Source organism: Legionella sp. PATHC035 (genome assembly GCF_026191115.1).
Taxonomy (GTDB): domain Bacteria; phylum Pseudomonadota; class Gammaproteobacteria; order Legionellales; family Legionellaceae; genus Legionella.
The window spans coordinates 2194213-2251883 of the sequence record NZ_JAPHOT010000001.1 but is presented as its reverse complement, the minus strand read 5'-3'; the positions used below and the strand labels follow the sequence as shown (position 1 = coordinate 2251883).

The window sequence follows — 57671 nt, the reverse complement described above, 5'->3', positions numbered from 1 at the left end:
ACCGGTGGGCTTTTACAAAAAGTGGATAGTTACCCCTCATTAACATCTATATGTCCTATAAATGGAGGAAACCATGTATCTTAATTATTATAGATTCCGCCTTTCAGGTGACGCCCAACTTTTCGCCCAAGAACAAACTGCAGCCAAAATCGAACAAATTTTACATGATACCCACAACCTGGAGTTTATACGGGTAGCAATCGATTTGGCTGATCCTAATCCCAGCATCAGCTTTTTATGTAAATCCTCAAATACTCAAGCGTTACAAACTTCAATAGCTGAGCGTCTAATTAAAGAAGGGATCGCATTAACCGAATTGATGGAGAATGAAACCCTCTGGTATGATAAGGGAACGCCACATGAAGATCCTATACCTGCTTCCAAACCTGGACATGCTGAACATCTTAAAAAGAAACGAAAAAAACGTAACCCACATGAGCATGCCAATGCCGATTATCATGAGCAGTCTTTAGACCATGTTCAGGGCCATCATCATAGTCAGGATCATAGTCATGAGCACGGCCACCGTCATGGTCAGGGGCATACTCACAGCCACAATCATGGGCACGGTCACAGTCACAATCATGGGCATGATCATTCTGATGAGGATGGCCATGAAAATCATTGGCTTAAAGCTGCATTAGGTTTGATTTGGGGGATAGGTCTGCTCGCTCTTTCTATTGCCAGTTTTAATATTCCTCTAACAGCCTATATTCTCATAACTGGCCTTACCACTTTGATGACCCTATATTTGGGATATAATGTCTATAAATCAGCATGGTATTCATTGCTTGAAAAGAAATGGGATACCACGGCTTTATACTCGATCAGCACTTTAACTATCGTCGCTGTGTCGCTTGCAAGCCTGTTTGTTCCAGGACTCCCTATGATGTTCGAGGCGGCTCCGTTAGTTTTGGGCTTTTGGCATTTAGGCGAAGGAATTGAACATACCTTAGTCGGTGCCATTGAAAAAAAATTGGATGTACGTGATTGTTTGCCTCAATTAGTCCTATTAAAGGGTAAACCCAATAAAGAAATTTCTGTCCGAAATTTAATTCCTAACGATAAGATCATTATTAGAAAGGGAGAGGTGATTCCGGTTGATGGAATATTAACGCAAAAAGCATTACTTTATACGACTCGAATTGATGGCTCTCCCGAGCTTAAGGAGTTCAAGCCTGGGGATGAGGTGAAAGCCGGCATGCGCTTAGCCGATCATATTCCTTCCTTGGAAATGCGCGTGACAACAACCTATCAAAAATCCTACCTGTCATTAATTGCAGAAAATATTGATAAAGCCAACGATGAGAAAGCACCCGTCGAGCTATTTGCAAATCAGGTAGTGAAATATTTTGTTCCTGGTTTACTCCTGGTTGCTCTAGTTTCGGGTATTGTCATAGGTTCTCTGGTTAATCCCGCTCTTGCTATTCAATGTGTGATCTCCGTGCTTGTCAGTGCATGCCCCTGTGCTTTGAGTTTGATTACACCGATGGCAGTTAAAATCGGCATGAAAAAAGCCTCTGAAAACGGAATTCAGTTTAACAATGGAAGAGATTTGCAAGCAGCAGCGGATATAGATACCGTTGTTTTTGATTTAAATGGCACCCTTACCCAAGGAAAAAGTGTGGTGCAATCACTAAAGATTGACGATACAAAATTTTTGCCTCACCTCGCTTTATTAGAAAGCCAGTCCGATCATCCGATGGCAGCAACGATTCAGACTTATATAGCAGGTCAAGGTATTGTTACAGACAAGCAGTTGCAAATAACTTCCGTTGATAAAAGTTATCATTCTGGCATCAAAGGGGACATTGATGGCGAACCATTCATGGTAGGCAATAAAGAGATGCTGCTTGCGAATGGAATTACCACGATTAATGAACCTTATAATGATCCTAAAAAGGGTTCTGTTTATATTGTGCGCGGCACCCGAGTCATAGGGCAAATTTCTTTGTTTGATCCTCTACGTGAAGACGCTGTTGCTACTGTAGAACAACTAAAAGAGCTTGGAAAAACAGTACACATTTGTACCGGAGCAGATCAAGACACCGCAGAAAAATATGCTGCACTCCTGGGTATTTCCCCCCAAAATATTAGTGCAAATACAGTAGGCACGGCCACTAAGCCCAATGAGAAACCTAAGAAAAATTACATTCAAGAGCTAAAACGCAAAGGATATAAAGTGGCGATGGTAGGCGATGCCGCCAATGATCTTGAAGCCTTTGCATACGCTGATCTCGCCATTGCAGTTAAGTCACGAATTGGAGATAAGGTCATCCAACAAAAAGCAGGTATCGTCATTCATCAAGGCGTATTATTTCCTATCGCCACTGCATTTGATGTGGCGGCAAAAACAAAACAAAATATTGCCCAAAATTTGTTTGTGAGCTTAACTTATAACTCTGTCATTACTCTAGTGGCAGCGGGATTGTTTGTGGCCATTGGCTTTGCGCTGAATCCCATACTCGGTGTTGCCATGATGGTGCTTGAATCGGCTATTGTCTTAACCAATTTATACCGGTTTAAACAACAGGAAGTTGTATTAGCAGAAACGAATGAAGGAACCACACTCGATTTAGCAACGCCTAAAGAGAAAACCTTTAATCCTTTGTCTGCATTAGGTTTTCCCCCTCAACCTCAAAAAGATTTAACACATAGCGAGGACCCTCAAGTGATGAGACCTTACGTTAAAAATTTATTTGCATCTGCAGAGCCTAATCCGGTTTCTCATTCACTCAAATCAAACTCCCACGAGAACTTATTCAAGCTCTGTTGACGACATGGAGCCTTGGACAGTCTTTAAAGCGCACATCACCATTTCAGGGGGGATAGACCTAGAAATGGTGTCTTTATTGCATACCCTTTTTAAGGGGCATTGGGTGGCAAATGCAGCGGGTTATCGTCCGAGAAAGACTCTTTTTTAATGTTCGCTCCACTAGCATTCGTACTGGGATTCCAAAAAAGAAATCGTCTGTCTGTATCGTCATTAGAAACTAATAGGCACTGCTCCTCAGGGAACTCTTCCCAGATCAAATGACAGGGCTCCTCAAGCTGATAGTCATTTAAATGAGTGCCTGCACGTAATTTATTTTTAAATCGATCCCCATACAAAACACACTGATAAACCGAAATAAATTTTTGATATTCACTAAAAGAAAACCGTTCGTAGTGGTTACTCCTACGAGCATAAAGAAGAAACATCAATTCATTCACTGCTGTTGATGACTGTAGATCCAGAGTGATTGATTCGGAACTATTTTTTTTATTAATTATAAGTTTCATGGATGACCATTTTCTCAATTGCCCCTTATCCCTTAATATATAATGGGAAGAAATCAATATCTAGTAACCCCAATGGTTCTGAACTGATTCAATCATGCCAGAAAATACCGTAGAGCAACCTATGAAACACAAATTCTGACAAGAAAAGAAAAGCAACATGTTGATCTTAGCTTAAGCGCTGAGCTTCTCGCCATCTCAGATCAACATGTTCAGATGCCTCAAATTTCGATACATTTATCAGGCCAAACACCACATTGAACTTGCCCAATATGCTTTTTTTGCAACAGAAGCATCACCAAACGCGATTGCCCTATGCCACCACCAATTGTTTGCGGCAAAGAACCAGAAATCAATCGCTGATGCCAATCATAATCCAAACGATGTTGATGACCTGTTAATGCCAATTGATATTTCAATATCGCTTCATTCACGCGGATACCCATGGAAGAGATTTCAAAAACATCATCGATGATGGGGTTCCATACTAGAATATCTCCATTTAAGCCGGTAAATCCCACCTCATTGACTGAGCTCCAATCGTCATAATCTGGAGCACGAACATCATGCGGTTTTCCATCTGATAAAGAACCGCCAATTCCAATTAAAAAAACAGCACCATATTTTTTGGTAATAGCCCGCTCTCTTTCTTTGGGAGAGAGATGAGGATATAGAGCAAGTAATTCTTCTGTATACATAAAATGGATGTATGAGGGTAGAAATGGAGTTAAACCATAAAGATCACTGACCGTTTTTTCCGTTTTTTTTATGGCATCATAGAGCTCGATGACCGTTTGTTTTAAATAATTCAAGCCACGGTCTTTAGATTCTATAACACGTTCCCAATCCCATTGATCCACTAATACAGAATGAGTCGCACTTAATACCTCTTCGTCAGGTCTTAATGCGATCATATGGGTATAAATTCCTTCTCCAGTTGGAAAAGCGAATTCTCCGAGTAACTTTCTTTTCCATTTAGCTAACGAATGAACGATCTCATAGGTACGATCCGGTATGGCTTTAACCTTGACCGCAACTGCTTGTTCAGTACCTGACAAATCATCTTGCACCCCATCACCGACACAAGCCAATAACGGTGCTTGCACTTCAACGAGGCCTAACCGTTGTTCGAGTTCACGAGAAAAAAAAGATTTCACAAAACTTATTTGTTTTTGCTTTTCAATAAATGCCTGTTTCATTCCACTACCCCACAATATAATTAAGTTGACATTATATTGTATTTTTCCATTATTTTTATTATCCAATTAAAATATGAATAGATATACAAAATAAAATTTAATAAAATAGCAAATAAATTAAATTATATATAAAAAAACACCATGAAAGACCTTGAAAATTATCAAATCGATGATCTTGACAAAAAAATACTCCAAGCATTAATAAAAAATGCACGTACGGCTTATGCAGAGTTAGCTAAAGCTTATGCTGTAAGCCCGGCTACAATTCATGTTCGCGTTGAAAAAATGCGACAAGCAGGTATTATTGAAGGGGTGCATGTGCATATTAACCCCAAACGGCTGGGGTATGATGTCTGTTGTTTTATCGGGATAACCCTGAATCATGCGAAAGATTACCAATCCGTCCTTAAAAAATTAGAAACGCTAGAAGAGGTCCTTGAGGCTTATTACACTATTGGGCATCATTTTAATATTTTTATTAAAGTCATGTGCCAGTCGATTGATACCTTACAGCAACTATTGGTGAATAAAATTCAGCTTATTGAGGAAGTGCAATCTACCGAAACCCTTATCTCCCTGCAAAATCCAATTATGCGCTCGGTTGTTCCTTAGCCCCAGCGTTCATTGGCGTGCATGATTTTAGGCTTTCCCATGCTTGCCCGAGAACATACGGTTGATTCTGGATGATAATCATAGCTTGCAACTCTAAGGTTTATTATTGAATAAATGGATAAATAATTTCATTTTCTGGGACAATGGATAGGACTCAAGCAGACGTAGGTCGGGTCTGGGCCCTACCATTCTTTGAGGCGCACCTAACCTCCTCTCAAACTCATAGACGATTATTTTTCAGGGTTTTTAACGGAATTCTCATTTGGAGGAACCACAATAGCAAAAGGCTCACTGGAACTGCCTTCGATGAAATTATTTAATAATTGCACTCGCACTAAAACTCTCATGGTTTTACTTTCCTCTGAACATTTTGTTTCTTGAGGTTCACGTTTACAATTTGCAACTTGATGTACCGTATCAATAGGACTGTTATCGCTATCGATCACTTTTTGGTGTTCTAAATCAATAAGAGTTAATGCCAAATGACTCAGCTTCCATTCATTTCCTTCCGCAGTGTACCCCACACGTCGTTCATGGACCAGGGTAACCTTTTGTCCTCTTTTAAGGGTGGTCTCATATTCCCATATTGGTTTTTCTACTGTTAACTCACTTTCTATAATATTATTTTTCTGTTGAAATGCTTTTTCCATGTTGAGATACCCCCATCCGTAGGTTCTATTCCACGCGGAGCCCATGATTTTAGTATGTCCAGAGTCTGCTGTACCGGCATCCGTCCAGGTATCTGCACTGTTAATAAGCAAGGCTTTGATGGCCATAGGATTTGTAATTCCTGCATCCTGTAATAACAAAGCAGAAGCACCTACATGCGGTGCTGCAGAACTGGTGCCCCCCATGAGGCGGTATCCATCTTTATACTTCATCGCATTCGAATAGACAAAGCCATAAACTTTGGGATCAGGAGCGCATGTAAAGGTATCATGACCTGGGGCGGTTAAATCAGGTTTACGTCTTCCAAATGGTGTAGGCCCTCGACTGCTGGTTTCCCTTATACGATGTTTGCTCCTATCTGCTGTTTTAACAATAACCGAATCATTTTCGGTAACCACTGTATTCATATTGGCAATTGTCAGTCCATTGTAATTATCACCAGGAACGGTTAGCGTGGAGGCAAAAGTAAATTGATGGGCTGGCTCTATGTATCCAGCATTTCCCGCTGATTTTACCCAAAGGATTTTTTGGGTGTTCACCACATAGTCTATGACTTTTGCGAGCCCGCTCCATTCAGGACACACAGGACAATTTAAATCCAGTCGACCATTTCCCATACTGTAATTAATAAGCGTCGGCTTCACTTCAGAACGGTTCACCATCCAATCCAAAGTCTCCATAGTTCGCATAATATTTGTGGGATCCCCGGTTTCCTCTCCAGCTAACCCAGAAATGATGGTAGATACTCCATAAGCCATGCCTTTGTATTTCTCATGGTTACTCGCATAAATACAGGCTACCCCTGTTGCATGGGGTTCTTTTACGCCATTAAGATGATTTGAGTACCCAGAACCTACATCTTGCTGCGCGATTAATTTTTTGTTGGATAAAGAGGGATGCAAGGGATCTACACCAGTGTCGATGATGCCAACAATTCCTTTTTGACCAGTATAACCATGCGCCCACCAATTATTTACATTCGGGTAAAAAGATGAAGGCGCCAATTTGATAACCTGGGCATTAACATCCAACTCCGGTGAGGCTGCGGCATGTGAAGAAATTTGTGCCGCTGCATCTAGATGAGCAATTTGATAGAGTATGTTGCGATCCTTTGGAACTTGTAGTGCGACTGCGGGCATAAACCCTAAATCTTGTATCTTCACATCCGGAATTTTTTTTATTTCTTCGATAAACGATTCTTTTTCCACTTGATTATGCAAGAACACCAGAAGTGATAATGTGGCCTGCTTTGAACCTTTGGGATATTTAAACTTTTGAAGTACGTCGGCATCGATAATTGCCTTAGCGAGAAGAATAGGACTTACAACGACTAACATCATTGCAAGATAAAATCTTTTGAATGTATACCCCATAGAGTTCCTCATCGGCGCGGTCTAAAATAATAAATAATTGTTACCTTCCTGGTTGGCAAATTATTGTTATTCTTTGCATCCACAAAAGAATTTTAAAGCAAGGGGTGAAAAGAGGAAAGCGGTCTCTATAAAAAAATTCTGTCGATACAATAATATAGCGTCAAACCAAGTATTATCTGAGATTTCAAGGAATAAAATTTATTGTCTAAGCCTGGGGAATCCCATTCTTTTTTAGAGTTAGCTGGATATTACGAGTAGTGAATTTTAATCGTAATGGCATCGTTGCAATTACTGCATAAACAGTAGCTTTGATATTTCTTCGCTGGCAGAAAGACACCATGCAATGTTCAGTGCATCGGTATATTGCAAGGGCTTGATGATGCAGCCTGATACATGTAACTCACTTTTAGCAATTTTTTCTTTAGTCGTATATTCACCGGTAAGTAAAAAAACTTTAACTTTTTCAAAATCAAACGTTTTTCTTACTTCCTTCAAAAAATCGATACCATTCATCTTGGGTAAGTTGAGATCTAGCAATATCACCTTCGGGTTAATTTTTTGCTTGCCATGACGTCCATACAACATATCCAGGGCTTGTCTCGCATCCCTGGCTATAGCAATATTCACCTTTTTTTCCATTTTGGCAAATACATGTTGCATCGCTTCAATGTCAAAAATATCGTCTTCTATATATAAAATATCCACGTCCATAGTCAGAATCTCCTATCGTTTCGCAGAAGCTAAAAATCCTTCTTATACTTTATATTATAATATACCTCAGAATATTGAGCGCCCCGACTTGTGGATTATTAGAACTCCGTAGTTATTGATCCCAGTTGAATTCTGATTTTGAACACGCAACTGAATCAACCATCGTGTTGGAATCAGTTGATTGCTGTTGAGATGCCGGTTTCCAAAACATATCTCTAGGTTGAGAAATTTGGTGTTTCTTTAGAGTCTTACCTTTTTCATCGACAAGCAAATCAATTAATTTATCATTTGAACTTGCTTGTGGACGTCTTAGATTTGCAAATTTGGCCGATAATCTTATTTTTTCATTTAAAGGCTGAATGAGACTAAAATAATCCTTCAAATGTTGATCAAGATCCTCTGCACATGATTTAAATGTTTTTAAATAGTTGCTCAAACAAAGATCTGAATCCATTTCCACAAAAACCTTGATATCAAATTTTGCTCGTAATTTTTCTTCTAAAAAAATATCAGGCCCAAAAACAATCACATCACGCGGTGCATTCTCAATTGCAGAGAGGAGTAACTCTAGTGAATTAAAGCGAGAACTGTCAATGAGCACGGTGGTTTCTTGATTTAATAAAGAATAACATCGCTCACTGAGTCCCTTAAAATCACTACCTATAGGCCCACAAAAAGCCAGTATTGTCATTGTAATTGCCATGATGATTAAAATAGCGGCAATGATACCTTGTTGACAGCAAATTGAAAACCATTAAATCAAATGATAAGCAACAGTAGGTAACGGATGATTTCGACTGTTCTTAAAAGATTTTATTTAAAGGTTTATCATGGATCCTTTCGCGCTGCCATTTATATTATCCATGGGATCAAATCTTAAAACCCGATAAGATATATCTTGCCATCAGGTTAGCGTAATTACCCAATGGCTTTTCAAATCTGCCCAACATTGGAATGGAATTCTAATTCATTAAAAAAGGAGTTTATTATGAAAATAAGCTGTTTATTAGGTACTTTGTGTTTATCACCCCTTCTTGCTTTTGCTCATTCGGATCCCGGTTTCGATGGTCTTATTTTTTCTCCAGTAACCAACAATAAAAATACCGTAGTCAGACATTATAGTAATGAGCAGGTAAGACCCAATTTGCAACAAATGACTCAAAGAACTGTTGATTTTCCAACTCAAATCGTACGGGTTCGTGGGAATGTCAAGGGAATGGGGCTCAGTTGCGAAGAAGTGGAAAATGAAATAGAGCGTGTTTTTTCAAAAAAAATTACCCCTGATTTATTTACTTACAACACTTATATCAATTGCAGTTATGATCAGGAGAGCCCGGATGAAGAAGCGGTAAGTTTTTCTATCCAGAGTTATTTTGATCCATTAACCGATAAAGCCGTTGATTATTTAAAAGCCTATCTGCAAGAATATAATGGATACAATTTATTTAATACATCAGCATTGGACTTTGAGAGCGCCAAAGGTGTTATTGTATCGATGAATCTGAATGCAGGTTTAAAAAACAACCCCAACCAAGTTCCCATGATGCTTTACCGTCAGGATCGGAACAATCTTTATTTTAAAAGTAATTTTGACATGAGAAAGGAATTAATTGCGGATATTTATCAACGATTTTATTCGAACAACCCCGAGGTGATTCTACCCTTTTTAGACCAATGGTTTTTCTCTTCTGCGGGCACCATTTATCACTCGATTTTAAAGGCATCCAATTATCTTGAATTACAACCCGAGCGTATCTTTGTGATGGAAAAGGAAGGAGATATCTTTGTATCGGATTTAAGATTTTATTTCGCCAACCTGTGTATGAAGAGAAACCCGAACAAATATTGCCTGTAATGAATCGTTGAGAACCCGCTCGGATAGGTTGGGCTAAAGCCCAACCTATCGACAACAATTTATCCTTTATGAAATAACATCGTTACATCAATCGGATCAAAGGTATATTTCTTATTACAAAAATCACATCGGATGGCCACTTCACCTTGTTCTTTTAATAATTCTTGTGCCTCTTCCTCACCTAAAACATTCAATACCTGTTTCATCTTCTCCAGGCTGCAGCGACACTTGAACTGCGTTTTACGGCTATCAAATATCCGTACTTCCGTTTCATGATAAAGACGATGCAGCAAGGTTTCATTATCTAAAGTCAAAAGCTCAAGTTCACTGACTGTTTGACCTAATTGGACCGCATATTCCCAAAACTGTTCTCTTTGTATCGTATCTTGGCCTGGCATTAATTGCAGTAACATCCCCGCGGCTGCGCTCTCATTAACAGCCAACCAAACACGCGTCGATACTTGTTCGGATTGAGCAAAATAATTCATTAGATTCTCACCCATGGATGTTGATTCGATAGGAACCATGCTTTGGTAAGAGTTCGTTTGATTGTTTTGATTAATGGTAATGACCATCTGTCCTTCGAGAAAAGCGGTAGCGTACTCTTTTGTTTCCAGATTTTCAGCAAATTGAGCAAAAGCTCTCACATTAAACTCATGGTCACATTGTACCAATAATAGAGGAAGTCGTTTATCGCCCTGAAATTGCAAATTTAAACTGCCTTGAAATTTAATACTCGATGCCAAAAGCAGACAGGAAACGATAGCCTCCCCCAACAAATTTTTAACCATCGGAGGATAGTGCCGTTGGCTCATAATTGTTTGGAAAGTATTTTCAATATGGACAATTTCACCACGGATATTGGCATGCTCAAAAATAAAGCGTTGTAGGGTATCAGATTCTTTCATAACAGACTCAAATAAAATAACGGCAAACCACAAGAGGACTGTGGGCATGCAGAGTATAACATAATTTTTTTATAATTTTCCTGGAGAAAAAATTATCTTGAACTATGCTTTTAGAACCTACTCTGAAAATTTAAAGGACTAAATCATGATAGATAAAAACATACTAGCCCCCCTTTTTAAAACGATTGATAAAGTTGTTTTTGGTATTCAAGAACCAAAGGAGCCTGAAACCAAACCCGAATTCATTGAAATTGATAGTGAAGAAGAGTTTGATGTCGAACGCTCCATGAATTAGTAGTTGATTCAATTGCCTAAGCGGGCAATAATTGCTCTTTTTTGAGTGAGAACCCCTTAAGATGTTGAATAGCCAACAAATGGCAGCAGTACGTTATATTGATGGACCATTATTAGTTCTTGCTGGAGCTGGAAGCGGTAAAACACGAGTCATAACGCAAAAAATAGGCTATTTGATTAATACTTGCGGCTACGCCGCCAACACAGTATGTGCCGTAACGTTTACGAACAAAGCAGCCAATGAAATGCGTGCTCGCGTTGCTGCCGTCCTGCCAGCAGCAAATCGCCGAGGTTTAAAGGTAGCAACCTTCCATACTTTAGGCTTAAGTATGATCAAACATGATCTTGCTTTATGTGATCTGAAAAAAGGCTTTTCTATTTTTGACAGCGAAGATTGTTTACAAATCCTAAGAGGTTTTTTACCTACCAATAAAGCAACAGAACGCGAATTTATTCTCCAAATTCAACAACGAATTTCGCGCTGGAAAAATGATTTTCTCACGCCGGAGCAAGTCGTTAAAAACCCTTCCGATGCACCCTATTATGAAGAAGCCGCCCTACTGTACCCGCGTTATCAGCAAGCACTAAAAGCCTACAATGCGGTTGATTTTGATGATTTAATTCGTCTTCCCGTTAGTCTATTGACCGAACATCCATCAGTAACCGAATATTGGCAAAACAAAATACGCCACTTATTAGTCGATGAATACCAAGACTCCAATACCAGCCAATATCTTTTGGTAAAAAAAATAACTGGGATTCAAGCGCGTTTCACTGTAGTGGGTGATGATGACCAATCAATTTATGCCTGGCGAGGTGCTAAACCTGAAAATTTGCAACAATTACAGCAGGATTACCCTCAATTAAAGATAATTAAGTTAGAGCAAAACTACCGTTCAACGAACATTATTTTACATACCGCCAATCACCTTATTGCCAACAATCAACATCTGTTTGAAAAAAAATTATGGAGCGAGTTCGGCCAGGGCGAACTGTTACGGGTTATTCGTTGTAAGGATGAGAATGATGAAGCAGAGCAGGTGGTTGCGGATTTAATTAGCCATAAACTACGCGCCCGAACAGAATATGGTGATTACGCCATTTTATACCGCGGTAATCATCAATCACGCGTGTTTGAAAAAGTACTTCGCCATTATGGTATTCCTTATAACATCAGTGGTGGTCAATCGTGGTTTGCCAAAGCAGAAGTCAAAGATGTGTTTGCCTACTTGAAATTATTGTGCAATGAGGCAGATGATGCCGCATTTTTAAGAGTCATTAACACGCCTAAGCGTGGCATAGGCGAGTCCAGCCTTGATGCCTTAGGACATTATGCTCAAAACCGAGGGATTAGCCTTTATAATGCAGCAGATCATCTTGCCCTCAGTGAGTATGTCGCAGAAAAACCTCGTGCTGCACTGCTTGTTTTTAAGTCTTGGATAGAAGAAATCAAAAAACGGTTAATCAATGGATCGATCATTGAGCTTTTAAAACAAATGGTCGAAGACAGTGGTTATGAGGCCTATATTTACGAACAATGTGACACTCCAGCAAAGGCTCAGAAAAAGATGGACAATGTCTGGGAGTTATTGGAGTGGGTAGGACGTTTGTTAACTAAAAATCCAGAACAAACATTAGCTGAAGTCATCAACAAATTAATTTTGATCGACATATTGGAACAAGCAGATGAGCAAGACAATCAGACCTTACAACTGATGACCTTACACGCATCAAAGGGATTAGAGTTTCCTTACGTTTATCTGGTGGGCATGGAAGAAGAGTTATTACCCCATCGAGTGAGCATAGACGAAGAGCAAATTGAAGAAGAACGACGTTTGGCTTATGTTGGAATTACACGAGCACAAAGGGGATTATGTTTTACCTTAGCCAAACAAAGACGTCGGGCCGGAGAATTGCAAGACTGTTTACCCAGTCGATTCCTGGATGAGCTACCCCCTGAGCATTTAGAGTGGTTTGGTAAAAATGTGGAACGCTCCGAAGAGCAATCAAAAAATTTGGCTAAATCGCATTTAGCCGGACTGAAGAGTTTATTGAGTGAATCGTAGCTTGAAGTCTGGGATAACGAAGTTACGCAAGACCTCCCTTCTTCTCTGGGAGGAAGGTGCCCATAGGGCATATGTGGGACACCCTCACCCTTTTTCTCACCTGAAAGTGGGAGCGAGGATTTTTTAAATTTATCTCTTGTTGATATACTGAACCCATGAGAAAAAATATTATCCTATTCATTGTCTCTTTTGCCATGTTCATGGAGGCAGTGGATACGACCATCATCAATACCGCAATTCCCGTGATGGCGCAGAGTTTAAATGTCAATCCGGTGGATTTAAAATTGGCGCTGATTAGCTATCTGTTGAGTTTAGCCATTTTTATTCCCATTAGTGGCTGGATCGCTGACAAATTTGGTATAAAAATCGTTTTTATGACGGCGATCTCGGTCTTTACTTTGAGCTCCATCTGGTGCGGATTCACCAATAATTTATGGGAATTAATTACCGCACGTATCGTTCAAGGTTTAGGTGGCTCATTAACGATGCCCATTGGCCGTCTGATTATTTTACGAACCTGTGAACGGCATGAGTTAATCGCCAAAATGAGTATCGTTGTCATGGTTGCCTCCTTAGGCATGATGCTGGGGCCATTATTAGGAGGAATTATTACCTATCGCTTTTCCTGGCGGTGGATTTTTTGGGTTAATATCCCTGTCGGAGTACTTGCAGTAGGTTTATCAAGTAAATTATTACCTTACATGCCCCCTAGCCCTGTTCCGCCACTGGATAAATTGGGCTTTATTCTTTTTGGCAGTGGCCTGGCTACCTTAACCTTCGGTTTATCGATGGTTAGCGAATCGACTGCAACGGCAACCGAAATCATTACGGCACTTTTTATCGCATTCCTTTTATTGGGAGGGTATACCAAGCACTCTCATAATAGAAAGCATCCTATTGTTAAAGTAGAACTGTTCCATATCCGTACATTTTCGATTTCTGTTGCAGGAAATTTATTAGCTCGCCTCAGTTTTGGAGGTGTTCCTTTTTTATTGCCCCTACTCTTACAAATTGCTTTGGGTTATACACCTCGCCTATCCGGTCTATTGCTTGCCCCAATTGCTGTAGGCGTTTTTTTGGTTAAACCCTTATCAGTCCATATACTTCGCTGGCTTGGCTATAAAAATTTACTCATTATAAATACAGTCCTAGTGAGTATGTCTCTTTGGTCCTTTTTTTACATTAACCAATTTACTTCAGTTTATGTCATCGCCTTTTTGACCTTTATGTATGGATTTTTCATCGCCTTACAGTACACGGGGATGAACTCACTCGCATATGCCAACATCTCAGAAAACAATATGAGTGCGGCAACCAGCATTATGAGTACCACCCAACAATTAGCTCAAAGTTTTGGTGTGGCAATTTCGGCAGTCTTGCTTAGTTTTTTCACTTATAAATATTCCGTACATCATGTTTTATCAATTCATATATTTCATGAGACGTTCCTCATGCTTGGCATTCTGACTTTTTTTTCAGGGCTCATTTTTACTTTTTTAACAAAAGAAGATGGGCTTGAGTTGATTGAAACTCCTGAAAAGAGAACTTTATAAGGTTTTTAAAGCCATCCTGCATGCTTTTCATTGAAAACGGCTAAAAGATTGTAAAGTATTAGAATTTTTAACCAAAATCCACTATGATGGTGAGGCATTATTTTCTGTTTTTGCGTTAAATGAAAAAAAAGTTAAAAAAATTTAATAAAAAAACAGCACAATTAATAAAATAATGCTACAATGTGCTGGTAACAATTTAGGAAATTAACATGTCAGAAAAAATTCGCGGTACAGTAAAGTGGTTTAATGAGTCCAAAGGTTTCGGTTTTTTAGAAAGTGGCGGTAAAGATTATTTTGTGCATTTCAGTGCAATTTTAGGCAGTGGGTTTAAAACTCTTGCTGAAGGTGCAACAGTAATGTTCAAGCCAAGCAACGGACAAAAAGGTCCTCAAGCTGAAGAAGTTGAAGTAGTCTAAATCATTTACTAAACCCCCTATTTGCTTAAAATATGACAATATTTTAGTGGATAGGGGGTTTTTCTTTTTAAAAATTCTTCATACACTCCGTTGTAAAACCCAGTGCGTCTAAATAAGTTACTCTCAATGCCCAGTATTTTCATATACTCCCCCCTGAAGACTGGACTAATTACTAAAATAAGCAATAATACAAATACACATCGCCCATAATGGAGCATATGAATCTAAAATTCTCGGTAAACGGTTCCTTGATACAGGGCGCCCATTTACCGTCGACCCCAAATACTACAAGGAGACGTATATGAGTAAAAAAATAGCGGTCATCGTTGGCAGCTTACGCAAAGAATCTTACAACAGAAAAATGGCAAAAGTGCTTATTTCTCTTGCACCTCAATCTCTAAGTTTACACATTGTTGAAATTGGTGACTTGCCATTATATAACCAAGACCTGGATGACGAAAATCGACCTCCTGCTGCCTGGGTTCAATTTCGTGAACAAATGAAAACCTACCAAGGGGTGTTATTCGTCACTCCAGAATACAATCGTTCGGTTCCAGGTGTGCTTAAAAATGCAATCGACGTAGGCTCTCGTCCTTATGGAAAGAGTATTTGGAGCAAGCTGCCAGGAGCCGTAATCAGCGTATCACCTGGAGCGATTGGGGGGTTTGGCGCAAACAACCACTTAAGGCAATCATTTGTCTTCTTAGATATACCAACCCTTCAACAACCAGAGAGTTATATCGGAGGAGCAGGAGATTTATTTGACGCACAAGGGAACATTACTAAAGAAGACACACAAAAGTTCCTGAAAAAATTTATAGACGCTTATGCCGATTGGGTTGAGCTTAACACCAAAGGCTAGTTCATAACGAATTCAACCATGCCTGGGCTCCGCCTTTTATATGATCACGTAAAAGTAGGCCGCGTCTATTAGTCTATTGAATGATAACCTAAAAGTAGGTCGGGCCCCTGGCCCGGCAAGATCATGCACCAAAGCCAACTAATTCAGGTCAAGCAGCCAATCTTATATTTCCAGAAAATGTGCCCGTTAATTGATGGCTATTGCCTGCAGAAATTGTCGGGCCAGGGCTTGACCTAGCTTTCTGGATGTAATAAGTATTTGAAGAACTCCCTTCTCCCCCAGGGGGAGAAGGTGCCCGTAAGGGCGGATGAGGGTATGCAGCACTGAATGCCCCTCAACCCTGCCAACGCTCCACTATTCCCACATCGATATTAAAGAGATCAAGTATTCTTCCCACACTGTAATTCACTATATCGTCAATAGTTTCTGGCTTAGTATAAAATGCAGGCATTGCAGGACAAATGATAGCACCTTGTTGGGTCAGTGATACCATGTTTTGCAAATGTCCTAAATGCAAAGGAGATTCACGCGGCATAATCGCTAGTTTTCTTCGCTCTTTTAGAGTCACATCTGCTGCTCGACCGATGAGATTATCACTGGTTCCATGCGCAATAGCTGCCAAGGTCTTCATGGAACACGGGGCAATGATCATGCCCAATGTTTGAAAAGAACCGCTGGCAATACTCGCCCCCACATCATTCCAAGAATGATAGACATGAGCTAATGCCTTCAATTCAGTAAGGGATAAATTAGTTTCATATTTTCGCGTCAGTTGGGCTGATTTACTGACTATCAAATGCGTTTCAATTGACGTCAGTTTGAGGAGTTCTAAAAGACGTATCCCATAAATCATGCCTGATGCACCAGTAATTCCAATAATTATTCGCTCTGTGCTCATAAGTTGTTCCTCGCAATTGAAGCAATTAGGTTTTCAGGCAAAAAAACAGTATAATTATTTCACAAAATACGGTCGTCACAAAGTAAATAAGTGGAAAATACAGACATAAAAAGTTAAATTGCACGGATGACAACGAACAGTAAAAAATAAGAGAGACAGATTATGCAAATTACAGCAATCTCAGACGATAGCATAGTAAGTTCATTCCCGATTGCGATCATCACCAGTGTGTTTAATCGTCAAGTCACGAAAGCGCTGCAAGAAGGGGCTATATCGCAGCTTCTGAAACGTGGCTTTAATGAACAAGACATCAGGTTATTTGAAGTTCCCGGAGCAGTAGAAATTCCTTTAGTTGCAAAACGCCTTGCCATGCAAAAGTCGGTACAAGCAATTATTACCTTAGGTGCAGTCATTCGTGGTGAGACCAGTCACTATGATCTGGTATGTCATATGGTGAGCCAAGGATGTTTACAAGTCTCATTAGAGTATAATATGCCTGTTCTTTTTGGCGTACTGACGACAGAGAATGAAGAGCAAGCATGGGATAGGTTAGGTGGAAAAGCCGGACATAAAGGAGTCGATGTAGCCAATGCGGCCATATCCATGCACCAAACATTAGGTCAATTGTAAAACAGGCAAAATCCATGACGAATAACTATGAGCAGTTCGAACAACGCAAACAAGATCACATTAAATTAGCCTTAATGCCCGAAAACCAAACTGCAGAGCTGAGTACATTTGATAGCATCCATTTAGTCCATGATGCCCTACCCGATTTAAATTTTGATGAAGTGAGTATCAAAGGATCTCGATTTGGTCAGGTCGTGGAAAAACCTTTTCTTATTAGTTCCATGACCGCAGGTCATCGTCGTGCAAAGCACATTAATCATCATTTGATTGAAGCGTGTGCGTTGAATGGTTGGGCGATGGGTGTAGGCTCACAAAGACGTGAGCTCACGGATCCTAAGGCCGCTTTTGAATGGCATCATTTACGTCGTGATTTTCCCCAAGTCAGCTTATACAGCAATTTAGGAATTGCCCAATTAATCACATACTCTTTAAGCGATATCCAACGCTTAACCGATGCCTTGCAGGCTAATGCTTTAATTATCCACTGCAATCCCTTACAAGAATGTATGCAGCCGGAAGGAACAACAGACTATAAAGGGTGCTGGCATGCTTTAGCTGATGTAGTTAAAAATCTTCCTTTGCCTGTTATCGTTAAAGAGACCGGTTGTGGGTTTTCACGTGAAACCATGAGGCGCTTAAATGAAATTGGTATTGCCGCAATTGATGTAGGTGGCTTGGGAGGAACCCATTGGGGACGGATTGAAGGACATAGAGCAACGCATGACCCCATTCGGCAACAAGCGGCGATTACTTTTCAGAATTGGGGAATTGATACCGTAACCTCGGTAAGGCACGCGGCAGAACTCAAACCCTCTTTTGAAATTTGGGGTTCAGGCGGCGTGCTGAACGGGTTAAATGCCGCCAAGCTGTTTGCGCTTGGTGCCACAACTGTCGGCTATGCTAAGCCAATGCTTGAAGCCGCACTAGAATCAGCAGAGCAAGTGAGTTTATGCATGCAAGCCATTGAATATGAACTTAAAGTAGCCATGTTTTGTACTGGCAGTCGCGTCTTAAGCGATTTGGCACAGAAACTGCGGTAATACGATATGAAGCGGGATTCCCATGTTCTTTTTGATTTATAATTCAACGGGCTCCAAGAATCTTTTACTGTTTAAATCTTGTAAGAAAGAGTGCAAAATCTTATGCTATTGTTCCTCAGAATAAAGAGCTGGATGCGGAGAAGTCATTTTGCTTAAGCGTTTTTTCGATATAGTGTTAGCGAGTATCTTATTAGTTCTATTTATGCCCATACTGGTTATTGTTGCATTGTTAACCCGTTATCACTTGGGTTCACCGATTTTTTTTCGTCAGGACCGTCCAGGACTGCATGGTAAGACTTTCCAGTTAATAAAATTTAGAACTATGAAAGAATTATACAATAAACAAGGTGAGGTTTTGCCGGATAAAGATCGAATAACACCCTTCGGCCATTTTGTGAGGGCCTCCAGTTTAGATGAGTTGCCTCAATTATGGAATGTGCTTAAAGGAGAAATGAGCTTTGTAGGGCCAAGGCCTCTATTAATAGAATACCTTTCTCTTTATAATCACGAGCAAAAAAGACGCCATAATGTGAAACCAGGAATTACTGGGTTAGCACAAGTCAACGGCCGTAATGCCTTAACTTGGGATGATAAATTTAAATTGGATTTATGGTATGTAGATCATCAATCTTTTTATTTAGATATTAAAATACTCTTATTAACCATAAAAAAAGTATTGATACGCGAAGGAATTACGAGCCAAGGAAGCGTAAGTAATGAAAAATTTACAGGAAATAATTCATGAAATCACTTGCCATTCTTGGTGCTGGTGGACATGCTAAAGTTGTAGCTGATGCAGCGCTTTGCTCTGGTTGGCAAAATATTTCATTTTTTGACGATAGATGGCCCCATATTGAAACAGTCGGACGACTGAACATTAGTGGAAATACGCAGTCGATTTTGTCGCGTGCCTCTGAATTCAATGGGGTTGTTATTGCTATTGGTGATAATGCAGTTCGCATGGAGAAAATGACCCTATTTTTAAATGAAAATATACCTATCGCGACCATTATTCATCCCTCAGCAATAATTAGCTCCTCAGCTCAGATCGCAGAAGGATCTGTAATTTTTGCCAGAGCAGTATTAAATCCAGATTGCATCATTGGGGCTGGAACCATTATCAATACTGGCGCAGTCATTGAGCATGATTGCCGTATTGGAATGTCAGTGCATATCTCTCCTGGTGTGAATTTAGCAGGAAATGTGCAGGTCGGAAATTTAAGCTGGATTGGCATTGGCGCTTGTGTTCGTCAAGGCATTAAAATTGGATCAGAAGTCCTGGTAGGGGCAGGTTCAGTTGTTGTGAATGACTTGCCAAATCATTGCACTGTTTTCGGTGTACCAGCAAAAATATATCAAGCAAATTCAAAGGATTAAACATGTTAAATACCCCATTTTCACCATGGCCAAACTACTCCAAAGAAGAAGCGGACTTAATCCATCAGGTTCTTCTCTCGAATAAAGTAAATTATTGGACTGGAAATGAATGCAGAGAATTTGAAAAAGAATTCGCAGCTTGGGTTGGCACAAAACATGCTGTTGCATTAGCTAATGGCACTATTGCTCTTGATGTCGCATTGAAAGCGATCGGCATTAAAGCAGAGGACGAGGTGATTGTGACCTCGCGCACATTCATTGCTTCGGCGTCCTCCGTTGTGACGTGCGGGGGGATACCGGTATTTGCTGATGTTGATGAAAACAGCCAAAACATTACTGCAGAAACCATTCGGGCCGTAGTAACTGCTAACACTAAGGCCATAATCTGCGTGCATCTTGCTGGTTGGCCTTGTGATATGGACCCAATTCTCGAATTAGCTAAAGAATTTAATCTCTATGTGATAGAAGATTGTGCCCAAGCTCATGGAGCCAAATATAAAGGTCGTTCTGTTGGTTCAATCGGTCACATCGGTGCCTGGTCATTCTGCCAAGATAAAATTATGACCACCGGAGGCGAAGGGGGCATGGTCACTACCAATGATGATACGCTATGGTCCTCTATGTGGTCTTACAAGGATCATGGAAAATCTTGGGATGCAGTGTATAACGAGGAACATGAATCCACCTTTCGCTGGCTACATCGAAATTTTGGTACTAATGGCAGGATGATTGAAATCCAAGCGGTGATTGGGCGTATGCAACTCCAAAAGATGCCGGTTTGGCATCAACAAAGGCTCGGAAACTTAAAACAAATTTGTGAAGTGGCCTCGACTTTGAAAGGATTAAGAGTACCGCAAATTCCCGATGAAATTACTCATGCTGCTTACAAATGTTATGTATTTGTAGAAGAAAGTCAGCTGGCAACAGGCTGGAATCGTTGCCGCATTTTAAAAGAGATAAATGATCGCGGGGTTCCTTGCTATCAGGGTACCTGTTCTGAAGTGTATTTGGAAAAAGCCTTTGATAATACGGGTTGGCGCCCTCAGAATCGGCTACCTGTTGCATCCAGGCTTGGGGAAACCAGCCTGATGTTTTTAGTGCATCCAAGTTTATTGAAATCAGAAATCGATAAAACATGCCAAGTTCTTGAAGAAGTCATGATGCAAGCAAGTAGGGTTTAAGCACCACCCCTCTTCAAGGTTTTTTTAAAGTTATATGGCCAAGGGCTCTCGCAGTTTGTTGCTTTGGCTCTTGAAGGCTAAATTGATTTGTGCCATCATCAAGCCAAAGAATTATTTGGCCAAATGGGATAATATGAGCACTATTCAAATCAAACATGCATGGATCGCGTCATTTTCTCAGAAATGTTCGTTCTAGTTAAAAGTTGTTCTTCTTTTTAAAAACATTTGGGATTAATTCATAAACTGATAAGGTAATGGAATATTTTTTCTAAATACATTTCCATGAAAAATTGAAATCAGCTTAATCGATACAAGGGTTTATCATGCTCCTTTTTAAAAATAAAATAACTGTTATTTTAGGATTAATACTCTTAATGGGAGGGATGTATTTTTATCCTAATGATTGGATGGGATGGTTCCTTCTGGGTGGAAGCTTCTATTTTATAGACAGGATGAAACTCGATTCTCAAACCAAAGGCATATTATTATTCATATTATTCATTCATCAAATCATCGCCTTATATTATTTTATAAAATATCCGAGTTATGTTGAAGACATTGATTTTACAACCTTTCAGCTTACTGCAAAAACCATCGCCGAAGGAAATTATTTTTCTTTTGGCACCGATGCAGCATTTTTTTCAAATTTACTGGCATTATTTTATAAAATAAATAACTCCCAGTTGTTTGGACAAGAAATCTCTTTAGTCATGTTTATGGCTTCTTGTTTTGTTCTGTTGAGAATTGTTAGATACTACCAACTAGGCACATATTTAATTCCGATTTTGCTTCTTTACGCCTTATCTCCTGCATCCCTTCTTTGGACAAATGTCATTTTGCGCGAGCCTTTCGAACTGACTTTCTTGCTGCTCGCAATCGAGTGTTTGCTCTGTTTTAAATCGGATGGCTTTGCAATTGCAACTCGATTATCATATTTAGGTGGGTCTTTTTTACTCATACTTTATATGTGTTTGCTCCATAAAGGTTTATTTTTTTGCCTTCCAGTGTTTTTCTTTCTCGCACTCATCCTTCCAGCAAAGGATAAAACTGGCGAGCAAAACGCTGCGAAGTTAGTGCAACCCAAAAAATTAAAGCAATATATTTCCTTGATCTATCTCCCTTTTGTTTTACTTTTAGTAATGGTATTTGCAGGTATGAACAAAGGACTTATGGAACAAAAAAGTACGAATACCTCTAATATCATTTATAACAATAATTACATGACTGTTGCGGTGGCTAAGGATTTATCCCAAACTATTTCTTCCTTGGGTATTTACAAAACAGTAGCCAAATTTCGTTATGGGGATGTTGAGGTACTGAGCCCTGAGTATATGGCAAGTTTGTTTAACGCAAAAACTAATTATGATAAAGGTAATTTTGTACCCAAAAATTTATTTCAATTTGGCTATATGTCCCTACGCGAGTACCTGAACTATGCTTTTTTACCAGCTGTATTAGTGACGGGTAAATGGACCCTTTTGAATTTGATCTTGTCTTTAATTTATATTGCTCGACTTATATTCTTCTGCTCTGCAATCAAATTGAGTATGGTTTTCTATAAAAAATCGATCAAATCTCCGCTGATATTACTCTCATTGTATTTTATCGTTAGTTTCATCTTTTCACTGGGCACCATAGCGTATGGTACTGCAATGAGACACAATCTGATGACGGATTGGATTCTCCTCTTATTAGGTACTCCTCTCTTATATGATTTCGCTGCTCAGCTATTCAAGAAAATTGCATGGAGAACAAATGCATTGAAACTCCAAAGAGCGTAAATGATTAATATAAAAAAGCGAATAGCAAAAATAAATCGTCATAGCTTAGGGATTCTCTTATCCCTAAGCAGTGCTAGTCTTGGCATGTTACGAGATGTATTACTTGTTTTTATATTTGGATTTAGTACCTTAAATGATATATTACAGATTTATTTATCACTGTATTTTGTCATTTGTTTCTTCTCGGATCCCTTAAGGCTTACCTATTTAAATTTAATTGCAGTTCGACCTTTCAAACAATTAATCTGCTTATTACTTTCTGTAGTCTTTGTTTTTATTATGTTCTTTGTTGGATTCATGATGGTAATCAAACCCAATTTGAATCCTTATTATATGTTTTTAGCGGCTTTGGGCGGATTTCTAAATTTATTTGTTTCTTTACTGGTTTTTCATAAACAACGTTTTGGTGCTTATTTGTCTCCGCTATTGGTTAGTGTGGCACCCAGTTTTCTGATGATTCCAGCGGTAATTACTCTTGCTTTTTTACCCACACATTTCTTTGTTTTGTGTTTTTTATTTACATTTGTTTTGATTCATACTATCCAGCTGTTTTTACTCACCTTTATTCGTATTCCAAATTATGCTCCAGGAAAAATGCCACTGTGCCTTGAAGACTTATGGTTTTTATTACGCCATTGTATTTCGGTACTTGGAGAACAATTATTTCAAATTGTAGGACGACTTATTTTTCTCCAACTCGGTCAGGGATTTTTAACGCTAACTTCTTTATTTATGAAGTGCCTTATCACATTTCGTTTTGTATTTGTAGATTCATATATTGGGATCAAAATTAGTTCTTGGAGTCCGGGGAGCGCCAAAGATCGCTTTCTGGAATTGATTGACAACAAACACTTAAATTTTATTCTTATTTTAGCTTTGCTTTCGATTTGTTCTATTGATACTTTAAACTTTTATTTTGTGGGACTGCAGTTTTTATTAATTAGCATCGTCTCTTGTTATTTTTCCTCTTTACACCGCATTGTGTATTTTAAGATCAATCGCTCTATTCATAATGCAAGACTCGTTACCTTCACTGGATTGGTCGATCTGTTTAGCGCCTTATTTGTACTCTTCTGTTTGAAACTGCATGTTCAAAATCATAGCATGCTTTTTGTTTATTTTTGGTACATACTGCGTCTGTTTATCGAAATTTCTATTTTGCGATTGTACTTTAATAAATTTCAAATGAATCTGGGCAAAGAAAGCTCGGCAGCCCCGTAACTCACCCCTTTCGTCGATATACTACAGAATAAACAGAGCACAAAATGGAAATCTATGAGGGTTATAATTTTGATTCAGTAAATAATTTGTGGTACTCATCAACCAGTAAATTATCGCAATGGCGGCTATCGAACTCCTTAATCGCTCTGCTCTTAGCATTCTCACCGAGTTTTTTTCTTAAGGGAGCATCATCAATCAGTCGATCAAGGGCTGTTGCTAATTGAGGCACATTCTTAGGTTCTACCAATAAACCGGTAACCTCATCTATGATCGCATCAGTCAATCCATAAATGGAGGTTGCTACAGTTGGAACACCCATTGCAGCAGCCTCTATAACGACTGTTCCAAAACCTTCTCGATAACTTGGAAGACATAAAATTTCAGAAATAGCCATTAGATTTTCTGGTTTGGAATAAAATCCGGTAAAAATAACTTTATCTGGACAATGCTTTTGTACATGACGACGTGCTTCTTCTTCAATATTTTGTTCAAAGCCCCCGGCAATAATTAAGGTCATTTTCGTTTTAGTGGTTAGACGGCCAACTGCCTCAATTAGCTCGAAAAAACCCTTATCTCGATTGATCCTTCCAACAAACAGGAGTACAAAGCTTTTCTTATCAATATTCAGTGAGTCACGTATTTGCTGCTTCGCCGCTTCTGAAAAATTTTCTTGCGAAAAACGATTAATATCTACACCTGCCACAGAGCCACTCCCTAAGACTGAGAGTTTATAAGGACGAACTACCTTCTGCTGAATTAAAAATTCACGTTGGCTCGCACTGTCTGCATAACAATGAGTATTCAATCGATTGATCACTTTATCGCAAAATTTGACTATTGCTTTTTTGGGCCCCTTTAAGCTAACCCAGGTTTGACCGGTATAAGTGTGCAGCCTAATGGGAATGCCTGCGAATTTGGCAGCTAATGCACACAGGAATCCGGCTTTAGGTGTCGTAGAATGAATGATATCAAAACGCTCAGTAAAAAATAATTTTGTTAAGCGTATTAAAGCGATTGTATCTTTAATTAGGCTAATTTCTCTTGGGATATATATTGTTTTGAACTTGCATTCTTTAAAGGAGTTCATCGCTTCAGATAACCCATCTTTGCTGGAAATAACAGTAACTTCTCCACCCGCATCACTGATGGATGCGAGTTGTGAGCGCAAATGAGTTGTCATAAAAAGAAGCACTGTTGACACACGTGCCACACGAATATGTTGCAATTTCTTAGTCATCAATTATCCAAGAATGAAAGAAAAAACCAATCAGTGCTACTTCAAAAACAACGAGCTTATGTATGATATAAAAAACCAAAGTGTATTCCAAGATTTTTAAATACGCTTTTTTAGGGACGTATTGATCGCTGTTTGAGTTAGTTTCGCTATATTTGCAGCAAGGGATGGTTACCCATTGCAATAAAATCATACTCCTATCTCTTCAAGCATCTTCTTACTTATCACATCAGCATCATATTTTTTCTCAGCTAAATATCTCGATTGATCCCCAAATTGCTGAATTAAATAAGGATTTTCAATGAATTTGAACATCGCTCCTGCTAAAATATCTACGCTCTTTATTGGAACTTTAAAGCCATTCATATTTTCTTCTACAGTTTCACAACAGCCAGGAGCATCCGTCGTTATAATAGCGCGTCCCATAGCCATGGCTTCTAAAATAGTTCTAGGCATTCCCTCTCTGTACGAAGGCAGGACATAAACATTGCAGCATTTAATTGCGTCGCGTACATCTTCAAGAAACCCCAAATAATTTACTACTCCTTCGTCAATCCACGCATCCAGTTCTTTTTTCGAGATAGCATCCGGTCCTTCATCAATCCAGCCTGCCATCGTAAATGTTGCATCGGGATACTTTTTCTTAACCAATCGAGCTGCTCCAATATACTCTCGAATCCCCTTACTTACTAATAGGCGTGCAATTAATAAAAAATGAATGCCCTTTGGCAAAGGAGCTTTAATATAGGTCTCTAGCTCTACTCCAGAACCATTCACTACGGTTGTTTTCACAGTAGGGCATAGCAATTTTTTTTCAATCAATAATTGTCGGTCATCTTTGTTTTGGAATATGACCAAACGCGAGGATCTGAGCGCGGCCTGATACAATGACATGACAGGACGATAAAACCAATGCGTTTTATCGCCCATAAAAAGATAACCTAAGCCTGTAATCAGATTGGTTATATTGGGGACTCTTAAAAGTCTGGAAGCTAATGTTCCATATATAACTGGTTTTATCGTATAACTTAAAACATAATCCGGTTTAATTTTACGAATCACTTTAATTAAAGAAATAAAGTATCTTAAATCGACAAAAGGATTTTTTCCTGTTCGTTGCAAAGATACATCATGAAGGTTCACGCCCATCGACAATAAGGTGTCTCGTGTTTTGGATGGGACTCTAATATTTGGTGAACAAACATGAACCTCAACTCCATCAAGATTCAATTGCTGAATCAAGGATCCACGAAATTTAATAATTGAATCAGTAAAACTGGAGATTAACAGGAATTTAGGAGGATGACTTTTATTTGAAAATCTTGGCATTATAAGTCACTCCCCACTAAGATATCTTCCAGATTCATAGCAATTCTATGAGTTTGATTATCCATAAAATACCAATACGCTTTCCATTGATTAGTTCGGTATGATCCTGAAAACAAATTATATTTAAAATTAAATTACCACAAGCCCTTATGAAGGCTTGAATTTTAGCATTGTACTCGTTGCCATATCAACAGCGTTTAGAGAGTACTTTCCCTAATTTGCTAAATGCTCACCGTTCTATTGACCAAAGTTTACTGATGCTTTTTATTGTACTTCCCACCACGCCTGAAACATCAAAATATTCCACAACAAAGCCGAAAAATTTCCCTTACCACTTAAATGCTGCTTCCACATGTCGCGTATAGGTTGCGAATTGAAAATACCTTCTTGATGTAAGCGCTGTTCATCAAGCAAAGTCTCTGCCCAATTTTGCAAAGGTCCTCGCAACCAATCCGACAAGGGGATACCAAAACCCATTTTTGGCCGTTCTATTAACTCTCTTGGCACATAACGATATAATATTTGGCGAAGCGGCCATTTAGTTTGCCCGTCTTTTAACTTCATAGATAAAGGCAAACTCCAGGCAAACTCAATCAATCGATGATCAAGAAATGGTACTCTGGTTTCAAGAGAAACCCCCATAGCCGCTCTATCTACTTTCACTAAAATATCATCAGGTAGATAGGAAATAAAATCCATTGCCATCATCTTGCTGATCTCACCTAAACCGGTGAAGTGCACCAGATTTTCATCCATAAACGTATTGGGTTCAGCTCCTTCAGCAGTGAGCAGCGAGTATGGCGTTTCATGATGCGAAATAAGCGTGCGATAGGCCTCTTGAGCATTGACACTCCTTAGCACATGCGCCCCCTTATGAAGCTTTAATCCCGTCTGAGGATAACGCCCCAATAAAGGAAGGACCGAAGCAAACCTATCCCACGTCATTGGGGAAAAGTTTTTAATTAATTTGGCAGCCGCTTTTCTTACAGGCGGGGGTATTTTATTAATTTTTCCCCAGAATTGAGCGGTCATCTTATAACGATTATACCCACAAAACAATTCATCGCCGGCATCACCAGTCAATGCAACCGTCACTTGTTGCTTTGCTAACTCCGAAACCAGAAAAGTGGGGATTTGTGATGAATCAGAAAAAGGTTCATCATATAAAAAGGGGAGTCTGGGAATTACCGCCAGGGCATCCTCAGTGGAAACATACAATTCAGTATGTTGCGTTCCCAAATGCTCCGCAACTGATTTAGCGTAAGCAGCCTCATTGTATTGCTTTTCATGAAAACCGATTGAAAAAGTTCGTACGGGACGTGTCGATTGCGCTTGCATCAAGGCAACTATTGTAGAAGAATCAATTCCTCCGGAGAGAAAAGCGCCAAGGGGCACATCGGCAATCATTTGTTGGGCAATGGCATCTTTTGTAAGCCGTTCCAATTCATCCACTGCGTCACGTTCGTCCCCCTTGAAAGATTCTGCCGTGCTAATACCCGCAAGTGTCCAGTAGCTTTTGATCATCGGTTGAGGGTTTTCGAGTGAGAGTTGGAGGAACGTACCAGGAAGCAATTTACTCACATTTCTATAAATCGAATGGGGTGCTGGAATATAATTGTGACGCAAAAAAAGAGCTAAGGCGCCCTCATCAAGTTCTTCTCTAAAATGGGGATGAATTTTCAAGGCCTTTAATTCTGAACCAAAGAGAAAGGTATTATCATTCCAACCATAATACAGTGGCTTTTCTCCTGCTCTATCTCTAGCTAAGGTTAAAGTATGTGACAGCTTATCCCAAAGCGCGAAGGCAAACATTCCAATAGAGTTCTTGATGGTCTCTTCAATGCCCCAGGCTTCAAAACCTGCAAGCAATGTTTCGGTATCTGAATGGCCTCGCCAAGTATTAATTTTTAATCGCTCTCTGAGGTTTAAATGATTGTATATTTCCCCATTGAACGCGATAACAAAACGACCGCTTGCTGAAACCATAGGTTGGTGTCCTGCGGGAGATAAATCCACCACGGAGAGCCGAGTATGGGCCAATCCAATTCCTGCTTCTGCCTGATACCAAATACCTCGATCATTAGGTCCGCGATGTGCAAGAGACTCGCACATTGCGGTTAACACTTTTTCGGACATCCCGGACCAATCCACTCGGGATAAAACACCAGCAAATCCACACATCAGTGAGATAACTCCTTATACAGAGCATAAAAACGCTCGTGGACACTTTCTAAAGAAAATTTTGAATGAACACGCATCAATGCTTTTTGGCCTAACATTTTGCGTTGGTCTGGATCCATTTCAATCATTTCTGTTAACCCTCTAGCTAGGGCTTCTGGATCATCAGGAGCAACTAATAGCGCAGTATCTTCGACCAACACGTGTACATCACCAACATCGGTTGCAACGCAAGGTAAACCCATAGACATTGCCTCACCAAGTCCATTAGGAAAACCCTCCTTTCGGGAAGGCATACAAAATATGTCCATAGCAGCAAGACATTCAGGAATATCTGTTCGCTCGCCTAACAAAATGAATAGGGCGGTTAGCTCAAGCGAATTGAGCAAGCTCATAAGCTCCAAATTATTTTGCTCACAATCACGCCCAACCAATAGAAAACGTATTTTTTGATCTTTTCTATTTCTCAACAAGGCTACAGCTTTGATTAAAGTATCATGCCCCTTGTCCGGATGAAATCTTCCCACACAACCAATAAGAAGTTCTGAAGGATGCAAGCCTAATTCATTACGAACTGTTGAGCGGGCAATACGTTGAGCATTAAAGTGATCAAAATCAAAGCCATTAGGTATCACAACCATTTTTTTTCCGTCATAATAAACGCTGCATTGGCAACACAAACGATTTTTCGTGGAATAATATGAGAAAGCAATCCACATAATCGCATAATCAAATAGGTTCTCTTTTTGTTGATGGCCCCTGAGGTTCTGATGCCCCATATCACATTACGACAACCTGCCAGACGCGCAGCCAATCCTCCTATAAAATCAGCATGATACATCCATGTTTGTACGACTTCTGGCTTATAGTAATTTATTAATTTAATGAGCAACAAAAAATTTATTGGAATATGCCAAAGCTTATGAAAATCGAATGAATGGATTCTATAGCCTAATGATTGGAGGTGGGTTCCTATTTTCCCTAGGCCTGTAAGCGTAATGATGATGGCAGTGTCCTTAGTTTCTGGATCAGCCAGCAATAATCGCTGAAGCATTAACTCTGCCCCGCCTACGTTGAGACCAGTAATAATATGAATGATTTTAATTGAATCGCGCATTCTTTCATCACTTTGATGGTTCATCACAAACGTAAATCACTGGCCTCAGCTGAAAACACATGCTTTAAATCATATAAAACATGTTGTCCTTTACCAAAAGAGCGAATCATCTCGATACCCATCTCCTTAAATTGTCGATGGGCAACTGCGAGAATAATGCCGTCATATTCTCCTCTATTGGGTTGTGCAATTAATGAAAGTCCATATTCATGTTCAACATCTGCTTCAGCAGCCCAGGGGTCATAGACATCCACAGATACATTATATTCTTTTAATCCAGTTACCACATCTATGACCCGAGTATTGCGTATATCAGGGCAATTTTCCTTAAAAGTTAATCCCATGACCAATACTCTTGCTCCTTCAACATGGATGCGTTGTTTAATCATTGATTTCACCAGCTGAGACACCACGTAAGACCCCATTGCATCATTAAGACGACGCCCTGCGAGAATAATTTCTGGATGATAACCAATCGCTTGTGCTTTATGTGTCAAATAATAAGGGTCGACACCAATACAATGCCCACCAACCAAACCAGGACGAAACGGTAAAAAGTTCCATTTGGTTTCAGCAGCTTTCAGCACCGCTTCTGTATCTATATCCAACTTATTGAAAATGATCGCTAATTCATTAATTAATGCGATATTCAAATCACGTTGTGTATTTTCAATGACCTTTGCCGCTTCCGCAACTCTTATGCTCTCGGCCTTATGGGTGCCTGCAACAATAATTTCTTGATACAAAGCATCGACAATATCTGCGACTTCAGGGGTTGATCCTGAAGTGATCTTCGTAATCGTTGTTACTCGATGCAGCTTATCACCTGGATTAACACGCTCAGGGCTGTAACCCGCATAGAAATCCTCATTAAATTTCATTCCAGAGGTACGTTCAAGTACGGGCACACATACTTCCTCGATAGCACCAGGATAAACAGTAGACTCATAGATTACGATATTACCAGGAGCCAGCATACGCCCTATCATTTCACTGGCCTTAATCAGAGGCTGAAAATCGGGTTGTTTGTACTGATCAATCGGCGTTGGTACGGTAATGATATAGATGTCACAAAAAGCAATTTCTTCAGGGATTGATGTTAAATACAAATGTTTTGCTTCCCGCAACTCTGCATCACTGATTTCTAGAGTCGAATCATGGCCGCTTTTAAGTTCTTTAACGCGATTCTCATTAATATCAAAACCCATTACCGAACGCACTTTGCCAAATTCAACTGCTAAAGGTAAACCAACATAACCTAAACCAACTACTGCAAGCTTTTTTTCTTCAACAACGCTCATCCTTTTAGTCCCAATTTTATTTTTAAATTATTGTAATCTCATCCAACATCATCATTATCAACTGACCTGCTCTAACGCCTTGTCAGATTGTACTGCATAATAATCCAGATACCATTCCACAAAACGTTTTATCCCTACTTCGACCGGAGTACTTGGGGCATATCCCACATCATTCTTAAGCGCTTCTACATCGGCAAAAGTATCTGGTACATCCCCATCTTGCAGGGGTAACAAATTCATTTTTGCCTTTTTTCCGAGACACTGCTCTAAGACTTCAATATAACGAGACAAAAGGACAGGGCTTTGATTGCCGATATTGTAAACGCGCCATGGAGCGGCACTTGTACCAGGATCGGGAGTCCTACCTGACCACTCTTTATTGGGTGTAGCCGGATGATCATGTACCCTTATTATGCCCTCTACGATGTCATCAATATAGGTAAAATCTCGTCGATGGTTTCCAAAATTAAATACATCAATAGGCTCATCGTTCAGAAGATTTTTGGTAAATTTGAACAGCGCCATATCAGGCCTTCCCCAAGGCCCGTACACTGTAAAAAAGCGTAGTCCTGTCGTTGGAAGTCGGTATAAGTGGCTGTAACTATGGGCCATAAGTTCATTAGCCTTCTTGGTCGCTGCATAAAGACTCAAAGGATGGTCTACATTATCGTGAACTGAAAAAGGCAGGGATTCATTAGCGCCATAAACGGAGCTAGAAGAAGCATAACTTAGGTGCTCTATACGATGGTGTCTGCATCCTTCCAAAATATTAAGAAAACCAACTAGGTTACTGTCGATATAGACATAGGGGTTTTCAATGGAATAACGAACTCCAGCTTGGGCACCAAGGTGAATAACGCGTTGAAAATTATGCGATGCAAATAATTGCGCTATAGATTCTCGATCAGCCAATTCGAGATGAATGAACTTAAAATACGCGAAATCAGCCAATTGTTGTAAACGTGCCTTTTTCAGATTTACATCGTAATAGTCATTGAGATTATCGATTCCAATAACCTCATCACCTCGTTCGCACAATTTTTGTGCCACATGAAAGCCAATAAATCCAGCTACTCCAGTAACTAAAACTTTCACTAAACATCACCTCCAATCAGAGTACAGAGATTAAACTACAAACCATTTTTATGCTTCTTAATTTGCAAAAGGTACACCTTGTGATCTTCTGTCACTAGGAATTTTTTAGCGCATGGACATTTCGCCAAAAAATTCGGGTAATTCCTAACGCTGCCCCTGCTAGTATACCTAACAGTAGAGATATTGTAAGAATCAATTTCTTTTTCGGTGCAACAGGGATAATTGGGGTTTCAATTGTTCCATCCAAATGGAATACTTTAACTTCTTTTGGCTCTATAACAAATGATTTATAAAAATGAAGCTGGCCTTGCAATGTACGTAGACCAGGAGTAAATGGGTCATTAGAATCTCTCTCAGATAAATTTTTAATTTTCGCGCGAAGAACTGGGGTCCCAAGCATATACGCCATATTGGTTTCATTTACCGTATGATATTGGTTGACCACCGGGATGTTTATATTTGCATTTTGCGCAATATTGATGGCTTCGTGTAATTGAGCCATATGATCTAATTTCTGCTTATGGGCAACACCTTTTATTAAGTCAATCTCATGCTCTAATTTATAAATGGCCATGGTACGCTGTTTGTCAATACTCTTAATTAGAGAATGCACCGTGCGGTGGTTGACTAAACTAATAAATTGTCGCAACCAAACTGCCATTAATTTTGGCTCAGTTCCTTTGATGGCTACTTCATAATGCACGGGGTTAGTGTTCTTAATTACATTGATCGACAGTTTCTTGGAAAAATTATTGTAGGCATGCGCTTTGACAATGATATTTTTGGGTTTTTCTTGTAAATGTGACAGATAATAATGTTCAAAGAAATATTTTTTGAGAGAAATAGACAATAATTGATCGCCAAAAACTTGATACACCGAATTAACGTTCAGGGGGTCAATTAAAGATTGGTTCGCTAGAACTCCTTTGTTAAATGCAGCCACATCCCCTTGATTAGGAGCCGAGATATAGGCTTTAACTTCATAAATAGGAACGCTCAGATAAATATAGGTTATTCCAACGATTAGGCTCAGTAAAGTACAAGACAGAATGCTCCATCTTTCTCGATAAATCATACCAAGCAAGACGAAAATATCGACACCACGAGTATCGTAAGAGCTCGCATTTTGCATTCCGGCCATACTTGTTTATCCCTTTTTAAAACGCTACTTGGCATCTGATAATTTGCTATGAAAGCGATTCCTATCTCGAGTCAAATAGCCAATTGATGTTGTTGGCGATAGTATATTCAAAAAAAACTTAATATTCGAGCTTTAAAAAAATAATCCTCCTGGCCATTTTGCGTTCAAATAGGGGAGTTTCCCTAAACCAGAATCTATGATAATGTTCAGCATGTTATCGACATACAAACCACATACAAAAGTGGAACCCATATTGTTCTATAACTTGATGAGGGGATGTTAACAAGAAGTTTTCTCTCAAACCCGTTTAAGACGTCCAAGAATATAATCTGATTCTTAATAGTGAAACAATTCAAAGCAGGTGTCTTGGCTATAGGGAAATTTTTTTTGGTGGGAAACAGATTGATTTCTTTTATTTTTAGAGAGTCCGGTATTAAAGAGAGATTAGCGTGCCTTAGTTTGGAATGGCGGCGTATAGCAAGCGGAATGTTTTGGATCATTCTTTTTATTCTTCTCGGTAAAATGATCGGTGCAGCCAAAGAAATGTCCATCGCCTGGCATTATGGTACGGATGAAATTGTTGATGCTTATTTGTTTGTCTTTTCTCTTCTCAGTTGGCCCTTATCAATTTGGCTTAGTGTTCTAACTGTTGTATTAGTTCCTCTTCTAGCTCGCATGCGCGCTAACACGCCGGAAGAAATTCCATTTTTCTATAGCGAATTACTGGGGTTTACATTAGTTATCGCATTGCTCTTTATGGTATCTTGCTATCTCTTTTTTGGGGTTATATTCAATACACAAGAACTAGGGTTTTCAGATCATACAAAAGAAATCGCAAAAACGATGGCAAATACGCTCATTTTTTTAGCACCATTAGGAGCGGTTATAAGCTTATTTTCCGTCTGGTTATTAGCGGTAGGACGTCATCAGAACACTTTATATGAAGCAATTCCAGCTTTTATACTCTGCCTGGCTATTGTGTGTTTTTCAAACTTACAGTTAGAACCACTGGTTTGGGGAACAGTGGTAGGCTATATAGTTCATTTACTTGCGCTTTCAATTTCTTTACACCGTTCGGGTGAGCTTCCTGTTCCACGCTTTACTTTTAAATGTACATTTTGGGGTGAGCTTGGCAAAGGAATTGGAATCATAACACTTGGCCAGGCTCTGATTGCTCTGGGTCCGATTATCGATCAATTTTTTGCTGCCAATCTCGGCTCAGGGTCTATTGCATCGCTGGGTTATGCGAATAGGGTATTGGCTTTGATTTTAAGTCTTGCAGCCCTCTCGATTAGTCGAGCCACTTTACCTGTATTTTCGTCTGAATTTGCGGGCTCAAATCGCTCAGTAAGATCTTTAGCACTTCGTTGGGTTTTTATTATCTTTGGCGGCAGCGTCGCCATTGTGTTTTTTTCGTGGATTGCAGCGAATAAAATAGTATCTATTTTATTTGAACGAGGTGCTTTTAATGCGAACAATACATCCGTAGTGACTTATTTATTCCAAAGAGGACTCTTGCAATTACCGCTTTACGCATCCAGTCTTGTTTTAGTGAGTTATTTTGCAAGCTCAAGAAAGTACTTTCTTATTTTTGTTTCAGGAGTTCTGGGTCTCTTAAGTAAAGTGGCTGCCAACTACTTACTTATTCCAGCGTTTGGCATGACCGGTGTAATGTACTCATACTCCGTTGTTTATGGCATCAATTTGATTTTCTTCTTATTGATGTTTTTAGCAGAAGAAAGGCATTTAAAAATAGGGTTACGAAGTTACTTCATGAGCCGCCAGCCCTGATTTTTTTGTTATTTTATCCTTCATTAATAAAGGATATCTAATTTTTTTTGTGAGGAACAAAGTGGAACTTCTTACTGTGTTTACATGGATGGCGCACTGTTCATTACTTTTAATTAACAGTTTTATTTCAATGAAAAAACCCTACTGGTGTAAAATCAGCGTGATGCTGTATTGTTTTTACTCCGTTGTCGTCTTGGTTCCTTTTCGCTTTGATTTCTTCGGTATTCCGGTAACGTACACCCCATCGGCACTCGTGCTCAGCGTTTATATAATTACTGATCTTGCTTTATTGTTGTCTTTATTTGTTGTTACGGAAAATTCTTCCTTAAGCCGCGACCACATTGTTGTTTTAAACAGAAATGGGATTGGATGTAAGGTTTTATTACTAATGGCCTGTTTGGCTCAAGTCTATGCACTGATAAAAAGTTATGATTTGATTTTTTTGCCAAAAGATAAATTTATCATCGCCAGTTCAGGCCGCTCTATGGATTTATTTTTTTACCATTTCCCCTATGATACCATTCTTCTTGGAGGACTGTTTTTTTCTCCATTTAAGTCGAGAGTACTCAATTTTTTTATTGCCGCCTTAGCTTTAGCCACCGTATGTATCTCCGTGATTAGCGGATACAGGCATTTAGCCTTTTTAATCGTTTCTTATCTCCTCTTTGCCAGGTCAAATAAAATAGCTTCTCCCATTTTAGTGGCGCTACTACTTACATTTATTGGAGAATTTTCAAATTATTTGAAATGGTATGTACATGCTGTTTTATTTAAAGAGGGCTTTGAATTAAGTGCATATCTAGATTATATTTCCAGATCTTACACATTCCAGCCAAGTCCCGAACAAATGGCTATTTTAACCAATTTAGTTTTGTCGCTTGATCTAGGCAAAGTAACTAGTTCACTTCATGCTTTTGCAAATTTACTTCCTTTCACCTCCTCGTTGTCTCCTGATGCCGGAGAAATGCTCAATTCTTTAGGAAAGGTTTTACAGATACCCAATGGCCAGGGTGCTGCCTATAATTTTCAACTATTTGTTTTGGGAACTTATGGAATAGGATTGATTTTTATGTGGTTTTCTATGTTTTTTAATTGGATTGCCAAAAACTCCATACTGACATTTGTATCACTCTATATCAGCTATTCCATTTTACGTGACGAACCTTCTTATTGGATAAGTCAGATTAAGATGGGGCTTGTATTGACTTTCTTTGTTTTTGCGTTAAATGAACTCGAAAAAATGTTCCGCCCTGCTTATTCCAACTTTTCAAAAATAGGTTGTTCTTGAAAGGGCATTTTATTGATTAGCCAAGTTAGAGGATAAATGAATAAAATATTATACGTGATTGGGTCTTTGGATGTTGGTGGTGCAGAAATGCATCTTTTTCAACTTCTACCTAAATTAAAACAAAAAAATTGGGATGTCGAAGTGTTTTGCCTTGGTCGCCCGGGTGCGCTGGCCCAGGAACTGCAGAAAATGGGAATTAGAGTCAGCTCTCCTTTGTTTAAGCATAAGCAGGGGGCTTCTTATATTTATCGACTGTTCCGTATGTCTTATTCTTTTGGGTCACTTCTTGTTTTTTTATCTTACCGGCGTTTTAAAGTAGTGCATTTTTTCCTCCCTACAGCCTATCTGATTGGAGGAATTTGCTCTATTTTAACCTTTAAAAAATTTAAGGTGATGAGTCGGCGGAGTTTAAACGGTTATCAGGCAAAATACCCAGTCCTGTCAAAGATAGAAAAAAAATTACATCGCCATATGAATGCTATTCTTGGAAATTCACGTGCCGTTATTTCTCAGCTAGAAGAAGAAGGGGTACCCGATTCCAAATTAAGGTTAATCTATAATGGTGTGAATTTTTCCAGATTTTCAGACATAGAAGACCGCCAAAGTGTACGGAATAAACTGGAAATACCCGATTCAGCATTAGTATTTGCCATTGTAGCAAACCTCATTCCTTACAAGGGACATCGTGTTCTGCTTGAGGCGTTCTCTCGAATCGCATCTCGTTTACCGACCCCATGGTACCTTCTAGTTATTGGACGTGATGATGGGATAGGTTCTGAGTTAAAAAAATATGCAGCAGAATGTGATATTGCTGACTCGGTTAAGTGGCTTGGTGCGAGATCCGATGTGCCTGCTCTGCTTAAATCATCCGACATAGGTATTTTATCTTCTTTGGAGGAAGGCTTTTCCAATGCAGTAATTGAGTGTATGGCAGCAGGATTACCAATGGTTGTGACTAACGTGGGAGGAAATGGCGAGGCAGTGCTCGATGGCGTTTCAGGAATTGTTGTACCACCAAATGATCCATCAAAAATGGCTGATGCATTGCTTTATTTAGCATCAAATGGCTCATTAAGAAAGCAATTTGCATTGGCTTCAAGCCAACGTGCTCATTCAGAATTCTCTCTTGAGGCCTGTGTGGACCACTATGACTCATTTTATAAGGAACTTGTTTTAGCTAAGTGAATAATTTTATCTAAAAAAGATTTTTTTGAATTAATTAATAATCAGCTGGCAGCAGTAGACAAACCCTTAATTGAGAGAGCTGCTTTCATAAGCCATGCTTAGGGGGTTTATTATCTAGCCATGCTTTATTCTCCAAGAACCAAAAATCAGTAAAGCCCATAGTGAATAAGCATGGTTAAACGCCCTAGCATTGTGTTCACGCCATACTTCTCTTAATTTATCGGGATTAATAAATGGCGCAAAAACATCCGCATTTTTGATAATAATTTCCTCACCTATCGGTTTCAATTGGTTGCGAAGTAAACTCGCCAAAGGGATGTTAAAACCTTTCTTTTTTCCTTTTACTACCTCGTCAAGTAAGCAATGCTTAGATAAAATTTTCCGTAAGGTGAGTTTTGATTCGCCAAATAATGGGCTTAATAGATGCTCGGGCAACTTGCTTGCAAAGTTTATAATTCTACGATCTAGAAATGGAACTCGAATTTCTAGGCCATGAGCCATACTCATTCGATCAACTTTTGTTAACATGTCACCCGATAAATAAATTCGTTGATCCGCCAGCAGGCATTTATCAAAAATAGATCCAGGAGCACTCACTACCGCATTTTCATAATTGGCTAGAGGATTTTCATTTAAAAAATCATGCATGGCTGAACTATAGAGCTTTCTCAACAAAAAAGGATATGTCAACCGGCGCCATTGCGAATGGGGTACGTCAGATAATGAAACACCCCAAAGAAAGCGCATAAGCATTTCATGCCAAGGTAAACGACGCTCATCATGCCCATATTTTTTAAACAACCAGTCACCAAGGTGCTGGGTTAAAAATTTTGGTATCAAAGATCTTGTGTACTCGGCAACTCTACTTGCCTTATATGTTGAGTATCCTGCAAATATTTCATCTGCGCCGTCACCTGCAATTGCCACTTTCACATGATTACTCGCTTCTCTTGATAATGCAAAATGTGCTAAACAACTTGAATCGGCTAATTGACCATCAACATGATGCGATACCCGATGAAAATCATTTAGTATTTGACTCGTTTGATCAACAGAAACTGGTCGCCACGGATGATTAGTAAGAGTAGCTATTTTTTGAGCCAAAATGCTCTCATCGTGTGAGGTTTCATTGAACTGAGCAGTATAACTGATCACTTCACTTTTCGTGAGAAGTGCAATTAGGGTGCTATCAATTCCGCTACTTTGAAGTAAGCCAATTGGAACATCTGCAACTAGCATCTGGTTAATGACTTGTGACAATAATAACTCTATCTCATCAACAGCATCATCTAATTGAATTGATTGATCAGGTTTTCTTACCGGCTGCCAATAATTATGGCAAGAGAGCGAGCCATCAAATGAAACTTTTAAAATTGTTCCTGGCTCAAGTTGTTTTATGTTTTTTAATAAAGACCGCTCTGGATTTGTATACCCCGATGCTAAATAAGTATGAAATTCAGCTTCATCAATATCCATAGTAAATTGTTTTGTTGCAAGTATCCCTTTAATTTCACTACAAAAAAACAATGAAGAATTATTTTGGGCATAAAAAAGGGGTTTAATACCTATACCATCGCGAACAAGAACTAATGTTTCAGTACGACAATCCCATATACCTATCGCAAACATTCCTTCGATACGATCAAATAATTTTTCTCCCCAAGTTAACCAACCTATAGGTAATAATTCTGCATCGCAGTTTGATTTGAATAAATAATCCGTTTCTTTCTCTAAATCGTTTCGTATCTCATCATAATTGTAAATCTCACCATTATAGGTTACGGAAATCAGATTAAGGTTATCTTGCATCGGTTGATGACCTGCTTCACTTAAATCCCGTATTGCCAATCGTCGATGACCTAGACCAACTCCGTCCGTAAACCAAAATCCTTCACCGTCGGGTCCACGATGAAAAATGCTATCAGTCATTGCTTTGAGCATATTCGTTGAGATTGAGGAACGGTCAAAATTTAAAATGCCAGCAATACCACACATTTGTTTTATACCTAAATCAATGATCTCTCTTCACAGTTTTTATCACCCTAATGAACCGAGACGATTGAATCATCAGGATTATATGCATACAAAGAAAAATTCATTTGTTTATAAAGGAGCTTAAATTGCGAATTGAAAAGATTTCTTAATTCAGCAGATATATCAGGCTCATAAGCCAAAAGCAATTTCACTTCATGCGCTTGCATGAATTCTTTTAATAATTTGAGCCTAGTTTGATCACTCTCTTTCTTTATTAATGCAAGCTGCTCCGCTTCTTTTTGCCATTCTAAAATTTTTAAACCGCGTCCACTATAGCTTAAGAAATTAAGATCTTTTTTAAGATGAGCTATCGGTTGAAAACTCGAATAGCGGATTGCAAGCATTAGATCTTCAATCAAGCCATTACTTTCACCATCAAGGGAGAAGGCCATGATTTTGGAGCCTGGAGGTAATGATTTAATGTAATTCAGCATCTTTTTGTTTGAGAGATTATTGACCTGATCTTCAACCTGATTATGCTGTATTTGATTGACTACGAAATTATAGAATGTAGTGGGGAATTCAATAAACCATCGATAAACAAAAATGAGGATAAGGCATCCGAAAACGAGGCGGTAGGTGTTAGGAATTTTAATATCAATATTGGCAAAAAATCTGACGGCCCCTATCAGTAACAATGGAATCAGATATCTGCAATTACGTATTAAGTCGATTTCTGCAGGATATCGTCCATACATTTTTGCAATACTCTGATCCAGCCAAGCAATTCCCACAGAGGAAATTAAGAGGCCCACAATAAAAAAAATAAAAAACTGTCGCTCATACTGAGGCTTTTTTGAAAATGTTGGGGCTATGAGTAATCCAATTAATCCTATGAGCCAAAACCAATTCCACTTTCCTTGGAACAACAATGAATATAATGACTGGAGGATACTTAATGCATTATAGTATTGAGGTCCAGCGGCTTGAGTCATATAGTGCGCTGCAATGGCAGAACTGCTGTTATTATGTAGACTCTCTGAAGAGGGAAATCCACTAAAAAAGCTTATAATAAACGGAGCTGCAACCATTAAGAACATCATCCCAGCAGCAAAAACTACCAATACTTGCTTTCCCCAACCGCGCCCAGTCGGCTTGCACATGAATAAAGCAGTAAGACATGCAAATGAGACTGAGGGGGCGCTGACAGGATGCACATAAACACTCAGGCCACATAAACCCATCACAATCATTGGAAACCAGACTTTATTATTGTTTTTGAGTGAAACAAGTAAAAGAAAAGGGAATAAGGCTCCGTAATAGCCTCGGGTTAAGGGGACATCAAGTTGCCCCCATAGCTCCCCTGGAAAAACATATATAGGACTTAGCGAGAGTAACGCCAGTAAAAAAGCCCAACCCCGATTAGAAAATAAATCCAGCCCGAGCAAATAAAAACCTATTAGTTGCAAAAATATAATCGGCCAGATAAGAAACAAGTAGGACTGGCCAATATCATGAGTAAAATAGGTTAAAAATTGGGTGAGAGGAATAGAAATAGTCCAATAAAATTTAAAATTTTGAGCATCCGAGTATAACGGATCATTCGCAAACCGCTCTGGACTGATCTTGCTAGCAACAATTGAGGATACGTTTCCTGCGTCTCCATTTGTTAAAATAATCGGTGCTGGTCCCCAAGTTTTCATTAACCATAAAGAGGCAAGAATGAAGAATAATGCCAACACAAGCCAATGGTTATTAAGGCGATTAAAAAATGGGAAAGAGAACATGTAAATCCCTCTATTTGGGTACAAATACATACATGGAATTTAAACCATATACAAATTTTTCATGCTTTTTTAAGCTATAACCCGCTTTAGTAAACAAATCCATAATCGCTGATTCATCCATGCCCATCTCTTCATGCTCATCTACCTCACGATGTTTGTCCTCACTATACCACCATAGGGCATGACCAATTTTTCCTATAACTTTTCCTATCATGGTCACTACAACTTTGCCGTTAGGTCGCAATAAACGGCGGATCTCCTGTAGCGACTCAAACCGCTCTGGGATGTGATTTAAACAGGCGATATAACTCACGGTGTCAAAACTATTATCTTCAAACGGAAGATGAGCTGAGTTATGAATAATGGTACAGTCACTATTCCAATCGACTACATCAACACCAATACTATGATGTGCATCTTCTGGAGAATTGTTATACAAACTTGCATACTGACGATATAAGTGGATAAGTAAGTTATCTCCTGCACCGATATCCAAAACTCGACCTTGTAATTCAGGCAACACTTTTCTAAAACGCTCGCCGCGTAACGAAGTCAGATGTAATTTTTCTGAAACTGCGTCGGGCAAAAGAATCATTCTTAATGGTGCGCCAATAAAATCATAGAATGATTGTAAAAAAGTTTTTTGGTTTTTATAAACCCAATCAGGCGGTAAAGCGAGTGAGTTAAATGATTTCATTGCATTATCCATTTGTTAGTATATCCGATTTTATAGGCCTAAAAGGCATATTAGTTATTGATGAAAGTTGAATCAATCTGAGCTGGCTAATCTGATCCGCTAATAAACCTACTGCCATGAGCAAGATCCCCCCTAAGATTGATATGGCGCCCGCAACTGGAAAACCGACCCCCAGTTGAATTGCTTTATATAAACTATAGAAAACACCCAATAAAAAGATGATTACGCCAGCCCGCAGGAATATTTTTAGTGGAGCAAATAATGTGGTTATCCTTATCACAAGAGCCATCGTATTAAAACCATCGCGCAGTTTGACTTTACTCGTTCCAATTCGCGAATTGACCTTAATGGGATAAAATGCCATTGGATAATCTCGCTCCAAAAAAATCATTAAGCTGGTTAAACTCGCACTGTATCCATCAGGTAAAACAAAAAGATAACGACAAATGACCTCTCTTCTAAAGACACGTAAACCACAGTTTAAATCGTGTCCCGCATTGACTTTCATCGTTCTCACTATCATTCGAATAAGAAACTTACCCAGTGTTCTAATGCGGCTGGAGGTACCCGAGGGCCTTTGACCGATAACGGCGAGTAAACCTTCAGTGTGAATTTTGTTAGCCATACCGATTAAGTCCTCAATTCGATGCTCTCCATCTGCATCAAACCAGGCCACATATTCTGTATCTGCCAAAGCCATACCTGTTTTAAGTGCTCCACCATAACCAATATTATAAGAATGGGTCACCACACGAACATTAGGCGCTTGAAGTGCTTGGTGTAATGTAGCATCACTACTATGATCATCTACCACAATGATATTTACATAAGGAAGATTCGTTCGTAAGCTCTCCAGTGTTGCTTTGATTCCCTCTTCTTCATTATATGCGGGGATAATTATGGTTAAAAGTTTTTCCCATTCATATCCTTCCTTTGGCTTAATATCAGTCATTCTTTATCCTGAGAACTCTTTATAAAATTACATAAAAATCAAATATTAATCTAGCTATCCTTTAAAAGTAACCATTACACCTAGAGTTACTAAAATAGTGCCTACAATTTTATATATATTTAATGACTCACCCAAGATCAATGAGCTAAATAGTAATACAAAAACAAATGATAAACTCAAAAAAGGATAAGCATAGCTGATTTCGAATTTAGTCATTGCTGCCATCCAAGAAATTATTGCTAAGGTGGATGCGAAGCAAACACTTAATATCCAGGGGTTAAGGAATTGAAAAAAAACAAATGCTAGTTTCGAGGTAAAACCCGGTGGCAAAACACCTGCTGACTTCATTTGCCATCGAATCACCAACTGTGCGTACACTGTGCACAGAATTGTTAATAATATATACGTGTAATTCACAATATTCCTCGAAATTATTTTTTCACCCACTCAGCTAAAAAATAAGGGAAAAAGAAATCCCCTGGCAAAAGATTATAAATTTCCTCGAGAAAAAATAAGGGTTTAGAAATAAATTTTTTAAACGATAGAGGTAAATTTAAAATTAAACTATTCAATATTAGAAAATATGCAGGACCACCCATGTATTTTACAAATTTAACCTCAAAGTCAGATCCAAAACTTTGATGCAACTGATCATGTTGAAGCGCTTCCTCAGAGTCAGCATCAAAATATTTACTTTTTTTGTACCATAGTTTGCGTACTGATTCTAACATAAAACTACTGCTTGCCTCACACATTAACAAACTACCGCCTGGTTTTAGCATTTGCGATATATTCAAAAAAGTATTTTCTAAAGAAGCGATGCAATGATGTATACCGCCAACAACTATGGCATGGTCATATTGTTGATTGAATGTGCTAGTAGCAGTGAGATCGAGTTCATATGCCTCGCTTCCCACAATTTGTCGGTAGGCTGCACAGGCCTTTGCAGAAATATCAAAACCATGAGTCATTATTTCTGGAAATTTATTTTTCAGATACAGTGAGTTGTAACCACTTCCACAAGCCAAATCGGCTACTCGTTTATTATTCAAATCGATGTTATTCAATAAGGGCTTATAGATAAATTGCTCTCTGAACGCAATAGATGTCGGATCGTAATAATGTTGTTCATATAAGTCATGTATCTTTTCATAGTGTTCTTTTTGTGCCAAAGAGCCCGTATTTTTTTCCAACCCATTCTCCTAAAAAACTCGACTAAAATGATTAATATTCTAGCTAACATCATTATTAGTCGGATATCCTACATATAACTATTTTTTATCTACACTCAACTGAATCCAGTTGTGTGAAAAAATCTCACATGCTTAAATCCATTTTTCAAGTATTAATTAGTATCATTCTCTATATGAGCTATTCATAATTGATTTGAACCTAAATACTAAGCTGTTGCCTTTTTTGGAATCTAAGAACATTTTTGCGTGATTATAAAGGGTAATTTTAAATAATTACACAAAAAAATGTTCCTACTTAGAACAATTTTCAAATGAAGCACAATATGCTTGTTGCGGAACTAAAACGTACTATTCGTGATAGAGCAATAAATCATAAGCATATTTCAATTGTCACAAAACCATAAAGCTCTATCAAAAATTGTTCCGCTTTTATATGTCTCGCGATCAATGCAATGCATTTCGCTGTGCGAATTTCAGAATAGAAACACGAGATAAATTAATCCATTTTAAAAGACGCACATATTAAAATTATGCTATTTTATCCTCCTTATAAAAACCACTTTTGATTGTATTTGAGAGATAAAAATTCACTTTTACTCGGAAATTTTTAACAAAGATCATGTTGAGCGCAATCCAAAGTACTATCCATTCAAGAAGCATTATTCCATTTAAATAGCGGACAACAGGCCCTTCTGTGAAATTAATTAAAAAAAATAGTACTAGTGCATAAATTACTGGTGGCAACAGTAGCGTTCTGATTAACTTATCAACTTTTACTAGGAGAATAAGTAAACAAAGAGGAAATACAAACTGATAAGAAAATGGAACAGTCATTTCGACTTTGATTGGCGGCAAAAAAGCTCTCATATTATGAATCAATGAATCGGAAGAGATTAATAATTTAGCCAAGGGAAAGATAGCATCTCCACCAAACTTCATCTGAGTTTCTTTTCGTACTAAATCCAAATCATATAGATCGCGCTTTTGCGCCTTCTCCTGCTCACTCCATGATGGTATAGATATTTCTAATTTAAAGGTTTCTGATTGAATATGGATTATTTCTTTTAAGAAGGACAAAGGATTTTGATACAGAGCTTCAAAACCAGCTTTCGAAATTAATTCATCGCTTTTTGCAGCCCCAAGTTTTGAATAGGTACTTCCTAACGCATCCCAAAAAGGAATTTTTTCATTAGATCTCAAAAGAAGTAAATGAGATAGTTTTGAACTGTTAGGCCCATTTCGTCCAGACGCAAAGTTAAAAGCACGAAAAGATAAAAATATTCCTTTATATACATAGGGCTTCTTTACTGGCACCCAGAGCATCCATGATTTTTCTATCACAAAAACACCCAATTGAGTAGAAAAAAGTATTATTAAGAATAGCGCTAATCGTTGTAAGTAAGAGGCTCTTTTAAATTGGAATACAATTCCAATAAAAGTTAATAAACCAAATAATATCAATTCTGTGCGTACATGATAGGCAATTCCAACACAGATTGGATACACAAAAAAGATAAGCCATTTTTTTTGAGTTTGAACTGATATTATGTAAAGCAACCACAGTCCTACGAGAGCCAATACTCCCAGATTATCACTAGCCGGATAAGACCATATTGGTAAAGCATAGGAGATTAAAAGGACAAAAGTGCTTATCCATAACCTCATTAGATTCGATATATTAAACCTAAAAATAATAGTCACTAAAAATAAACCTGAAAAAAAATAGGTTATTGCCAGTGCTAAAGAGAGTGTGTCAACACTATACCCAAAACTTTTCATGAAAAAATGGTAAAAAAATACCACCAGATCTCGACCACCAATTAAGCTTCCGGCAAAAGTAACAAGTCCTTTGGGCCATAGGACGCTTGACTGGATATAGTATTGAGCATCTCTATGGAATTGGACAACCTGACACGATTTGAAAATAAATAAGATAGCTAATAAAATTAGAGTGATAATAAAAACAAATTTTTGAGTATTGAGTGGTCTTAGAAGAACAACTTGGCGCATCTGAACATCCTTATCTCTGACACTTAGAGCATAAACCCGAAATTATTTAAAAAATTCAATTTACATGTAGATGTTCTGATAACAGGAGATTGATGTGCGCATCTAAAAAATAATCACGCTTTCGGATTTCCCAATCATCAAAGAAAATTTGATTGAGTTCATAATCAAATTTTTGACCAGTATGCGCTAAAACATGATTTGCATGGTTATTAAATTCAGCAATGACAGGAGACATCTTTATCAATTTTAGTCTTCTGCCTGCTATGGTCATCTCCTCAATCATTTGAAATATCCTAATTTAATAATTTTAAACGGCATCGGCTTTAAATTTATCATAAAACAAATATTCACAACAGGAGCTTTCAATAGTGCATTTATTGGTAGGTGAAACAAAATTTTTTTCAACTTGCCACCGCAACCACACGTCTAGTAGCGCAATAATTGAACATGCTTGCGGAGCCCGCTACTGCAAAAAGAATAGGAATAAAAAAGCTAAAGTTGATCCCGGTAAATTCAATAATGAGCACAATTGCGGTAAGAGGCATTTTTTGCGCCGCGGCAAGAAAGGCGGTGCCGCCAATTACCGCAAAAGCAGCGATGGAGATGCCTGGCCATACAAAACTCCAAAGAGTGCCGAGCACCACCGCCAATAAAGCGCCATTGGCAAGCGAAGGGGTTAATAGACCGCCTGCAGCACCGGCTTGGATACTGGTACATACAATTAACACTCTCAGTATTAATAAGACCGCAGCAATACTTAAGCCTAATAGATTGCCATCAAATCCTAACTGAGCTGCCGAGCGGCCATTTCCCAATATTGCCGGAAAATAAATAGACAATAGGCCGATAATGAAAAAATTGAACAGGCAAAAAACAATAATTTTCCAGTTACGCGGTGCTCTACTTTGCACTCGGTTGGTAACTTCTTTAAACCAATAGGCTGAGTAACCAAAAATAGGTCCAGCGATGATTGCCCAAATCACGACTGAATAATCGATAATTAAAACGGGGATATGGTACATGGATTGATTGCCAAGCCCCATCCAGGAGATGACTACGGCAATCGCCGAAGTAGTAATTGCCGGGATTACAGCAAACCATCTGAAACTGCCGAGCAACACTTCCAGAGAAAATAATGCGCCACCAAAGGGAACATTATAGACTGCCGCCAATCCTGCGCCAGCAGCGCAAGCCACAAGAATTTGACTCTCCTTTGGATGTAATTTCATTTTATTAGTAAGCCAACAGGCGAAGGTTGCTCCGAATTCGCGGGGAGCAACCTCACGTCCTAAAGGTGAGCCCAAGGCAACAGTAACAATTTGCAGGAACACATGCGCTAAAGTTGTTTTTATCGGCATATAAGGTCTTGGCGATTTGATTGCATTGGCAATACTCACTAGGGGGCTCCCATAACGAAAAACCGCCCACCAACCAAAACCAGCAATAAAACCGCAAAGCAGAAGTGCCACTACTCTTCTTGGAGCAGTTGAATCGCTGACCACAAACAAAAAACTCTTATTTCCCAGAATAGGAAATACGGTATGCTCATAGGCTAAGTGTTGGATAAAATGCAATAATATCGCTAAAAACATCCCCCCAAAACCAGAAACAATCCCTATAATAATGGTGGCAAAAAAAAGACGATGCCATCGGGATGTTAAATGTTTGGTCATGAACTACTCCTTAATTCATAACGGGATTTGATTACTCAACTTTCCGGCAACTTGCAACTGATGGGCAACGATCCGAGCCAGGTAGTCAAACTCAATATTAACTTCTTGTCCTTGCTTTAAGAAGCACAGGGTTGTATTCAGTAATGTATGGGGAATCAGCATTAATTTGATGCTTTGATTTGCAACTGAATTAATCGTTAAGCTTACCCCTTCAACCGTAATACTCCCTTTAGGAATTAAATACAACATCGCATTGGCATCAAATCCGCTTAACTCGAGTTCAACAAATTCGTTCATATGCTTCGTTGCCTGAACTTGTGCCACTGCATCAACATGCCCGCTTACATAGTGCCCTCCAAAGCGAGCCGATGCAAGCATAGCGCGTTCTAAATTAACCTCATCCCCAACTCCTAAATGACCTAAGGTGGTTCGATTCAGAGTTTCAGGCGATAGGTCAAAATTCAACGTTGCCTCTTCTGAAGGCAATAAGGTTAAGCATACGCCATTTACCGCGATGCTTTCACCTATTTGTAGTCCTTCAAAACCACAAGAAATAACCAATCGGTTTGCATCACCATGATTCATGTTGTGAATCACGGTCCCTTTTTTCTCAATAATTCCGGTAAACATGAATTCCTCTTATTCCTGCCTCAAGTATGTTCATCTTTTTTGGCGGTTTCCACCCCTTTCGCTTCATCCCGAGCGCAACGAGCAGCTCCCCTGCTCCGCTTGGGATGAGGTAGGCTCTTCTTACTCCTGACTTAGGTGTGTTCGTCTCTCTTGCATGGTTTCCACGCTATTAATCACCGTTTGCCGACAAATCTCTTGCATCACAGGAATCTCTTTCAAGGGTTTTCCTTGATAAATGGTGTACGCAATCAGAAAACTATCACGCCATATTTTTTCATTTCGTTTCTCTTTCGCTTTCATCCATAAGGCAATCCATAAAAAATGAAATTGCCATTTATCGCGGTGTATTTCCATCTCTTCAGAAAATACTGCATCCATGGCATCTTCCATGCTACACACTCTAATTCCATCAACAAAAGTGCTGTTATGATTAACAATCTTATCCACTAAAGGATTTTCCAAATACCAGGATTCAGTAAACGATTTACTTTTAAGCCATGATTTTGAACGGCGTAGGGATTCAGAAATCACTTCTTGGGTGAATGGCGTGATTTGAACACTCATCTGTTCAAAGAGATAATCTAAATCCAATTTCACAGGGCGGATGCGTATGCCTAATAGTTCTTGAATTTCTAAAAATTGAATATTAGGTATCTCATCTTTTTCTATTGTTATCGCCAAAAAATGTTCCACCATCATGGTGAAATAAGATAAATCGACTTCACGAAGCGTGACGTTCTCATCAAAAGCCTTTTTATAATAATCCTTTACATCTTTGGCTGATAGAACCGGCGTTATCCATGCATCTTTAATTCCTAAATCATACTTTAGTAATAAACCACACAGTCTATTTTTCCTCCGTTGACGCACATTGAGAAAAATACCCTGTGAGCCGGTACCATCCACTTCAGTAGCCCGAATAGTCACTTGCGCCGCTTCCTGTTCCGGTGCAAATACAACCCCTTTTTTACGTTGCGTTTTAATCCAAGAATTAAATAGTGCGTGATAACGCTCTGGATACCAATGCATTATTGTCTGCAAGCGTGAAAGAGATATAGAAGAAAAAGTCACAAACTCGATAATTTGACCCAGTGTATTAATCGCAATGTCACGCACCTCAGCCTTGGGATGTAATAAAATGAGCAAGGCAATATCTGCCCCCTCCTCGATATTATATAAATCCACCATAAGATCGATAAAAAAGTCTGCGGGCATTGCATAGCTCTGCGCGAAAAAATTTTCGGCGATTTCAAAAACGTTTAGGTCAGATAATTCGTGAATCAAATCACGAATAGCATCTAAATGTGAAATCGGCTCACCTGCAGGACTGGATTCTTCCTCATCGCTGGCCAGATCGTAATAGGCATTCTTTAAATCTTCAGTCAATTCAACATGCGATTCATAAAAGGAATTTAATGCAGGAAGCCAAAAGCTGAGGGTGTGTTTGCGTGAATCAATCATTTCAGCTAAATGATTCATCAATTGAGTCAAGGTCTTTGCTGTGACTTTATTATTACCCTCTGCAGCTCCTTGCAATTGAGCGACACAAATATCTAACGCAAAAACACATGCTGAATAAACCGAAAGGCCTTCATCTAACGTTTCTTCTAGGTTATTGATGATATCCACTAATTTAAAAGCGAGTTCAGGTTCTTGAAAAAATAAAGTATATAACTGAGGGTCCGGTTCCGCATTTTGTTCAATGTGGGTCGCCATTTCCGTGAGTAGGTGGTATAGTTCTGACGAATTATGGGTCATATTTTTTTAGGCACCTCTCTTGGTCTACCTTCTTCGTTTATGGCAACAAAAACAAAAACACCTTCGGTGACTTGATACGTTTCATTGTGAGTCGCAGGATGAGCCCAGACCTCAACATTAAATGTCATAGAGCTATTGCCTTGTTTTACCAACGTAACATAACAGCTCACAAGATCCCCCACATGAACTGGTTTTAAGAAATTCATTGAATGAATAGCCACTGTAGCTACACGTCCTAATGCCAATTTTTTTGCCAATATCCCTGCGGCTAAATCCATTTGTGACACAATCCACCCACCAAATATATCACCATTGGCGTTGGTATCTGCTGGCATCGCCAAAGTCTGAATAGTTAACTCTCCTTTGGGGGTATTGGTCATGATTCACCATTTTATGTTAGATGTAGCCAGGGGACACTTTCATTAAATTAAGAGAAAAACTCCTACTCCCTATGGGGATAAGGTGCCCGTTTGGGCGGATGAGGGTTTTGACTGCAGCTAATGAACCCTCACCACTACCACTCTCCCACGGATGGGAGAGGGAGCTCTGACTTTATAAACCAAGCGCCACCCCAGGTTTTAATTACGCTTTAATTTAGCTAATGCATCTGCCATTGCCGTATTAAATACCGTTTTTTTAACTGGCTCAACTTTTTTAGCCTCAGGTTTTTTCTTATGCTCTGCTTTTTTAACTGGCGGTTGTTTTTTCACTTCAGATGTTTTTGCAACTTTTTTAACGGGTTGGCTCGCCGGTTGATCTTCCAATTTCATACTTAAGCCAATCCGTTTTCTTTCTTTATCAACTTCAATTACTTTAACTGTTACGATATCACCGGCCTTCACTACGGTACGTGGATCAGAAATAAATTTATTGGTCATCGCTGAAATATGGACTAATCCATCTTGATGAACGCCAATATCCACAAAGGCACCAAAGTTAGTGACATTACTGACAACCCCTTCAAGGATCATACCTTCGTGTAAATGTTCAATGTCTTCAACACCTTCTTTGAATTGTGCTGTTTTAAACTCCGGTCTGGGATCGCGACCCGGTTTTTCCAATTCACGCAACACATCTCTTATGGTAGGCAGACCAAATTGCTCATCGATAAATTGTTCTGCATTCACACTATGTAAAACTTCTTTATTGCCAATTAGTTTTTTAATATCAACTTTTTTATCTGCAATAATTTTTTCTACTAAAGGATAAGCTTCTGGATGAACACAGGAGGCATCTAAAGGATTATCTCCATGCATGATACGTAAAAAACCTGCGGCTTGTTGAAATGCTTTTTCACCCATACGATTTACTTTTTTTAAATCCATCCGGTTTTTGAATGCGCCATGTTCATCACGATAAAGCACTATGTTCTTGGCTAAAGCCTCATTAAGACCCGAAACATGAGATAGAAGAGCCGCAGAAGCAGTATTTACATCAACACCAACAGCATTCACGCAATCTTCAACTACACCATCCAAACAACGCGCCAAGCGAGTTTGATTCACATCATGTTGGTATTGGCCTACGCCAATAGACTTGGCTTCAATTTTGACCAATTCTGCAAGAGGATCTTGGAGACGACGTGCAATAGAAACAGCTCCTCTCAAGGTAACATCTAAATCAGGAAATTCCTGAGAAGCGATTTCAGAAGCCGAATAAACAGATGCACCGGCTTCACTCACAATAATTTTAGTCAGTTTCAAATCAGGATACATTTTTATTAAATCAGAAACTAAGCGCTCTGTTTCGCGAGAGCCAGTTCCATTACCAATACTGATTAAATTGACCTGGTGTTTTGCGGCCAATTTAGCCAAATCAGTAATTCCCTGATGCCATTCATTTTGGGGCGCAAATGGAAAAATAACCGTGTAATCCAGTAACTTACCGGTCGCATCAACGACAACGACTTTAACACCCGTTCTGATTCCAGGATCCAGACCGATAGTGATTTGGGGACCAGCGGGTGCAGCAAGTAACAAATCACGTAAATTTCTGGAAAATACTTTGATTGCTTCTTCATCGGCCATTTCTCGTAAACGAGTAAGTAATTCCAGCTCAAGCTTAGTAAATAATTTTACCTTCCAGGTCAAGCGTACCGTTTCAAGGAGCCAACTGTCCGCTTTTCTTTGCTGGTCAGCAATATTGAAATGCACAGCTAATTTATTTTCACCGTAGGTTTCTTCGTGCTCAGGTAAGGTAAGACTCACTTGTAAAACACTTTCCCGACGGCCACGGAATAAAGCTAATGCACGATGCGAGGGGATCTTTTTAATCGCTTCGGCATATTCAAAGTAATCTGAAAATTTGTTTACCGTTTCTTTTTTCTTAGAGCTGCCTATTGATTTGACAATACCATGCTGCCACAAATATTCGCGCAGCTCATTAATTAAATCCGCATCTTCTGCAAAATGCTCCATTAATATATGCCGCGCGCCTTCTAATGCGGCTTTCGCATCCTCAACACCAGCCTCAGGATTGATAAATTGCACGGCGTGTTCTTCGGGATCCAGATCTGGATTTTTCCAAAGAGCCTGAGCTAATGGCTCTAAGCCTGCCTCTATGGCAATTTGAGCCTTGGTCCGACGCTTAGGCCTATAGGGTAGATATAAATCTTCAAGACGAGTTTTAGTGTCTGCAGCCAAAATGCTTTTTTCAAGCTCAGGAGTTAGTTTCTCTTGTTCTCGGATAGACTGTAAAACTACAGCACGACGTTCATCCAATTCTCGTAAATAAAGTACGCGCTCATCAATAAAGCGTAATTGCACATCATCTAATCCTTCAGTTGCCTCTTTGCGATAACGAGCAATAAAAGGAACTGTTGCCCCTTCATTGAGCAGACGAATGGACGCTTCTACCTGCGCTGGTTTCACTTTAAGCTCTTGCGCAATAATCGCAGCTAATCCCGACATCTCTTGAGTCATTTACATCCCCGTAAAACATAAACATTGAACAATTTGATTACCGCACCCGAAACCTTGCTGGCATAGTCTGGGTGAGTCGTTTAAAAAACCGCCACATTATCACTCAACAGTCACTGACTTGGCAAGATTGCGCGGTTGATCAACATCCGTACCTTTAGCAACAGCGACATGGTAAGCCAACAATTGCAGAGGTATCGTATAAACTATTGGCGCAATCCACAGACCACAGTATGGTACCTTAATTAAACGCGTGCCATTCGATTGCCAGTTTTGAGTATTATCAACAAAAACAAATAACTGACCACCGCGTGCACTCACTTCATGCAGATTAGATTTTAATTTATCCAGCAGTTCATCATTAGGAGCAACGGCAACAACAGGCATATTTTCATCAACTAAAGCCAAAGGACCATGTTTTAACTCTCCAGAAGGATAGGCTTCTGCGTGAATATAAGAAATTTCCTTTAATTTTAAAGCCCCTTCAAGAGCTACTGGATACTGCACCCCGCGCCCTAAGAATAAAGCATGAGCTTTATTAACAAATAGAGATGCGAGTTCTTCAATTTCCTCATTCATTTGTAATGCACGCTCACAACATGCCGGCAACTCTTGCAATTGTTTTAAGATTTCATTAGCCCGATTATCATGAGAAAGTGCTGCGGCTAACATCAAGAAAGCAACTAATTGAGTGGTAAATGCTTTAGTCGATGCCACCCCAATCTCGATTCCAGCACGCGTTAGGAAAACACAGTCTGCCTCCCTGACCAAAGTACTTGTTGCCACATTACAAATAGCCAAGGTAGCCAAATAATTCATTTTTTTTGCTTTTTGCAAAGCAGCGAGAGTGTCTGCTGTTTCTCCAGATTGGGACACGGTAATAAATAAAGTATCCTGGGGTACAACAACATCTCGATAACGGTATTCACTAGCGATTTCAACTTGAGTGGGTAATCCCGCTAAAGATTCTAACCAATATTTGGCAATCATTCCGGCATGATAACTGGTACCACAAGCAACAATATGAATTTGTTTTACCATCGGAAATACATGAGAGGCTCGTTCACCAAAACTGGCTTTAAGTACTTCGAGGCTATTTATGCGACCTTCTAAAGTATCAGTCAGTACCTTAGATTGCTCAAAAATTTCCTTGAGCATAAAATGCCGATAAGGCCCTTTGCTTACCGTTTCAGCATCACTTGTCAAAGGATGGAGAGGCCGTTCAACAACCGATTTGGATGCATTATAAATGGTCACACTTTTCGAGGTGATAAAAGCACTGTCGCCCTCCTCTAAGTAGATCACTGATTGTGCAAAAGACTTTAATGCCAGTCCATCAGAAGCGATAAAATTTTCACCGATGCCTAAACCAACAACCAAGGGGCTCCCTTTACGAACTGCAACAAGCTCCATGGGTCTATGTTGATGCATAACACCCAAAGCAAACGCACCATCCATTTCTGCAGCAGCAGTTTGCACTGCTGCCAGTAAATTTTCATTCTGTTGATAGTGGTAATGAATTAAATGAGCCGCCACTTCTGTATCGGTTTCAGAGGTGAACTGATAGCCCTTCATCGTTAATTCATGGCGTAATTTTTCATGATTTTCAATAATACCATTATGTACTAATGCAATTTGTCCATGGGATAAATGAGGATGGGCATTTTGCTCAGAAGGCCTACCATGTGTCGCCCATCTGGTGTGTGCGATGCCAGTATTCCCCGCAATGGCGGTTTCTTGCATTGCATCCGCTAAATTTTGCACCTTACCCTGAATTCGCACACGCTTTAAATTCCCTTGATTATCGATTACCGCAATCCCGGCCGAATCATAACCTCTATATTCCAAGCGACGTAGACCTTCCAGTAGAATTTTACTGATATCCCTTTCAGACACAGCTCCCATAATCCCACACATAAACCTGCTCCTCGTTTCAACAACCGCATATGAACGATATATCAATAAAAAAACGGCAATTATGCCATAAACATTTATAAATCACTAACATGATTCGTAATAGATTGAGAAAGGACGCTGCCACAAATTATCTTCTAAAATCAAATATGGAATACAGCCATAAATAGAACTCATAAAAAGAAAATTCCGACTACGACTACTATCTTTAAATTATAGATATATTCATTGTTTTTACAAAAAGAACCCATCACCCCTGCCCCTCTCCCAAAAGCGGGAGAGGGGATGACTCTAAAAAAAGATCCCATCTCCCCACTTGTGGGCGTAAGGATTGCTATAAAAGAAATCCCTTCTCCCTGCAAGGGAGAAGGTGCCTTTAGGGGAGGATGAGGGCTATTTTCTACCTAGAATAATTAAACTCAGCCGTCCTCACCGCGTTTTACTCTATTGGATTTTCACAGGTTACGTCATATCCGTGATATTTCATTGCCTTACATACTTCAAAAGCAAGAAGTCCATGAGCACGCGTACTTGGATGAATTTCATCCCAGAACAAATAGCTGTCAGGCGTATCACATACATGATAGTTTTTATCCCCAGCAGCAAAGCTCGCATCTCGGTATTGCAGTACTTGTGCGTAACGTAATACATAGTTGTTCGCAAAAGGTGAGTTGCGGAATGCATCATACATTGGAAACTTCACATCGATACACGCTTCTGTAGTATTGGTAAAGCCATAATTTTCTGGGTTTTTTAAAGCGCGTGACAAATAATCGCCCATATCGATGTAAAGAAAATTAGAATCGGGGTAAATTTTCGCCCATTCTTTCATACGATTTTGAAGACGCTCATTGTGCATATCCACTGCATTATTCAAAACCTCTCGATCAGTGGTTTGCACCATACGAGGTGTATCCCCTATATGAGGCAGCCCCATAATCACAAAACGTCGTGCTCCTGCTTGCATTAATTTCATCACTGCTGAACCAGCACCTGATAGAACATTATCAACATAAGTGCTCATCACTTCAGTGTTGTAATTATCCTCAAAGAACAAGACATTAATGTAATCATTACTTCCTGAGAAAATAAAAAACACGGTTTCATCACTTAAGGTTGGATGTTCGAGCAAATAAGCCTGAACCGTTAAGCCAAGACTAGGTGGAACCAATTTTCCTACAATCAGATTTTTGATTGTTCCTAATGGATGACGAATCAAATTCCATACGGTGAGCTGATAATCATAGGTAGCTGCCCAGCTTCCACCAAAAGCACGGTTCAAATAAACTTCTTCATCGTCCGGAGAAATGGAAAGCATCTTCGCTAAATACTCATTCCATACCTGGCCGTTAGAAAAACGCGCATTCCAGTAAGGCTTTCCTGGCAATACAGGCACTAATTTAACTTTACTGACTAAATTGGCAATATAAGGCGCTAATTGGTTATCAAAAAAATCGGTAACTACTGCGATACCTGAATCCAAAACCATTTGTGGCACATAATATTCCTCAGCAAACTCAACCATCTTATTGAGTACAAATGCTTTGAAAGGTGCTACTAAAAAGGCAGGATCCTCTTCCTGACGTAAACTTTTTAGTAAATGGGTTGTATTCCCTGTATCAGACAAACTGTCGCCAAAAACAACCATAGTTTTTATGGGAGTAGCGGCAAAACTAATGAACGGGATAAAAAAACCAAGGATAAAGAACCAACGCAACTTCCGAATGTAATGTGCCATATTATCTCCTTATAAAGCCAGCAGAATGAAAACGCAGATAGCTTTGATATACACCCCAGAACTTCAAAACACCTAGTTAATCTGTTGCTTTTTCCATGCCAAACCCCTTAAAACTGACAACAGAGCCCACTCATCACTGATCTTTAAGCCCTCCAAGGCTAAAAAATCAAGTCGCATAGACTGAGGGTTTTAAAGTTGCTTAGGTATATAACAGTATGATCGCTGGTAAGTTTTTGTCAACGCATTTAGCTAACTTTTGCTTCACATTGGACCAAAACTTAGGGTGCATTGAATTGATGCCTATTGATTAAATTCTGTGTAAATGTTAATTTTCGTCGATTATTTTTGGTTATTTTTCAGGTAGTATGATGAACGAAATAGTGATTGCTTCATTTTATAAATTTGTTTCCCTAGAAAATTTCGAAGCGATGCGCGAGCCTTTGCTTGCCAAAATGCATGAAATCAAAATCAAGGGGACGATTATATTAGCCTCTGAAGGAATCAATGGAAGTTTTGCCGGGACGCGTGCTGAAATGGATCTATTTTACCAATTTATCCGTCAAGATGAGCGTTTGGCTGATTTAAGATTTAAAGAAACTTTTGATAAGGAAAATCCCTTTGAAAAGTCTAAGGTTAAACTTCGCAAAGAAATTGTAACCATCGGTCTTACGAACATTGATCCGCTGAAAACGGTAGGGACCTATCTCACTCCTGAAGAGTGGAACGAATTAATTCAAGATCCTGAAGTGGTGTTGATTGATACCCGTAATGATTATGAATTTGAATTAGGCACATTCAAAAATGCCATTAACCCCATCACGGAAAATTTTCGTGATTTTCCAC

General features: G+C 39.1%; 49 protein-coding genes (1 of these 49 running past the window's edge). 19 read left to right on the top strand and 30 right to left on the bottom strand.

Features of this window, described 5'->3' with window-relative positions:
* The first annotated feature begins 73 nt into the window (after nucleotides 1-73).
* Nucleotides 74-2776 carry a heavy metal translocating P-type ATPase gene (locus tag OQJ13_RS09915; protein ID WP_265710687.1) on the top strand — a complete coding sequence of 901 codons (2703 nt, stop codon included), beginning with the start codon at nucleotides 74-76 and terminating at the stop codon, nucleotides 2774-2776.
* An 89-nt stretch (nucleotides 2777-2865) separates the two neighbouring features.
* Here the strand turns inward: OQJ13_RS09915 and OQJ13_RS09910 are convergent, their stop codons facing one another.
* Complete coding sequence (locus OQJ13_RS09910) at nucleotides 2866-3282, bottom strand: hypothetical protein (protein WP_322783743.1); 417 nt, start codon at nucleotides 3280-3282, stop codon at nucleotides 2866-2868.
* A 218-nt stretch (nucleotides 3283-3500) separates the two neighbouring features.
* Nucleotides 3501-4478, bottom strand: coding sequence for an aspartate--ammonia ligase (asnA, locus tag OQJ13_RS09905; protein ID WP_265710686.1), 978 nt, complete (start codon nucleotides 4476-4478; stop codon nucleotides 3501-3503).
* Between the two features lie 141 nt (nucleotides 4479-4619).
* On the opposite strand from asnA, the gene asnC reads away from it, so the two are divergent.
* Complete coding sequence (gene asnC / locus OQJ13_RS09900; RefSeq protein WP_265710685.1) at nucleotides 4620-5090, top strand: transcriptional regulator AsnC; 471 nt, start codon at nucleotides 4620-4622, stop codon at nucleotides 5088-5090.
* Between the two features lie 230 nt (nucleotides 5091-5320).
* Here the strand turns inward: asnC and OQJ13_RS09895 are convergent, their stop codons facing one another.
* The 3 genes from OQJ13_RS09895 to OQJ13_RS09885 all read right to left on the bottom strand — a co-directional run bounded on the left by OQJ13_RS09895 (nucleotide 5321) and on the right by OQJ13_RS09885 (nucleotide 8534).
* On the bottom strand, nucleotides 5321-7132 hold the full coding sequence (locus tag OQJ13_RS09895; RefSeq protein WP_265710684.1) for a S8 family serine peptidase: 1812 nt from the start codon (nucleotides 7130-7132) through the stop codon (nucleotides 5321-5323).
* A gap of 288 nt (nucleotides 7133-7420) precedes the next feature.
* Nucleotides 7421-7843, bottom strand: coding sequence for a response regulator (locus OQJ13_RS09890; protein WP_265710683.1), 423 nt, complete (start codon nucleotides 7841-7843; stop codon nucleotides 7421-7423).
* A 112-nt stretch (nucleotides 7844-7955) separates the two neighbouring features.
* Nucleotides 7956-8534 carry a uridine kinase gene (locus OQJ13_RS09885; RefSeq protein ID WP_265710682.1) on the bottom strand — a complete coding sequence of 193 codons (579 nt, stop codon included), beginning with the start codon at nucleotides 8532-8534 and terminating at the stop codon, nucleotides 7956-7958.
* Nucleotides 8535-8831: 297 nt separating this feature from the next.
* Between OQJ13_RS09885 and OQJ13_RS09880 the strand changes: the two genes are divergently transcribed.
* The gene (locus tag OQJ13_RS09880; RefSeq protein WP_265710681.1) at nucleotides 8832-9698 is read left to right on the top strand and encodes an Lpg0189 family type II secretion system effector; all 867 of its coding nucleotides are present in this window, start codon (nucleotides 8832-8834) and stop codon (nucleotides 9696-9698) included.
* A 59-nt stretch (nucleotides 9699-9757) separates the two neighbouring features.
* Here OQJ13_RS09880 and hslO read toward each other — a convergent pair whose 3' ends face one another.
* Complete coding sequence (gene hslO / locus OQJ13_RS09875; RefSeq protein ID WP_265710680.1) at nucleotides 9758-10606, bottom strand: Hsp33 family molecular chaperone HslO; 849 nt, start codon at nucleotides 10604-10606, stop codon at nucleotides 9758-9760.
* Between the two features lie 145 nt (nucleotides 10607-10751).
* Here hslO and OQJ13_RS09870 point away from each other — a divergent pair, with 145 nt between their 5' ends.
* The 5 genes from OQJ13_RS09870 (at nucleotide 10752) to OQJ13_RS09850 (ending at nucleotide 15797) form a co-directional block, all read left to right on the top strand.
* On the top strand, nucleotides 10752-10901 hold the full coding sequence (locus tag OQJ13_RS09870; protein ID WP_265710679.1) for a hypothetical protein: 150 nt from the start codon (nucleotides 10752-10754) through the stop codon (nucleotides 10899-10901).
* Nucleotides 10902-10962: 61 nt separating this feature from the next.
* Nucleotides 10963-12966 carry a UvrD-helicase domain-containing protein gene (locus OQJ13_RS09865; RefSeq protein WP_265710678.1) on the top strand — a complete coding sequence of 668 codons (2004 nt, stop codon included), beginning with the start codon at nucleotides 10963-10965 and terminating at the stop codon, nucleotides 12964-12966.
* A 155-nt stretch (nucleotides 12967-13121) separates the two neighbouring features.
* Nucleotides 13122-14519, top strand: coding sequence for a DHA2 family efflux MFS transporter permease subunit (locus OQJ13_RS09860; protein ID WP_265710677.1), 1398 nt, complete (start codon nucleotides 13122-13124; stop codon nucleotides 14517-14519).
* A 209-nt stretch (nucleotides 14520-14728) separates the two neighbouring features.
* The gene (locus OQJ13_RS09855; protein WP_028382507.1) at nucleotides 14729-14935 is read left to right on the top strand and encodes a cold-shock protein; all 207 of its coding nucleotides are present in this window, start codon (nucleotides 14729-14731) and stop codon (nucleotides 14933-14935) included.
* A gap of 301 nt (nucleotides 14936-15236) precedes the next feature.
* A complete protein-coding gene (locus OQJ13_RS09850) occupies nucleotides 15237-15797 on the top strand; it encodes an NADPH-dependent FMN reductase (RefSeq protein WP_265710676.1) in 561 nt (186 codons plus the stop codon).
* A 334-nt stretch (nucleotides 15798-16131) separates the two neighbouring features.
* On the opposite strand, the gene OQJ13_RS09845 is transcribed toward OQJ13_RS09850, so the two are convergent.
* A complete protein-coding gene (locus OQJ13_RS09845) occupies nucleotides 16132-16695 on the bottom strand; it encodes a UbiX family flavin prenyltransferase (protein WP_265710675.1) in 564 nt (187 codons plus the stop codon).
* Nucleotides 16696-16857: 162 nt separating this feature from the next.
* Between OQJ13_RS09845 and ribH the strand changes: the two genes are divergently transcribed.
* From ribH to OQJ13_RS09810, 7 genes are all read left to right on the top strand, one after another.
* Nucleotides 16858-17325 (top strand): 6,7-dimethyl-8-ribityllumazine synthase, encoded by a 468-nt coding sequence (ribH, locus tag OQJ13_RS09840; RefSeq protein WP_265710674.1) that lies wholly within the window; start codon nucleotides 16858-16860, stop codon nucleotides 17323-17325.
* A gap of 14 nt (nucleotides 17326-17339) precedes the next feature.
* Entirely contained in the window at nucleotides 17340-18365 is a 1026-nt protein-coding gene (fni, locus tag OQJ13_RS09835) for a type 2 isopentenyl-diphosphate Delta-isomerase (RefSeq protein ID WP_265710673.1), read from the top strand.
* 148 nt (nucleotides 18366-18513) lie between these two features.
* Nucleotides 18514-19110, top strand: a complete 597-nt coding sequence (locus OQJ13_RS09830) for a sugar transferase (RefSeq protein ID WP_322783742.1) — start codon at nucleotides 18514-18516, stop codon at nucleotides 19108-19110.
* Nucleotides 19107-19742 carry an acetyltransferase gene (locus OQJ13_RS09825; RefSeq protein ID WP_265710672.1) on the top strand — a complete coding sequence of 212 codons (636 nt, stop codon included), beginning with the start codon at nucleotides 19107-19109 and terminating at the stop codon, nucleotides 19740-19742. Before OQJ13_RS09830 ends, OQJ13_RS09825 begins: the two co-directional genes overlap by 4 nt.
* Nucleotides 19743-19744: 2 nt before the next feature.
* A complete protein-coding gene (locus OQJ13_RS09820) occupies nucleotides 19745-20923 on the top strand; it encodes a DegT/DnrJ/EryC1/StrS family aminotransferase (protein WP_265710671.1) in 1179 nt (392 codons plus the stop codon).
* A 323-nt stretch (nucleotides 20924-21246) separates the two neighbouring features.
* Complete coding sequence (locus OQJ13_RS09815; RefSeq protein ID WP_265710670.1) at nucleotides 21247-22704, top strand: hypothetical protein; 1458 nt, start codon at nucleotides 21247-21249, stop codon at nucleotides 22702-22704.
* Complete coding sequence (locus OQJ13_RS09810; RefSeq protein ID WP_265710669.1) at nucleotides 22705-23925, top strand: hypothetical protein; 1221 nt, start codon at nucleotides 22705-22707, stop codon at nucleotides 23923-23925.
* A gap of 61 nt (nucleotides 23926-23986) precedes the next feature.
* Here the strand turns inward: OQJ13_RS09810 and OQJ13_RS09805 are convergent, their stop codons facing one another.
* The 8 genes from OQJ13_RS09805 to OQJ13_RS09770 form a co-directional block, all read right to left on the bottom strand.
* Nucleotides 23987-25162: a glycosyltransferase gene (locus OQJ13_RS09805; RefSeq protein WP_265710668.1), complete on the bottom strand. Its 1176-nt coding sequence runs from the start codon at nucleotides 25160-25162 to the stop codon at nucleotides 23987-23989.
* 186 nt (nucleotides 25163-25348) lie between these two features.
* A complete protein-coding gene (locus OQJ13_RS09800; protein ID WP_265710667.1) occupies nucleotides 25349-26488 on the bottom strand; it encodes a glycosyltransferase family 4 protein in 1140 nt (379 codons plus the stop codon).
* Nucleotides 26489-26752: 264 nt separating this feature from the next.
* Nucleotides 26753-28669 (bottom strand): asparagine synthase (glutamine-hydrolyzing), encoded by a 1917-nt coding sequence (gene asnB, locus OQJ13_RS09795; RefSeq protein ID WP_265710666.1) that lies wholly within the window; start codon nucleotides 28667-28669, stop codon nucleotides 26753-26755.
* A complete protein-coding gene (locus OQJ13_RS09790; RefSeq protein ID WP_265710665.1) occupies nucleotides 28669-29307 on the bottom strand; it encodes a glycosyltransferase in 639 nt (212 codons plus the stop codon). Before OQJ13_RS09790 ends, asnB (OQJ13_RS09795) begins: the two co-directional genes overlap by 1 nt.
* The gene (locus OQJ13_RS09785) at nucleotides 29298-29810 is read right to left on the bottom strand and encodes a hypothetical protein (RefSeq protein WP_265710664.1); all 513 of its coding nucleotides are present in this window, start codon (nucleotides 29808-29810) and stop codon (nucleotides 29298-29300) included. The genes OQJ13_RS09790 and OQJ13_RS09785 overlap by 10 nt, the downstream gene beginning before the upstream one ends.
* Nucleotides 29807-31084 carry a Vi polysaccharide biosynthesis UDP-N-acetylglucosamine C-6 dehydrogenase TviB gene (gene tviB, locus OQJ13_RS09780; RefSeq protein ID WP_265710663.1) on the bottom strand — a complete coding sequence of 426 codons (1278 nt, stop codon included), beginning with the start codon at nucleotides 31082-31084 and terminating at the stop codon, nucleotides 29807-29809. The genes OQJ13_RS09785 and tviB overlap by 4 nt, the downstream gene beginning before the upstream one ends.
* Nucleotides 31085-31141: 57 nt before the next feature.
* Nucleotides 31142-32179, bottom strand: coding sequence for an NAD-dependent epimerase (locus OQJ13_RS09775; RefSeq protein WP_265710662.1), 1038 nt, complete (start codon nucleotides 32177-32179; stop codon nucleotides 31142-31144).
* A gap of 94 nt (nucleotides 32180-32273) precedes the next feature.
* Nucleotides 32274-33320: an LPS O-antigen chain length determinant protein WzzB gene (locus OQJ13_RS09770; protein WP_265710661.1), complete on the bottom strand. Its 1047-nt coding sequence runs from the start codon at nucleotides 33318-33320 to the stop codon at nucleotides 32274-32276.
* Nucleotides 33321-33806: 486 nt separating this feature from the next.
* Between OQJ13_RS09770 and OQJ13_RS09765 the strand changes: the two genes are divergently transcribed.
* From OQJ13_RS09765 to OQJ13_RS09755, 3 genes are all read left to right on the top strand, one after another.
* Complete coding sequence (locus OQJ13_RS09765) at nucleotides 33807-35111, top strand: lipid II flippase MurJ (RefSeq protein ID WP_265710660.1); 1305 nt, start codon at nucleotides 33807-33809, stop codon at nucleotides 35109-35111.
* A 61-nt stretch (nucleotides 35112-35172) separates the two neighbouring features.
* Nucleotides 35173-36399, top strand: a complete 1227-nt coding sequence (locus tag OQJ13_RS09760; RefSeq protein WP_265710659.1) for a hypothetical protein — start codon at nucleotides 35173-35175, stop codon at nucleotides 36397-36399.
* Nucleotides 36400-36435: 36 nt separating this feature from the next.
* Nucleotides 36436-37584: a glycosyltransferase gene (locus OQJ13_RS09755; protein ID WP_265710658.1), complete on the top strand. Its 1149-nt coding sequence runs from the start codon at nucleotides 36436-36438 to the stop codon at nucleotides 37582-37584.
* A gap of 114 nt (nucleotides 37585-37698) precedes the next feature.
* Here OQJ13_RS09755 and asnB (OQJ13_RS09750) read toward each other — a convergent pair whose 3' ends face one another.
* The 15 genes from asnB (OQJ13_RS09750) to plaC form a co-directional block, all read right to left on the bottom strand.
* A complete protein-coding gene (asnB, locus tag OQJ13_RS09750; protein WP_265710657.1) occupies nucleotides 37699-39579 on the bottom strand; it encodes an asparagine synthase (glutamine-hydrolyzing) in 1881 nt (626 codons plus the stop codon).
* Nucleotides 39580-39626: 47 nt separating this feature from the next.
* Nucleotides 39627-41345, bottom strand: a complete 1719-nt coding sequence (locus OQJ13_RS09745; RefSeq protein ID WP_265710656.1) for a hypothetical protein — start codon at nucleotides 41343-41345, stop codon at nucleotides 39627-39629.
* 10 nt (nucleotides 41346-41355) lie between these two features.
* Nucleotides 41356-42042, bottom strand: a complete 687-nt coding sequence (locus tag OQJ13_RS09740) for a class I SAM-dependent methyltransferase (protein ID WP_265710655.1) — start codon at nucleotides 42040-42042, stop codon at nucleotides 41356-41358.
* Nucleotides 42043-42046: 4 nt separating this feature from the next.
* Nucleotides 42047-42994, bottom strand: coding sequence for a glycosyltransferase family 2 protein (locus tag OQJ13_RS09735; protein WP_265710654.1), 948 nt, complete (start codon nucleotides 42992-42994; stop codon nucleotides 42047-42049).
* Between the two features lie 54 nt (nucleotides 42995-43048).
* Complete coding sequence (locus OQJ13_RS09730; RefSeq protein ID WP_265710653.1) at nucleotides 43049-43411, bottom strand: EamA family transporter; 363 nt, start codon at nucleotides 43409-43411, stop codon at nucleotides 43049-43051.
* 14 nt (nucleotides 43412-43425) lie between these two features.
* Nucleotides 43426-44187, bottom strand: a complete 762-nt coding sequence (locus OQJ13_RS09725; RefSeq protein WP_265710652.1) for a class I SAM-dependent methyltransferase — start codon at nucleotides 44185-44187, stop codon at nucleotides 43426-43428.
* A 528-nt stretch (nucleotides 44188-44715) separates the two neighbouring features.
* Entirely contained in the window at nucleotides 44716-45966 is a 1251-nt protein-coding gene (locus OQJ13_RS09720) for a hypothetical protein (RefSeq protein ID WP_265710651.1), read from the bottom strand.
* Between the two features lie 286 nt (nucleotides 45967-46252).
* Nucleotides 46253-46480 (bottom strand): hypothetical protein, encoded by a 228-nt coding sequence (locus OQJ13_RS09715; protein WP_265710650.1) that lies wholly within the window; start codon nucleotides 46478-46480, stop codon nucleotides 46253-46255.
* 118 nt (nucleotides 46481-46598) lie between these two features.
* Nucleotides 46599-47870 (bottom strand): chloride channel protein, encoded by a 1272-nt coding sequence (locus OQJ13_RS09710; RefSeq protein WP_265710649.1) that lies wholly within the window; start codon nucleotides 47868-47870, stop codon nucleotides 46599-46601.
* A 15-nt stretch (nucleotides 47871-47885) separates the two neighbouring features.
* Nucleotides 47886-48500 (bottom strand): riboflavin synthase, encoded by a 615-nt coding sequence (locus OQJ13_RS09705; RefSeq protein ID WP_265710648.1) that lies wholly within the window; start codon nucleotides 48498-48500, stop codon nucleotides 47886-47888.
* Nucleotides 48501-48620: 120 nt separating this feature from the next.
* Nucleotides 48621-50258, bottom strand: a complete 1638-nt coding sequence (locus tag OQJ13_RS09700; RefSeq protein ID WP_265710647.1) for a hypothetical protein — start codon at nucleotides 50256-50258, stop codon at nucleotides 48621-48623.
* Nucleotides 50255-50638, bottom strand: a complete 384-nt coding sequence (yciA, locus tag OQJ13_RS09695) for an acyl-CoA thioester hydrolase YciA (RefSeq protein ID WP_265710646.1) — start codon at nucleotides 50636-50638, stop codon at nucleotides 50255-50257. Before yciA ends, OQJ13_RS09700 begins: the two co-directional genes overlap by 4 nt.
* A 198-nt stretch (nucleotides 50639-50836) precedes the next feature.
* Nucleotides 50837-53179: a Tex family protein gene (locus tag OQJ13_RS09690; RefSeq protein WP_265710645.1), complete on the bottom strand. Its 2343-nt coding sequence runs from the start codon at nucleotides 53177-53179 to the stop codon at nucleotides 50837-50839.
* A gap of 99 nt (nucleotides 53180-53278) precedes the next feature.
* Nucleotides 53279-55093 carry a glutamine--fructose-6-phosphate transaminase (isomerizing) gene (gene glmS / locus OQJ13_RS09685; protein ID WP_265710644.1) on the bottom strand — a complete coding sequence of 605 codons (1815 nt, stop codon included), beginning with the start codon at nucleotides 55091-55093 and terminating at the stop codon, nucleotides 53279-53281.
* A 436-nt stretch (nucleotides 55094-55529) separates the two neighbouring features.
* Nucleotides 55530-56828, bottom strand: coding sequence for a lysophospholipase/glycerophospholipid:cholesterol acyltransferase PlaC (plaC, locus tag OQJ13_RS09680; RefSeq protein WP_265710643.1), 1299 nt, complete (start codon nucleotides 56826-56828; stop codon nucleotides 55530-55532).
* A 368-nt stretch (nucleotides 56829-57196) separates the two neighbouring features.
* Between plaC and OQJ13_RS09675 the strand changes: the two genes are divergently transcribed.
* Nucleotides 57197-57671, top strand: the 5' portion of a protein-coding gene (locus OQJ13_RS09675) for a rhodanese-related sulfurtransferase (RefSeq protein WP_265711922.1). Its footprint extends 290 nt past the window's final position; 475 of the gene's 765 nt are visible here — the first part of the coding sequence; the start codon lies at nucleotides 57197-57199; its stop codon lies beyond the right edge, outside the window.

Coding starts and splice junctions, on each gene's coding strand:
- OQJ13_RS09815 (WP_265710670.1), top strand. CDS start 21,247: ATGCTCCTTTTTAAAAATAAAATAACTGTTATTTTAGGATTAATACTC.
- OQJ13_RS09890 (WP_265710683.1), bottom strand. CDS start 7,843: ATGGACGTGGATATTTTATATATAGAAGACGATATTTTTGACATTGAA.
- OQJ13_RS09690 (WP_265710645.1), bottom strand. CDS start 53,179: ATGACTCAAGAGATGTCGGGATTAGCTGCGATTATTGCGCAAGAGCTT.
- OQJ13_RS09705 (WP_265710648.1), bottom strand. CDS start 48,500: ATGTTTACCGGAATTATTGAGAAAAAAGGGACCGTGATTCACAACATG.
- ribH (WP_265710674.1), top strand. CDS start 16,858: ATGCAAATTACAGCAATCTCAGACGATAGCATAGTAAGTTCATTCCCG.
- OQJ13_RS09820 (WP_265710671.1), top strand. CDS start 19,745: ATGTTAAATACCCCATTTTCACCATGGCCAAACTACTCCAAAGAAGAA.
- OQJ13_RS09845 (WP_265710675.1), bottom strand. CDS start 16,695: ATGAGCACAGAGCGAATAATTATTGGAATTACTGGTGCATCAGGCATG.
- plaC (WP_265710643.1), bottom strand. CDS start 56,828: ATGGCACATTACATTCGGAAGTTGCGTTGGTTCTTTATCCTTGGTTTT.
- OQJ13_RS09755 (WP_265710658.1), top strand. CDS start 36,436: ATGAATAAAATATTATACGTGATTGGGTCTTTGGATGTTGGTGGTGCA.
- hslO (WP_265710680.1), bottom strand. CDS start 10,606: ATGAAAGAATCTGATACCCTACAACGCTTTATTTTTGAGCATGCCAAT.
- OQJ13_RS09860 (WP_265710677.1), top strand. CDS start 13,122: ATGAGAAAAAATATTATCCTATTCATTGTCTCTTTTGCCATGTTCATG.
- OQJ13_RS09740 (WP_265710655.1), bottom strand. CDS start 42,042: ATGAAATCATTTAACTCACTCGCTTTACCGCCTGATTGGGTTTATAAA.
- fni (WP_265710673.1), top strand. CDS start 17,340: ATGACGAATAACTATGAGCAGTTCGAACAACGCAAACAAGATCACATT.
- OQJ13_RS09710 (WP_265710649.1), bottom strand. CDS start 47,870: ATGACCAAACATTTAACATCCCGATGGCATCGTCTTTTTTTTGCCACC.
- asnB (WP_265710666.1), bottom strand. CDS start 28,669: ATGTGTGGATTTGCTGGTGTTTTATCCCGAGTGGATTGGTCCGGGATG.
- glmS (WP_265710644.1), bottom strand. CDS start 55,093: ATGTGTGGGATTATGGGAGCTGTGTCTGAAAGGGATATCAGTAAAATT.
- asnC (WP_265710685.1), top strand. CDS start 4,620: ATGAAAGACCTTGAAAATTATCAAATCGATGATCTTGACAAAAAAATA.
- OQJ13_RS09910 (WP_322783743.1), bottom strand. CDS start 3,282: ATGAAACTTATAATTAATAAAAAAAATAGTTCCGAATCAATCACTCTG.
- OQJ13_RS09855 (WP_028382507.1), top strand. CDS start 14,729: ATGTCAGAAAAAATTCGCGGTACAGTAAAGTGGTTTAATGAGTCCAAA.
- OQJ13_RS09805 (WP_265710668.1), bottom strand. CDS start 25,162: ATGACTAAGAAATTGCAACATATTCGTGTGGCACGTGTGTCAACAGTG.
- OQJ13_RS09745 (WP_265710656.1), bottom strand. CDS start 41,345: ATGTTCTCTTTCCCATTTTTTAATCGCCTTAATAACCATTGGCTTGTG.
- OQJ13_RS09895 (WP_265710684.1), bottom strand. CDS start 7,132: ATGGGGTATACATTCAAAAGATTTTATCTTGCAATGATGTTAGTCGTT.
- OQJ13_RS09850 (WP_265710676.1), top strand. CDS start 15,237: ATGAGTAAAAAAATAGCGGTCATCGTTGGCAGCTTACGCAAAGAATCT.
- OQJ13_RS09810 (WP_265710669.1), top strand. CDS start 22,705: ATGATTAATATAAAAAAGCGAATAGCAAAAATAAATCGTCATAGCTTA.
- OQJ13_RS09790 (WP_265710665.1), bottom strand. CDS start 29,307: ATGGTTGTGATACCTAATGGCTTTGATTTTGATCACTTTAATGCTCAA.
- OQJ13_RS09865 (WP_265710678.1), top strand. CDS start 10,963: ATGTTGAATAGCCAACAAATGGCAGCAGTACGTTATATTGATGGACCA.
- asnB (WP_265710657.1), bottom strand. CDS start 39,579: ATGTGTGGTATTGCTGGCATTTTAAATTTTGACCGTTCCTCAATCTCA.
- OQJ13_RS09880 (WP_265710681.1), top strand. CDS start 8,832: ATGAAAATAAGCTGTTTATTAGGTACTTTGTGTTTATCACCCCTTCTT.
- OQJ13_RS09765 (WP_265710660.1), top strand. CDS start 33,807: ATGTTTTGGATCATTCTTTTTATTCTTCTCGGTAAAATGATCGGTGCA.
- OQJ13_RS09715 (WP_265710650.1), bottom strand. CDS start 46,480: ATGATTGAGGAGATGACCATAGCAGGCAGAAGACTAAAATTGATAAAG.
- OQJ13_RS09735 (WP_265710654.1), bottom strand. CDS start 42,994: ATGACTGATATTAAGCCAAAGGAAGGATATGAATGGGAAAAACTTTTA.
- OQJ13_RS09770 (WP_265710661.1), bottom strand. CDS start 33,320: ATGGCCGGAATGCAAAATGCGAGCTCTTACGATACTCGTGGTGTCGAT.
- yciA (WP_265710646.1), bottom strand. CDS start 50,638: ATGACCAATACCCCCAAAGGAGAGTTAACTATTCAGACTTTGGCGATG.
- asnA (WP_265710686.1), bottom strand. CDS start 4,478: ATGAAACAGGCATTTATTGAAAAGCAAAAACAAATAAGTTTTGTGAAA.
- OQJ13_RS09915 (WP_265710687.1), top strand. CDS start 74: ATGTATCTTAATTATTATAGATTCCGCCTTTCAGGTGACGCCCAACTT.
- OQJ13_RS09720 (WP_265710651.1), bottom strand. CDS start 45,966: ATGAAAAGTTTTGGGTATAGTGTTGACACACTCTCTTTAGCACTGGCA.
- OQJ13_RS09825 (WP_265710672.1), top strand. CDS start 19,107: ATGAAATCACTTGCCATTCTTGGTGCTGGTGGACATGCTAAAGTTGTA.
- OQJ13_RS09885 (WP_265710682.1), bottom strand. CDS start 8,534: ATGACAATACTGGCTTTTTGTGGGCCTATAGGTAGTGATTTTAAGGGA.
- tviB (WP_265710663.1), bottom strand. CDS start 31,084: ATGAGCGTTGTTGAAGAAAAAAAGCTTGCAGTAGTTGGTTTAGGTTAT.
- OQJ13_RS09870 (WP_265710679.1), top strand. CDS start 10,752: ATGATAGATAAAAACATACTAGCCCCCCTTTTTAAAACGATTGATAAA.
- OQJ13_RS09700 (WP_265710647.1), bottom strand. CDS start 50,258: ATGACCCATAATTCGTCAGAACTATACCACCTACTCACGGAAATGGCG.
- OQJ13_RS09800 (WP_265710667.1), bottom strand. CDS start 26,488: ATGCCAAGATTTTCAAATAAAAGTCATCCTCCTAAATTCCTGTTAATC.